This window comes from Iodobacter sp. (assembly GCF_025352645.1).
Lineage (GTDB): Bacteria > Pseudomonadota > Gammaproteobacteria > Burkholderiales > Chitinibacteraceae > Iodobacter.
Genome location: NZ_JANXSO010000026.1, coordinates 1 through 54,817, shown reverse-complemented (window position 1 = coordinate 54,817; position 54,817 = coordinate 1). Strand labels below are relative to the sequence as shown.

Here is a 54,817-nt window from a genome sequence, read left to right as displayed (position 1 = left end):
AACCGACAAGCGCAAGCGGATGTGGCAGGCGAAAACGCCCAGCGCTTTCACCGACGGCGTGAGGCGCTGTTGGAAAAGCAAAGTGAACTACTCAGGAGCCTTAAGCTCAGAAGGGGACAATCATGACTCACCCCGTCTGGGACACTGATGCCGTGGCACTATGTTTACGCAGGGCCGCACGCACTGCTGAGTACATGCCCGATCACCGTCCTCGTGGTTGTAAATGCTCATGGCCAAATATTATTCGTCAACCTTGGGAGGTGATGGGAAAAGAGAATGGCTATCGTCCAACCATCAACGATAGTTTGATTGAGGAAATGCTAGAGGTTAACCGCTGGATGCAATTGATCGAAGTCGAACAACGCCATTTGCTGTGGATAAGAGCCAAGCGCTATCGCTGGGATGAAATTGCAAAGCTGTATGGTTGTTGCGAAAGGACGATACAGCAACGCTGGAAACGTGATTTGCAAGCACTGACTGATCGCTTAAACATGCAAAAAGCTGACCGTTTGTCTTAAAGATTAATGCACGGATTGAGCTATAGCTAGATTCTTGAAGATCGATCCATAAAAAATCGTATTTTTATGAAAATAAGCATTCGATCTTTTGACGGAAAAGGGAGATATTATTTCTAGTTGTTTTTTATTTCGAACGCGGTAGCAGACCGTTTTTAACACCCGCAACAAGTAGCTCGTTAGATGGCTCGGTAACATGGGAGCAAGACAGCTAAGTGACTAGGCAAGAGCAAGGCACAGGGCAACACAGCAGCACGATAGCAGTCTCGTCTTGGTTAAGCGGTTTGAGCATTAACCTGTTGATGTCAGTGCGAACAATGGCAAGGTAGTCTGGGCGGTGAGTGACCCCATGATGAGATGGCTATTTCGGAGTTGAAGTGGAATACAGGCGATACGACTGCGAGGACACACGGACTGACAAAGCCTATTACGACCACCTGTCTTTTTATGGGTCCTCCCTGTCTAAAAATGTAATACGGGGGGGAGCAGCGCAAGGCGGTCCTACACACAGCGTTAAAAAATGGGTTTGCACCTAGGTTTGCAGTTTGCACTAGCCCACTAAAGTTCCAAGCCCATCAAGCCGCAAAGCCAATCAATACGCGGCTTGGGCCCATTAGACCGAGTGGATACTTTTATCGTTAAGCACTGCAAACCCTAACATGAGGTTTGCAGCTAGGTTTGCACTTCGTAGTGCTTGCAGTTTGCCCCCATTAGCCCCCATAACATTCGCATCCGTTTTTAAATTTTAAGTGAACTTAATCATCTTTGTGGCAAGCTCCGTGGTGAGTTAATCCACCGGTTTCCACTCTTTGCTTCTAAGCAAAGGCCCAACACCCTCCCCGCTCTAGGCATCAGCCTCAGCGGTTTTTTTTATGGGCGCTGGCTTTGGCTGCACACAACAACAGGATTCATCATGCGAGTTTCTTTGTTGGGTATGCCGCTGATGGTCGATTTTTACTTTCAGCCCGCCGAACGCCCAAGTGAATTTTATTCCGGCTGCGAAAAAGAGCTGGTGTTAACGAAGGCACGATTGAGCAACCCAGAAGATTTGATTGAATTGCTGATTAAGCTGGATCTAGTGGCACAGGTGGAAGTGGCCATGCTAGCGCGGCTGGCGGCTTTAAGCAGTGATGAAGGATCTTCCCATGCTTGAAAATCATCCAACGTCCCCCTTAAAGTTTGAACTCTGGCCCATTGCCCGCCTGCATGAATACGCCCGTAATCCACGTAAAAATGATCATGCAGTAGAGCAGATGGCCGCAGCGATTCAGGAGTTTGGGTTTCGGATTCCTTGTATTGCTCAGTCTGATGGCTTACTGGTGGATGGTCATTTACGCTTGAAGGCAGCACGTCTGCTGGGATTGGAAACCGTACCGGTGATTTTGGCCGATGACTTGACTCCGGCACAGATCAAAGCGTTTCGGCTGTTAGCGAATCGCTCGGCAACGTGGGCGCAATGGGACGAGGAGTTGCTGCGACTTGAGCTGGAAGAATTACAACTTGAAGATTTCGATCTATCCCTCACCGGCTTCGACCCAGACGAGCTGGCCGAGCTCTTGGCCGCAGAGGAAAGCGAAGGGCTAAGCGAAGACGACGCGGTACCTGAAACTCAAGAAGTAGCCATTTCACAGCTGGGCGATATCTGGCTGCTGGGCGAGCACCGCTTGCTGTGTGGCAATGCGACGGATGCGGATGATTTTACGGCGCTGATGGCGGGAGACTTGGCCGACATGAGCTTTGTCGATCCGCCTTACAACGTAAATTACGCCACCACACCTAAAGACAGACTACGCGGTAGCTACCGGCCTATTCTCAACGACAATTTAGGCGGTGAATTTGCAGGCTTTTTGACCACCGCCTGCACGCACATTCTGCAATACACCAAGGGTGCAATCTATATCGCCATGTCGTCGAGCGAGCTGGACACCCTGCAAGCCGCCTTTCGTGCTGCCGGTGGTAAATGGTCAACCTTTATCATCTGGGCTAAAAATCACTTCACGCTGGGGCGTGCCGATTACCAGCGCCAATACGAACCTATCCTCTACGGCTGGAAAGAAGGCATTGATCACTTCTGGTGCGGCGACCGCAATCAAGGTGATGTGTGGCAAATCAACAAGCCCAATAAAAATGACCTTCATCCTTGCCTATGCACGGGCACAGAGGTGTTAACGGAGAACGGTTGGCGAATCATCGAATCGTTGGTCGCCGGTGATTGCGTCCTGACGGCAGATGGTGTGTTTCGCTCAGTCGAGTTGGTGTCGTCTCATTTTATTGAAAAGTGCATATTCCGGATCGCTGTTTCGGGTGTTGAGCGTGCAGTCGATGCCACCCATAACCACCCATTCCTCGTTTTACGTGACGGCGAATTGGCGTGGGTCGAGGCATCACAAATCATGGTAGGAGACGAGATATGCTCACCAACAAAGGCTACATTCGAATCCAATACGGAAAACATCTCAGAATGGAACATGACGTCGTCTGGGAACGAAACTGCGGGGCAATCCCAGACGGACACTGCATCCATCACATTGATGGCAACAAGCAAAACAATCAAATTTCAAACCTACAACTTGTCACCTACCTTGAGCACAAGCGGATTCACTCCGGTTGTGTCCTCCACGATGGCGTTTGGTGGAAGCCTTGCCACGCTTGCGGATCGCTTAAACCTGTATCCCCAGAACACTGGTATTTCAGCGCGGATGGGTTTCCCTATGGATGGGGATGCCGTCCGTGTCATATCAGAAAAGTGGTACAACTTCGTTCTGCGAAGCGTAAGCGCCGTCGAGAAAATAAATTACTCGGGGCTGGTGTGGAATTTGTCGGTGAAGGACAGCCCTACGTTTGAAACGCGCATTGGCATGTCTCACAACACGATGAAGCCCGTGGAGCTGGTCGAGCGAGCCATTCGCAACAGCAGCCGCTCCCGTCAGATCGTGCTCGATTGCTTTGCAGGCTCAGGCACCACCCTCATCGCCTGCGAAAAATTAGGTCGCTACGCAAGGCTGATGGAACTGGACCCGAAGTATTGCGATGTGATCATTTGTAGGTGGCAAAATTGGACGGGCAAGCAAGCGAGCCGTCAATCTGATGGGCTGCTATTTGCTGATTTACAAAATAAGCAGAGCCTAATCAGCAGTGCGAATTCTTAACATCAAAATCAACGGATCAATAGCAGATTCACCAAATCCATGATGCAGATAAAAATCTCTCGCCTTCTGGTGCAGCGCATGCACGAGCAACGCTCTAATACCGACTTCCTGAGCCAATCGGGTGGTTCGCAAAATCGCATCACGCAGCAAATCAGCCCCTAAGCCTTTGCCATGAAAGGGTTGGTCTACCGCCAGCCTTCCCAAGACCATCACCGGAATAGGATCAGGCATATTGCGGCGAAGGGCGCTCGCTACCAAGGCATGATCCACTGCTCCAGCGGCCAAGGCATAATAGGCACGCACGATACGGCGCTCATCGACCACAACAAAACAGCGTGAAGCACCGGAGGCTTGATTGGCTAATGCACGACGTTTTAGCCAGTCGTCCATGATTGGCTCGCCACAGTAAAACGCACTGAGATCATGATCTGAATTTAAGAGTTCTGGGGCAGATAACAACTTACTGCTCCCACAATGGGCGCTTAGACAATAAGCGATCCAACGATGGATTGGCCTCAACAGGCGCATCCAGCACAGCGGCGAAACGGGAGAATGCCTCTTGATCTAAAGCAAAAAAAGCCCGTTCAAGCACGATGTTCTGCGCTTTCTCGCAAGCGGCTTCCAACATAAAATCAGAACGGTTTTTACCGGTGACGCGAGCAGCACGATCAATTAGGTCACGTTGCTCAGACAGAGCACGCAGATTTATTGAAATATTACGCATGATGATGTCCACACAATGAATACACAACCATCAGCTTAGATGCGACGTATACACATTGTCAATACAAGCTTAAAGGCGCTGCTATTTGCTGATTTACAAGCGGCCAAGCCAACAGTGAATCAAGCCATGCAGAATCAAAGGCTTGAACAGGGTTGGGATGAATGATCATAGTCATGCCGCTGGATGAGCTTCAACGACGCTACCAAGCCCAGAGTGGGCTTGTTGGCTAGGCATGCTGCTCCTCAACAATGTGATAGACACGCTTGCCGCCAATGGCCTTATCAGATGCAATGGTAAAACCAAGCTTTTTACTCAGCGTACCGTAAAAAACACTCCGTACCGTATGCGGCAACCAGCCGGTGGCGGCTTGCAGCTGCTCGACAGTTGCGCCTTCGGGGCGCTGCAACATCCGAATAACGATGGCTTGTTTGCTGTTTTCTCGGCGGTGGGTTTCAGTGCTAGTTTGGGGTAACTTGGCCGCTGCTAAGCGAACCAAACCAAGCGCTTGGTAAGCTGCATCGGTAACCAAACCATCAGCGCTTATTAAACCACGATTGAGCAGCCCATTTACCACGCGCTGGCGAATGATGCCTTGGACCTTAACTGGGAACCACTCCAGTTTGTCGGCGGTATTTTGAATGGCGTGACTTAAAACGGCGTGTTGGGTAGCGGTCAGCGTCATCATGATGGTCATCCTTGGGTATCTCTAACGGCTTAATCTGGCGGTGGCGATGGGGCCGAAGCCCCGTTGCTTAAGCCATCCCAATGTAGCGGGCGTAGTTGCTGCCCGATGGGTCAACAAACAAGGTGGCCCGCTGAGGTGCGCTGACCGCGATCACGTTGCGCTGGTGGTTAGCGTGGCCGCCAAGGCCTGCCATCCAGTCGTAGTCGGCCAACATGTTGTTTGTGAAAGCGTCGTACTCTTGGCTGCTTAATTCTTTGTGCCATTTAATCGTGGCTGTTTCAGCTTCACCATTTTTTTTCTCATGGCTGATTTGCTCGCGCATTTCGTTCAAATCTAAAGGCTTGCGAGCAAAATATAAGTTTGAGGCTGTGGCGGTTTTCATGGTGTGGCTCCGTGTATTGCGTTGGGGTGACACCACATTCGCTCTTATCCGCAACTACATCAAGTCTTATATCGATGAGTCTCAATCTATTTTTTAGGTATAAACTGCAGGCCTAAATTGACCTACTCGCGCCTACTGAAGCGATGGCAATTCGGCTCCACAAACAGTTGCAGTGAGCTTCGGAATAGTGGTCCGTGTAGTCATGCCCAGTGCGGCATGAAGGCGCTGGGACGCAAAGAAGCCGGAGGGAAAGTCCGGCTGAGTTTGGCGGTTGATTTGCTTATTTTGTATGGTTGAGAATTTTTAGGGTATCAGCGGCCATCCAGTCTAAGCGTATGTTGAGCTTAGCAATCTCACGCCCTAGCAAAGGATCCAAACGCTTCATAATGGTAATGCGGTGTTGATCCTGCTTCGCAAAAGCAGCCAGTTTGTTACCGCAAAAAAGAAACTCAGCAATCTCGCGAATTACGCCAGAGCTAGCGTTTGCGATACTTTGTAACTCTTTCTTATTCAGGCTGTTAAGAAAGACTTGAAGGTTTGCGTTATTCATTTTGCTGTTCCGTGTATTGCGTTGGGGTGACACCACATTCGCTCTTATCCGCAACTACATCAAGTCTTATATCGATGAGTTTCAATCTATTTTTTAGGCATAAACAGCAAGCAAAAATGGCCCTACTAGCGCCCACTGAAACGATGACAATTCATCGGACTGTGAGGCGCACAAACGGCTTCAGCAGGCTTTGAAATAGCGGCTCGCGTAGTCATGCCACTGGCTTTAGCTGGCTTGGCGCTGAGCTTGGTTTTGCTTGGAGTGTGTTCACATCACTGGAGGTTTTTTTGATGGGAATGTCGATTCGGGCCTACGCTCGCTACCGAGGGATCTCTGATACGGCAGTGCATAAAGCGATCAAAGTGGGGCGTATCGGCACGGAAGCAGACGGCAGTATTGACCCACAGCGGGCCGATATTGAGTGGGCAAAGAATACCGTGACATCCAACGAGACTCAGCCCATTGCCCACGGATTAAAACGGGCAACTACGCCAACCCCAACAACACCTATCGCTGCCCCAGCCGCAACAAACAATGACCGCGATACCACAACAGCTCCCCTTTCTGCCGGTGGCACTTCCCTGCTGCAGGCTCGTACTGTCAACGAGGTGGTGAAGGCACAAACCAATAAGGTGAAACTGGCCCAGCTCAAGGGTGAGTTGGTGGACCGTTCGCAATCCATCGCCCGTATTTATCAGCTGTCTAGAATCGAGCGTGATGCTTGGCTGAATTGGCCCGCCCGCATTTCAGCCCAAATGGCGGTCCGCTTAGGGGTCAATGCCCACTTGATGCATGTGACGCTAGAAGCCGCTGTTCGTGACCATTTGCAGGAGTTAGGCGAGCATAAAATAGAGTTGAATTAATGATGCCACGCGGCGAGGGTGAAGACGGCTTACTGGATATTGAGCAGGCTTGGTATGACGGTCTGCTGCCTGACCCACTGCTATCGGTGTCTGAGTGGGCAGATCAGCATCGGATGTTATCCAGCAAAGCCTCTGCCGAGCCGGGGCGTTGGCGAACCAGCCGCACGCCTTACTTAAAAGCGATCATGAATTGCTTATCGCCGATGTCTTCCATCGAGCGCGTGGTGTTCATCAAAGGCTCACAACTGGGTGCGACGGAATGCATCAATAACGCAATTGCTTATGTGATTCATCAAGCGCCGGGGCCGATGATGTTTGTCTCGCCAACGGTAGAAATGGCCAAGCGCAATTCTAAGCAACGTATCGATTCATTGATTGAAGAATCACCCGCGCTGGCCGAGTTGATTTCACCGGCCAGATCGAGAGATTCTGGCAATACCATTCTGACCAAGGAATTCAGGGGCGGTGTATTGGTGATGACTGGAGCCAATAGCGCGGTCGGCTTGCGCTCCATGCCGGTGCGGTATTTGTTTTTAGATGAAGTCGATGCCTATCCACACGATGTGGATGGAGAAGGCGATGCGATTGCTTTGGCCGAAGCTCGCACCCGTACCTTTGCCAGGCGCAAGATTTTTATCGTGTCGACCCCGACCATTGCCGGAGCCAGTGCGATTGAGAGGGAATATGCAGCCTCAGATCAAGGACGTTACTTCGTCCCCTGCCCTCATTGCCAGCACCGCCAGCACTTGCGTTTTGAGCAATTACGTTGGCAAAAAGGCGATCCCACCAGCGCCGCCTATTATTGCGAAGCCTGCGAGCAAGCCATTAATGAGCAGCACAAAACATGGATGCTGGAGCACGGCCAATGGCAAGCAATGGCTCCAGAGCAGGCAACGGCAGGCTTTCACCTCTCATCCCTATATAGCCCGGTGGGCTGGCGCAGTTGGTGCGATATTGCTGCCAGTTGGGAGGCTGCGCTAGAGAAGGAAACGGGCTCAGCGGCGGTGATTAAAACTTTTAAAAATACTGATCTGGGCGAAACGTGGGTTGAGGAAGGCGAAGCACCTGATTGGCAACGATTACTGGAGCGGCGCGAAGATTACCCGATGGGCATCGTGCCACTGGGTGGCCTGCTGTTGGTGGGTGGAGCCGATATTCAAAAAGATCGTATCGAAGCCTCAATCTGGGCCTTTGGCCGAGGCAAAGAAAGCTGGCTGATTGAGCATCGCGTCATGATGGGCGACACCGCCCGCGATACGGTTTGGAAAAATCTAGCCAGCCTGATCGCTGAAACATGGAGCCACAGCTGCGGCGCAAAGATGCCCTTAGTACGCTTTGCCATCGACACTGGCTATGCCACGCAAGAAGCCTACGCCTTTGTACGAGCTTGCCACGATCCGCGAATCATGGCGGTAAAAGGTGTGCCACGTGGCGCGGCATTGATCGGCATTCCCACGGCTGTGGATGTGAATCAGGGTGGCAAACGCTTACGTCGCGGCATCAAGCTGTACGCCGTCACCGTCAGCATCGCCAAACTCGAGCTGTACAACAATCTACGTAAAAGCGTCGATGTCGCCGATGACGGCAGCCTTAGTTATCCAGCGGGCTATGTGCATTTACCCAAGATTGACGCGGAATATATCCAGCAACTATGCGCCGAGCAACTGGTGACCCATCCTAACCGTAACGGCTTCCAAGTCAGGGAATGGCAGAAGATGCGCGAAAGAAACGAAGGCTTGGACTGCTTTGATGAAGAAACTGAGGCACTCACTTATGTGGGTTGGAAGCGTTTTGCAGATATTGGTTTTGGTGACTTAATGGCGACGGTCAATTTAGAAACAGATTGTATTGAATACCAGAGTCCACAATATTTGATTAATCGCCCTTATCAAGGCCCGATGATGGTTGTTGAAGGGAAGCGTTTAAATTTTGCTGTCACGCCTAATCATCGCATGCTGACTTTTCATAAAGTATTTGATCGTAAAATTGGTAAATGGAATTTTGATGTGCCTGTGCAGGTGACACAGGCCAAAGATCTGAAAGTTAATCACACCATTAAGATTAAAACGCACTGGCTTGGAAATGGGATTCAAACAGTAAGGATTCCGGCCAGCATAAAACGGCGTGACAAAATGGTGATTGAACCCGCCCGTGAAGTGGATGCAGTTGCTTTTGCCGCATTTCTTGGCTGGTATGTGGCTGAAGGTTGCTTAACCATTACGGCGCATAAAAGCAGCATTAGAAAAATAGTTTATATTGCACAGACCAAACTTCAAGGGCGGGAGCAAATTGCTCACGTTCTTGATGCACTACCTTGGTGTTGGCACTGGGATCGGTATGCCGCTGCAATTTCATCTAAGCAACTTTATGATTATCTGTTTCAAGTTTGTCCGGGATATCAAGAAGAACGCAGAGTGCCGCAGTGGGTTAAAAATAGCGACCCGAGGATCATTACTGCATTTGTCGATGCCGCTATTGCTGGCGATGGCTGGATACAAGATGGTATTCATCGCAGCTATGCAACGACGAGCAAGCTACTTGCTGATGATATGGCCGAGCTATTCTTAAAATTGGGTGGAAGCCCAAGTGTGACCGAAAAAGAGTCGGGGCCATGGGCAATAAATGGACGCTCTGGTCCGACGAGCAGAACTCAATATTGGGTACGTGAAAACAATAAACGACGCAGTGCTGCACTCGATGGCACAGACAGAAAATGTATGGTTAAAGAGAAGCTTTACGATGGACGGATTTATTGCGCTACGGTATCCAATGGCACATTGATTGTGCGCCGACATGGCAAGATGCTGATTGCAGGTAATTGTGCCGTATATAGTCGCGCATCAGCCGCTGCCGCAGGGCTGGACCGCTTTGAAGAGCGACATTGGCGGGAGTTGGAACGACAACTAGGCGTCAGCTCCGATCCTGCTTCTCAAACAGCCCTCAATAAAGCCACCAAGCACGGTGGCCTTGCTGTTTCTGGAGAGCAGAAAACACCAAGGCGGGTGGTTAAGAGTCGATGGATGTCGTCTTAAAGGGTACTACTCCGTGCTCAATTCTGAGGTGGTACATATTTTTATGCGGCAATCCTGCTAATTGCGAATTGATCACGTTTCTCGTGCAGTTGCCATAGATCGTAATTGGCCTGATGGGCAAGCCATGAAACTGCGCTTTTACCGAAAGCTAATTCAAGGCGAACGGCCATTTCAGCGCTGATACCCGCTCTTCCATTCACAATTTCGGATAGGGTTTTGCGTGAAACGTGCAATTTGTCGGCGGTGGCGGTAATACTCAACCCCAATGGTTCTAGCCATAAATCGCGCAAAATTTCACCGGGGTGGGCAGGGTTATGTTGCAACATCTTGTGCTCCGTTTAGTGATAATCCAAATAGTCAACGATATAGGCATTGCCGTCTTCAAAACGAAAAATAACCCGCCAATTTGCTTGTACGGTGACCGCCCAAAATGTCGCCAAATCACCATGTAATGGATGCAAGCGTAAGCCGGGTGCATCCATATCGTTGATGTCGATTGCATCATTCAGCATGGAAAGAATTTGCTGCAAACGCTTGGCATGGATGGCTTGAATTCCTGCCTTGCTGCTAGTCAGATGAAAGGCTTCCAGCCCCTTATGCTTAAACGATTTAATCATCTCCAAATCGTAACCCATAGGGTTACAAAAAGCAAGCGATGTGCTCAAGCCTAGATATTTAATAAGCCACAAATCTACTCTGTTTAATTAACCCGCTGCTGCGGGATTTTTTTCGGCCCAAGGAAAATCATTATGCAATCACTTGCACTTTGTTTGACCCCAGCAGTCACCCTATCCAGCTTAGAGTTGGTCGATTTTATTAATGCCAGTCGTAAGGAAGGCGAAGCTGAATTACGGCACGATCATTTCATGGCGAAAGTACCCAAGGTATTGGGTGAGGATCTATCTCCCAAATTTTTGGGAACTGCTTTTTATGTGGCATCTGCCAACAGCCGGGAAGCGGGTATGCCGATTGATAAGGTGCGCGATGCCCGCTTTGGTGTGGTCAATGCCTATCACGAAAGCATGCTCAAAGCGGCATTGGAAATCCTGCATGAAGGGATGTAATGGCGGGTAGCCAGCAATCCTCGATTTATTATTTCAATGACGTTGTGATACCGGAGTCAAAAGGCAACATCATGTCGCTCTACCTTAAAATTTACAGCCTGATTGATCAAGTGACCGAGCGATTGTTAGTGATCGATCAGCAGATGGGCGTCCTCAGTTATTTACAGACTTCGGCCAAGAGCAATTTGGTGAGTGCGATTAATGAGCTGACGACACACAGTGCCGCCAATAGTGGTGTGGCTTATACCCATCAGCAATTTGTGCCCGCAGCGCTTTGGACCATTAACCATAATCTCGGCATCTGGCCCGCCGTGTCTATTTTTGATACAGGTGGCCATGAAATCGAGGCCGATGTTGCGCATCAAAATAGCAATCAACTGCTGATTCGCTTTGCCATTCCAGTCGCGGGCTTAGCTCGTCTGACCTGATCACTTCAAGAGCGCTTATACCATGTCACGCAAACAACTTTCTGATCTGGATTTTGGCGGCGTTGCCCGTCTGCGTAATCTACCCGCCCCAGTGAATCCAGATGAGCCGGTGCGCCAGCAAGATCTGAATTCCGCCATTGAGGGCTTGGCGTGGAAGGATGGCTGCCGGGTGGTCAGTCAGGCCAATCTTAATTTGTCTTCTCCGGGAGCGGCCATCGACGGCATCAGTCTGCAAGCTGGGGATCGTGTGTTGATCAAGGCCCAGACCGCTGCCAGCGAAAACGGTATTTATATCTGGAATGGTGCGGCCGTGGCGATGACCCGCAGCTTAGATGCCTCGAGCAGTGCCGAGCTGGAACAAGCCATTACGACCATCGAAGAAGGCACCTCGGCAGGCACCAGTTGGCGGCAGTCGGTGGTTAATTTTACGCTAGAGACCAGTGCCGTCACATGGTTGCAGTTTGGTGGCTCTATCGGTACCGCATCCGAAACCAGCTCAGGCATTGCCGAGATTGCCACACAGGCTGAAACCGATGGCGGCACCGATGATCTGCGTTTTATTACCGCCTTGAAACTGAATACTTGGACCAATAAAACACGCCGTGCACAGGCCACCATTGGTGATGGCAGCAGCACCCAATTCGACGTAAATCATAACTTTGCCAGCCGAGATGTGCTGGTACAGGTCTATCAAACCTCGGGCAATTATGAGCAGGTAAATTGCGATATCAGCCTGCCAACCACGAACACCGCAAGGCTTAACTTTGCAGGGGCCCCCGCGAGTAATGCTTACCGTGTGGTCGTGATGGGCTGATTGTGAAAGATTTATCCTATCGCACAGCGCCATTACTCAACACTCTGCCCGCTGCCTCGGCTGCATTAGCTGGGGTCACCGTGCGACTCGCCACCGATAATAAGCCCTATTGGTGCGATGGCAGTACTTGGATTGATTTAACCACCACCTATTTATTAGCGCCGCTGGTCGCTTCTTTACCTGCCCCCTCCTCAACCTTTGCTGGAGGCATTGCGCGGCTTGCCGCCGATAACAAGCCCTATTGGTGCGATAGCAATACATGGATCGACCTCTCCGCCACAACGGACAGCCGCTTGACCACGGCTCGGATGAGCACCGATGTCAGTAATAGTAGCGTGACACTCAGCAATGCGAGCGGCCTGATGATCGCACTCGCCGCCAATAGCCACTACGCGCTCGAGGCAAAGGTGATCTTCCAAACGGCCGCGCTCACCACCGGCATGACGCTGACCCAAGCCGTTCCTGCTGGGGCAACTGTTGCGGCGCAATGGAATATTCCGACTTCGCCCACCGCCAGCGCTCTCAGCAATCAACGGGCTGCCGATACGGGAACGGCCAGCACGGCCATTGATATGATTAACGCAAACACGCTGGCGACCGCGTCGATCTTGGTCATCACTGGCGCTACTGCAGGCAATATCCAAATCCGCTTTGCCTCCGAAGTCGCCGCATCCAATGTGGTGATCAAGGCGGGTAGCCACCTTGTGGCAACGAGAGTTATTTAATAGCGAGAATCACCATGGCCCATACCCAAGAACAACTGACGCTGCTCGAAGACGCGCTGGCTAAGGGTGAAAAGCGGGTGAGCTTTGCCGATAAAACCGTTGAATATCGCTCGGTCGATGAAATCAAAACCGCCATTCGGCTCATCAAAGCAGATTTAATGGCGCAAGCCGTCGCAACAGATCTTTGGCCGCGTGCACCACGGCAGATTCGTATCATCACGAGGAAAGCCAGTTAATGTGGCTGACGAATCTAAAACGCTATTTATTTGGCGGATCTACACCGACTTATGATGGAATCGGCTCGGGCCGTCGGGCCATGGCTTGGCAGGCGGGCAATCCCAGTGCCATTGCCGCGCTGGCCTATAGCCAAAACGAGCTATGCGCTAAAAGCCGTGATCTGATCCGGCGCAACGCTTGGGCCGCTGCAGGTGTGGAAGCTTTTGTGGCGAACGCCATCGGCACCGGCATTAAGCCCCAATCGATGCTGCTTAATTCCGTGCAACGCGAAGCCATTCAAGCGCTATGGCGAGACTGGTGTGTGGATGCCGATGCTGCTGGGCTGACTGATTTTTACGGTCTGCAAGCGCTGGCTTGCCGAGCCATGTTAGAAGGTGGCGAATGCCTGATTCGCCTGCGCTACCGTCGCCCAGAAGATGCGCTGGCGGTGGCTTTACAATTGCAGCTGCTTGAACCTGAACACTTGCCCGCCACCCTGAATCAAGTACTCAGTTCGGGCAATGTCATCCGAGCAGGTATCGAATTTGATAGCTTAGGGCAGCGAGTCGCTTATCACCTGTATCGCAACCATCCTGGCGATGGGGCTTTTGCGCCGATGTCGGGTGTGGGTGCTTCACAAGCAAGCGAGATAGTGCGTGTTCCGTCCAGTGAAATCATCCACCTTTTTCGTCCATTACGCCCCGGTCAAATCCGTGGCGAGCCTTGGTTGGCCAGAGCGCTGGTCAAACTCAATGAGCTGGATCAGTACGACGATGCCGAACTGGTGCGTAAAAAAACAGCGGCCATGTTTGCTGGCTTTATCACTCGCCTCGCCCCTGAAGACAATCTCATGGGCGAGGGTCTGTCTGACACCAATGGCGTGTCGTTTGCCGGGCTCGAGCCGGGCACTTTACAAATTTTAGAGCCGGGAGAGGATATTAAATTCTCCTCACCGGCGGACTTAGGCAATTCCTATGTCGAGTTTATGCGTCAGCAGTTTCGCGCTGTAGCAGCAGCCATGGGGATTACTTATGAAATGCTCACCGGCGATTTGTCCCAAGTAAATTACTCGTCAATTCGTGCTGGGCTACTGGAATTTCGTCGTCGCTGCGAAGCGCTTCAACACGGGGTGATTGTGCATCAGCTCTGCCGCCCGATTTGGTCAGCATGGATGGAACAGGCGGTATTAGAGGGCGCACTTCAATTACCCAGTTTTGCCCAGCATCGCCGTAGCTGCGTAGCCGTGAAATGGATACCACAGGGCTGGCAATGGGTGGACCCGAAGAAAGAATTCGACGCCATGCTCACCGCCATTCGCGCCGGACTGCTCTCCCGCTCCGAAGCCATTTCAGCCTTTGGCTACGACGCCGAAGACATCGACCGCGAGATTGCCGCTGACAACCAGCGGGCCGATGAGCTTGGGTTAGTGTTTGATTCAGATCCGCGCCATGACCAGCCAACGGCAGAGCGCAGCCCACCACCTGCAACAGGGCCATCTCAAAGCAAAATGGACGCAGGCTAATGCTGAGACTCATTCAGGGCCGCGTGAATATCACGCGAGCCATGTAGCACACGAATAATATGTAGCTCCTGCTCTTGAGCCGCAAAGAAAATAACGTAGTGCCCATAAGCACAGGAGCGAATATCGCTGCCCAGCTCAGTGCGTAAGCGGTAAATCTGTGGCTGCATGGCAATATTTTTGCACTGCTTGTGCAACGCTTGCACAAAGCTCAGTGCCCGAAGCGGCTGGTCTTGAGCAATAAAGTCTGCAATTTGTTCAAGGTCTTGTTCTGCCAGCGGCGAAATCAGAAGTTGCATTAAGAACGCCCATCTTGCTTGTACTTGGCTTCCAGTCGCTCAAAAACATCTTCCGCCGGTTTGCTGGCTCCGCTGGCTTTGCCCGCTGCGATATCCGCACGTAAAGCCTCAAGTTGCAGCGATTGGCGTAACTCGTGCTCTTCTAACAGACGTAAGCCCGCACGGACCACTTCGCTGGCGTTGTTATAGCGGCCGTGATCGACTTGCTCACGAATAAAGCTTTCAAAATGAGGGCTTAAAGCAACGCTGGTGGGCATGACCTTCTCCTAACTATTATTAACTATTAACAAATCATTCAATGCGATTCGGCGGATCTTGTCAACCGCCTCACAAAAAACATCATGCCATTGATGCGTGAATAAGCGTTTTACGCCACTCCCTTCGCCCGCCGCCGCAAGGATAAATGATGCAACTGATCCATTTAGCATCCCGTCTCTACGGGGTGCCGCTATTGATTGCCCGCTCGAAACTGGATGTGATTCTGTCGGTATTGGGCTCGCGCATTGGACAAGTGCAAAGCTTGATCCCTGAAACCACCGTGCAAAACTTGCAGAACCCATGCAATACGGTCGCCCTCTTATCAAGTGAACGCCATATCGCCGTCATTCCTATTTACGGCACGCTGGTGCGGCGCAGCATGGGACTGGAAGCGGCGTCTGGCTTGCTCTCCTATGCCGAAATAGCAGCCCGCCTCGATGCAGCCATGAGCGACCCGCAAATTCAAGGCATCTTGCTGGATATTGACTCCTCAGGGGGCGAGGCTGGCGGGGTATTTGAGCTGGCACAGCAGATCCGACTGGCCAGCCAAGTTAAACCGATCTGGGCACATGCCAATGACTCAGCCTATTCAGCGGCCTATGCACTAGCCGCTGCGGCATCCCGTTTAACCCTCTCGGCCACAGCAGGTGTGGGATCCATCGGTGTGATTGCCCTGCATGTCGATCAATCACTGAAAGACGCCCAAGACGGCTTGAAGTACACCGCGCTCTATGCCGGTCATCATAAAAATGATTTCACACCACATGCCCCTCTTTCACCCCATGCCGCTTCGGCTTTGCAAGCTGAGGTTGAGCGGATTTACAGCCTGTTTATCCATCAGATGGCCACCCTGCGGGCTTTGGATAGTGAGGCGATTCGCGCTACCGAAGCGGGTCTGTACTTTGGGCAAGATGCCGTGGCTGCAGGCTTAGCCGATGCGGTACTGAGCTTTGATCAATTGCTCATTGATTTTGAAAACTCACTCTCGGCAACGCAGAAATTGAGCCCTCCCCGTGCAGTGATTTCCCCTTCTACCCTCGCTCAGCAGGAGCACGTCATGGACGGCCTTGAAACACCCACTCCCCAATTAGCAGCAGCGCCAGTGATGACTACACCAGCAAGTGCTGCTGCCATCCCCATCCAGACAACGATAGTCACGCCAGTCACTGCTCCGCTTAGTCCGCCACCACCGACAGCGGCATTACCCGTGGAAAGCAGCGATGCACAGGCCATCGCCGAGCTGTGTCTGATTGCCGGTACTTCCAACCGCACAGTGGAATTTTTAGCGGCGGGGATGAGTGAGGCCCAAGTTCGCCACATCCTGCTTGATGCCCGCGCCGAGCAGCCGGAGATTAGCTCTCGCATTAGTGCCGACACAGGGATCAGCAGCCCCGTTGAAAGCAGTGCCATCGTCAACGCCGTTAAAAAACTCATTCATCGGGAGTAGCTCATGTCCGCCATTATTGAATCCCTCAATCTGGGCGATTGGCTTAAGTACGAAGCGCCCAGTCTTTATTCCCGCGAAGTCGCGACGGTAGCAGCCGCACAGAATTTACCTGCTGCCACGGTCGTGGCACGACTCACAGCCTCTGCTCAACTGGTGGCCCTGAATCCAACGGCCAACAATGGGGCAGAAATCGCTGTCGGGCTGCTTGCTCACGCGGTCAATGCCACATTGGCGCTGGAAGACGATGCGCTGCTGATTGCGCGGCACGCCATTGTGGCCAGCACCGTCATCGTCTGGCCCGCCACGATTACGGCTCCGCAAAAAGCCATCGCCATTGCTCAGCTTGAACAGCGCGGTATTTTGATTCGCGCTGCAGCCTAGGAGGAACCGTCATGAATAATCCCTTTAATAATCCGGGCTTTTCGATGGCCGCGCTGACCACGGCCATCAATCTGATTCCCAATCGCTATGGTCGTTTGGAAGCTTTAAACCTGTTCCCAGCCAAGCCCGTGCGCACTCGGCAAATTATTATTGAATCACGTAATGGTGTTTTAAACCTGCTCCCCACCCTTCCGCCAGGTTCTCCGGGCACCGTTGGCTCGCGGGGCAAGCGGGCATTGCGCTCTTTTATTATTCCGCATATTCCCCACGACGATGTGGTGCTTCCCGAGGAAATACAGGGTATTCGTGCTTTTGGTTCAGAAACCGAAATGGAATCGATCGCCAGTGTGGCGGCGCAACATTTAGAGACCATGCGGAATAAGCACGCGATTACGCTGGAACATCTACGGATGGGCGCGCTCAAGGGAGAGATTCTGGATGCCGACGGCAGTACGATTTACAACCTGTTTGACGAATTTGATTTAAGCGCTCAAGTCGTGAATTTTGTGATCGCTAATCCAGCCAGTGCGACCGATGTCAAAGCCAAATGCCTCGAGGTGGTGGGCATGGTCGAAGAGGCCTTGCTCGGTGAATTTATGAGCGAGATGCATTGCCTGTGTTCTCCCGAGTTTTTTGCAGCATTCACCAGCCATAAGGACGTTAAAACCGCCTTTACCAACTGGCAACAGGGGGCGATTTTAATTAACGATATGCGCCGGGGCTTTACCTTTGCGGGTGTCACTTTTGAGGAATACCGAGGCAAGGCCAGCGATGCCATAGGTAATGTGCGGCGCTTTATTGCCGCTGGGGAAGCGCACGCTTTTCCGCTGGGCACGATTGATACCTTTAGCACCTACTTTTCTCCGGCTGATTTTAATGAAACGGTGAACACACTGGGGCTACCACTGTATGCCAAACAGGAACCTCGCAAGTTTGATCGAGGCACCGATCTGCATACCCAATCCAACCCACTACCGATGTGCCACCGTCCCGGCGTGCTGATCAAGCTGACCATGTCATGAGCGGCATGATTGAAACGCTGTATCAGGCAGCGCAACGTGCGGGTCTGCTTAAAATAGCGGTTTGGACTTCATCGTCAGGGGCTTCAGGCGGCAGCGCTTGGGTGGATTTTAGAGCGCCTGATGGTGAGATTTTGAACCACTTCCAGCTCAATACCGACTATCAAATCCATTGTCCCTTGTCTGCCATGCCGGGCATTAGCGCGACGGATCAGTTGCAGATCGACGGCATTGATTATCGCATGCAAGCCGTGCGGGCGATTCGTGATGGAAGCGAGTTGGAAATCAGATTATGCAAACCTTAAGCGTATGGCTCGAAATAAGGCCCCAAATGGCGCATTCAATAAAAGCGTCATCCACTAGTGTTTTTGTCGGAGATCCAGCAGCGCTACTGAATTCCCGATTAAAGCATTCGGGAATGATGGCTAGCACATTTATGAATATGAATATGAAGCAAGTCATAAGCGGTATTTCAAATGCCATCGATCCGTGAGCGCATTCTCAATACGCTGCAGGCCAGACTGGATGCCGCACTCACCGTCCCTGTGTATCGCGCTCCCATTTTAGCCGCCAGACGAGAAAACATGCCGTTGCTGATTTTAGAGCCACAGGCCGAGTCTGTAGAAAGCATTGCAGGCGAATTATCAGAGCGGCAATTAAGCGTGGTTTTGCATGTTTTAACGCGGGGAGATCTCGCCCATCAGCAGGCCGATGAATTACAAGTCAGCGCCAATCAAGCCATGCTCGCGCTGAGCCACTCCTCTGAACCGGCCTTTTTAATTCATGAAGTGGATTGTGATTGGGATTTTGAAGACGCCGATTCGATCGCCGAGCATCTGGTGACGCGCTATCAGATCCGCTATTTGTGCAATAGGCAGGATCTTTCACAAGGGAATTAACATGATCGCTGTGATCTTAACATCGCCGCATATCCATGAAGGCCAGCTGTATCCAGCGGGCAGCACACTGGATTTACCCGATGCACTGGCGAACTGGCTCATTAGCCAAGGCATCGCCGATCTACTTAAGTTTAAAAAAACCCTGAATGACAAGGAGCAAGATGATGGCCTTCCAAAAACGTAGTTTTGTGGGTAAGGGCAAGGTTTACCTCGGTCGCTTTCAGCAAAATAATCTGCAGCGGATCGGTAACACCTCCAAATTATCGCTCACCATCGACGATGAATCGAAAGAGCTCGCCGATTATGAAAACCCCGGTGGCGGTATTGCCGATGCCATTACCCGCATCAAAGAGGTGAAGGTCGCGTTGACGCTGCACAATCTCAATGCAGCCAATTTAGCCATCGCGTTGTTTGGCAATGCCAGCAGTATCGCCAGCGGCACCATCACCGCTGAAAGCCACACTGCTTATAAAGGCGCCTTGATCCGGCTAGATAAAATCGGCGCTAGCGCAGTGGTCGTCAGCAATAGCGGCGCAACCATCACCTATGTGGCCGGTAGCGATTATCAAGTCAGCGGTGCAGGGATTTTAATTCCCGATGGCAGCAGCATCGCCGACGCCAGCACGATCAAAGTGAGCTACGCCTTTGGCCTGCAAAATATAGTCGAGGCCATTACCGCGACCGGTGAAGAATACACACTGGCCTTCGATGGACTGAACGAAGCCGATTCAGCCAAGCCCTGTGCCGTGGATTTATGGCGGGTGCGTTTTTCACCCTTGAAATCACTGGATCTGATTGACGATGATTTTTCTAAAATAGAGCTTGAAGGCAAGCTATTAAAAGACGAATCGCGCCCCATGGGCACATCGTCCTATTTCCGTTATGGATTTATTTAAATGCGGGCCGTTAAAACGCTCACGGTCGGCGATATCTCGTTTGAAGTACGCGAACTGACCGTGGCGGATATTCGTTTGTGGCTGCAAGAGCTGATCAACAGCGCCGAGCCCGATTTAGTCGCCGAAGCCCTATTCAATGATATCTCGCTGGCTGACATCCCCCGATTATCCAGCCTAACGATGGCTCAAGTCGAAACCATGACGCCCTCTGAACTACGTCAAGTGATTGATGCCGCCAAGGGCATAAATGCAGATTTTTTTACGCTGCGGAACAAGCTGATTCAGGCGGCCCGTGTCCTGCCCGCCGCAGCCTAAAAACCTTGCTCCACGCCGCCTGCACCTTGGTTCGATTAGGGCATAGCCAAGTATGGATCTATCCCTATTCCGTGTTTATTGCAGCGCTAGATGAATTAGGGCTGAACCAATGAGTAACGATGTTTCCCTCGCGATCAAGATTGGTTTTGACGGCTCTGCCGTGCAAAAGGGCATGTCACGTCTGTCGGAGCAGTACCGAGCATCGTTACAAGAAATGCAGGCGACCTCAGGCAAACTCGATGCCTTTGGGCCCATGAAACGGCAAACCGATGAGGCACGTAAAGCATGGCAGGCGGCGCAGGCCGATGTCGCTCGATTAGCACGGGAAATCAGCGATGCCGATGCGCCCTCTAAAGGCTTAACCACACAGTTTGCCGCCGCAAAAAAGGAAGCTCAGGGCAGCAAGCAGGCGTTTAAAGAGCAGCAATTGGCGCTCGAAGTATTACGTCGTGAATTACAAACAGCGGGCGTGGCTGCCGGCAATGCCAGTGCAGGCCAAGCCAAGTTGCGAACCAGTATCAGCGCCACGAATCAAGTTTTATCTCGACTTAAAACCGCCGATTCGGCACGTGAAATACTGGGCATTCGAGGCAACGATGAGATTAACGCCGAGATCAATCAAGCCAAAGCAGCTTATAACGCACTTAAAGAAACGGGGCTGGCTTCTACCTCGGAGTTAGCGCGGGCCGGTCTGGCCTTGACCCAGCAAGTTGGTGAATTAAAGGGCGAACTCTCTGGCATGCCGACGGTACTGGATCAAATCAAGGAAGGAGCTGCGGGCCTGATTGCGGCAGCAGCGGGGATTGGTCTGACGATACATCAAGCGATCTTGTTTGAATCGGCGATGAGCGATGTTAAAAAGGTCGTCGATTTTGATAGCCCCAAAGGATTTATCCAGCTGAGCCGTGAGCTTAAAGATCTATCGCGTGAGATGCCGATTACCGCCGAAGGCTTGGCCAGAATCGCCGAGGCAGGCGGCCAGATGGGGACGGCCAGCGAAGATATCAAAGGCTTTGTCACCGTGACGGCCAAGATGGCTTCGGCCTTTAAAATGCTACCCGAAGAAGCAGGCAAGGCCGTGGGTGAGCTGATGAATCAGTTTGCGCTGTCGATTCCACAAGTGGTCAAACTCGGCGATACGCTCAATCAGCTGGGCAATAAAACCAATGCCACAGAAAAAGATATCATCGCCGTCTTAACCCGCACCGGCGGCATGGCGAGACAATTTGGACTCACTGCCGAGCAAGTCGCCGCCTTAGCCACCACCATGCTCAGCCTAGGTAAGACCCCTGAAATCGCCGCCACCGGCATCAATGCGCTACTGCTCAAATTACAAACGGGTAAAACACAGAGCAAAGAGTTTCAAGATGCCCTTGCGAATATTGGCCTATCGAGTCGGCAATTAGCCACCGATATTGCCGCCAATCCGCAGGTGGCTTTGCAAAAGTTTCTCGCCACTATTGCGCTATTAGATAAGCAAACGGCGGCTGAAACACTGGCACAGCTGTTTGGTGCGGAATACTCCGATGATCTGGCCACCTTGGTGGGTGGGCTCGAGCTCTATCAAAAAGCACTGACCATCAGTGAAGATAAAACCGCCAGCGCGGGTTCGATGAATCGTGAGTTTGCCGAGCGCATTAAAACCACCGAAGCCCAATTGCAACTGGCTAAAAATGCCATCACCGAAGCGGCCATTGCACTGGGCACGGTGTTTTTACCTGCGGTCGTGCTCGCCGCCAAGAGCGTGGCCTCCATGGTGCAATCCATCGCCACCTTAATTGAAAACTACCCACTGCTGTCTGCGGCGGCAGCCGTCGCGCTGTCGGTACTGGCGGGCTATGCTGCTTTACGCGCCATTTACGCGGGAGTGGTGATCGCCATTACCTCGATGTCCGCATCCTTAGCCACACTAGGCGGAGCCAGTACGGCGGCGGGTACAGGCATGGCGACCTTCGCCGCCAGCATGGCCGCCGTCGCCCCGCAAGTCATTGCACTCACGGCCCTGTTTGCTGCCAGCTATTGGGCCGGTGGCAAGATCGCCGAAATGATTGTTAAAGAAAGCGCGGCACTACGTGATGAGCGAGCCGAGATCGCTCAGTCGCTGCAAATCTATAAAGAATTTAATACCCTTAAAACCAAGCTCGCTGATGCAAGTGCACCGGCAGGTGCGGTCGATCAAGTGCAACAAGCCAAACAAGCGGCCCTAGCCGACCGAGACAGCTATCAGCAAAATCTGGCAGCCGCACAAGAGTATGTAAATGGCGCAATCGCCCTTATTCAGAAGCTAGCCAATGAGCGACAACGCTTATCTCAATTGCTTAAAAACCTCGATCAAGCCGTCGCCGCAGAAGAAAAAAAACTGGCCGAGGAAACGCTACGCAGCCAAATCAGCGCCATGGAGCAAGTTGCCCAGCAACGTAAAACAAGGTTAGACGCGGCACTGAATGAAGAGCGGCAATATATCGAACGGGTCAAAGAATTACACAGCAAGCTAGCCGACGCTAAAAGTGCCAACGAAGACCGGCTGAGAGAAATCAAACGCCGAGGCATGAGCGAGGAACAGCAACAGAGCGATATTCTGGCACAAGCCAAGGACAAGCAAAATAAAGCGGCGGATCTGAATGCACGGGCACAGACTGCCGCCAATCAAGGCCGCAATAAAGAAGCTGAACAACTCGCCCAGCTCGCTCAAAAAGAAGCCGAAGGTGCCGCTTCCCTTGGAGAACGGCTAAAAGACAATAAACAGGCCTACGAGCTGGTCGCAAAAAGTGGCGAGCTGATTGAGCAAGGCATCAAGGCAGAAATCGCCGCCAATAATGTGGCTGCACAAATAGCCCGTTATAAAGCCGCCAATGAATACGCGGCTTATCAACGCGTGCTGGGACTGATTAATGATTTAACGACGCAATTAACGGCCCTGACCGCCGAAGACAAACATATCGCCATCAAAGCTGAAATCGACGATGCCATGAAAGCCATTGCCCAGCTTCAGGCCGAAATCAATGGCTTAAAAGATAAAACCGTCACGGTGACGCTGGCACAGCGCAACACCCATCAAGCCAGCTCTCCCACAGGCTTGCAAGGAGGCGGAGCGCTGGCAGGTTACGGCGGAGGCGATCGCATCCCTGCCCTGCTCGAGGCCGGTGAGTTTGTGCTACGTAAAGAAGCGGTCCGCAAATATGGCAGTGGCCTGATCTGGCGTTTAAATCAAATGAATTTTGATAGCGGCAAACTGCCTCGATTCGCCCTTGGCGGCTTGGTAGGTGGCGGCTTAACACCAGCACTCGCCAGTGCTCCAGCGTCTGCAAACGACAGCATCACCGTTAATTTGAACCTCGGCGGTAAAACCTTTGTGATGCAGTCCGAGCGCCAACAAGCCCGCCAGTTGGTCGAGACTTTAAGATTTATGGATCGAGGTCGGGTGGCATGAAGCAGTTAGGGGAAGTCATTTTACCCAGCCAGCTTGAATGCCCAGCCTTCAGCGAGAGCTTTGGTGTGGCCCAAAGCCATAAACTGACTTTAGGCGGAGAACTGGTGGTTTACAGCCACACCCTGCACAACCGAAACCTCAGCCTGATCGCAAGAGAAGGCGTGGCTTGGTTCACGCAAGCTCAAACCGACGCGCTGCTGGCAATGAGCCAGAGCGCCGATGCCCTGCTGACGCTGCAATGGGAGGGGCCATCTTTTACAGTGCGCTTCAATCACGCAGAGCTACCTGCACTGCGCTTTAGCCCAGTTTGGCCATCGGCCAATCGCTATTTTGGCGAGATTCGGCTGGTGACGGTGTAAGCATTATTCGTTAAATAGATCGGCGTGTGACCCTGTACGTACAAAGTTGATGGCATGGCCTTCCAACTGATAGATCAACAGAAAATCACCGCCAATATGACACTCACGGCAATCGGCCCAATCACCCTTTAGCGGATGATCAAGCCACTCTGGCCCCAGTGGTGCTTCATTGGCAATCAGCAACAGCATGGCTTCTTTAAGCCGAGTCAGATCGTAGCGACCTGAGCGTGATAAACGTTCCCAATCTTTAAGAAAGGACTTGGCGTAATCCGAAGCCCTTGGTAAGGCTGCACGTTTACTTGCTGCTGTTCTTTTCAAGGTCATTAAATAATTCTTCAGCAGTGGCAAAGCGGCTACGGCGAGCGGCCATCATGGCACGAGATTCATTCATCGCAGCCTGTGTTTCAGCATTTGGAACCTTCAGCTCTAGCGGAAAAGCCTGATCCACGACCACGCGGTGCAAAAACAAACGCACCGCATCAGACATCGACAAACCCAGCGCAGCCAGCGTTTGAGTCGCTTGTGCTTTGGTCGCGTCATCAATTCGGACGTGAAGCATTGAAGTATGTGCAGTCATGATATTGACCTCCTTTATTTTGTTCATTATGTATCTCATATGCGATACGGTCAAGCCACGCCATTTTTCCCGCTCTATTCTCTGGAGTAGCAACATGCCCATCCTCGCCAGCGAAATCAAATGGATGAAATCGCTTACCGTCAGCGATGACAGCAGCAATGGCGGCCGCCTGAGTAAGAATGAAATTCCCGATGGCGTTAAAAATAATATTTTTCCAGATGTGCCGCAGGCGGAGCGCACGACAGGGTCGACGCGCTATCGCAAGGTATTTATCAAGTTTGCCAACCCTGACAATTTGCTCGCCATTGCCCCGAAGCTGTTTGTTGAAACCAATACGGCGGCACAGGATATGGTGGCGATTTTTCCGGGGAGCTTAACCGATACCCAAGCCACCCTGACGGGTAGCGAGCGGCTCTATGGCGCGGCACGTTTGCAAACGGCCATCAATGCGGGGAGCAGCGTGCTGGAGGTCAATACCGAAGGTGCGAGCTTTAATCTATTTAGAAACGGAGATTTAATTCGTATTTCTAATAAGGCGACGGTGGATGATATTGCTGGCTTTGAGGAGTTTGCCACGCTGGCAGCCGCGCCCAGTTATAGCGGTGATTTAGCCCAACTCACACTGACCTCAGCGCTGGCGAATTCTTTTCCAGCGACGAACACCAAGGTGGCCAGCTGTTATCAGCCCGGCGATCTAAAGGCGAGTACGACCACGCCGGTGTTAACTTCGGTGGCGGGCACTTTTAATAGTGCTCTGTATCCCATCATCGTCGATCATATCGGCGGCATCACCCAAAACTGGCTGCTGACTTTTACCTCGGCCAGCTCGTTTAATGTAACGGGGGACACCTTGGGTAGCATCGGAGGCGGTTCGATCAGCGTGAACTTTACGCCGCTCAATAGCGACTTTGCCCGCCCCTTTTTTACGCTGGATTTTCATGCTTTTGGTGGCACTTTTGTCAGCGGCAATACCCTGAGTTTTACCACGCAACCGGCAGCCATTGCGCTTTGGTATAAGCGAGTCGTGCCTGCGGGAGCGGCGTCTTACTCAGGAAATCAGGTGATTATTGGCGTGGATTGTGAATCCGCATGAGCACAATGACCAGCCAAGTTTCGGTCGCTTTTGAAGCCATCGATGGTTTAGACACGCTGCAGCTAGAAATCGACGAGCGCGATGGCACGCTTAATAGCCCTGTACAAGTCAATTACACCCAGCCGCCCTCGCTATTTGAGCAGGCAAAATGGGCGAGTTTTGGCTCGATCAAAGGCAGGCCAGAGCCTTGGACTGCACTCCTTGCCATTACAGTCGTCGGCCAAGCGCACCTGCGTTTGTATTGTCGGCCCAGCAGCCAATTTAAGCTGTATATGTCAGAACCTGCACCGTTTATTCCTGCAGTACCGGATCTGCTCGTGCCAATGGTGGGCATCCCATCAAGCTTGTTCTCCGTAGCGGTGCCACCCTATGTGGTCAGAATTCCAGGTAAGGCAGCCAGCAATAAGCCGCCCATTGAAAGCTTGGGTGCACGGGAATCCAGCGAGTTTGAAGTATTGACGTTTAACTTTCAGCGCCAAGCACAGCTGAAACGCCCCTTTGTCTCGGCAGTTGAGATTTTATACAGCTCTATTTTTATTAATCGTGCAGGTGAAACCGTTCCAGCTCCGCTGCCAAATACGGATCTGCTGACGAGCTTTGAGGCGACAGAAGAGGTGGCAGGCTCTTTAGTGATTCGCTACAACAGCCATTACCAATTGCTGCGCTGTCATTACGGCCTGCCCAGTGGCGATCTATTAGACAAATTGCGCTGGGCTTGGTTAGGGGGCGATGTCAATTCTGTTGGCATGCCCCCCCTGCTGGTCTTTGCCATGTCGGCCAATAGCGCGGCACAAATTAGCGTCGTGCGTAGTGTCTGGCCCTCGGGATTTTTACTGGCCAATACCGCAGATGCGCTGCGCAAAGAAGTAGAAAATCCAGAGGGCAGCAGAGCGCTGGCAGAAACAGGCCGCATCAGCAGCACCGAAAAAATCAGCTCTCCCCTCGATCCAGACAACTATATCGAGGTGGAACGTGCCCGTGAGATCACGTTACAAGACGGCCAAGGCAAAATCTGGATGCTGAAATTGGCAGGCAAGCTATGAGCACTTACCTTGATCCATTTAGCCATATCAGCAGCTTTAACTTTGGCTGCAAGCAGATTGCCTCGTTTCAGATTCATGGCCCCAACTCCATGGCTGTCGTGAACAGTGGCTTCGGTTGCCTAGGCGATAGCCATGCTTTTATCACGGGCATCCAGCTTGGGAACTTTGGTTTTATACAAACCTTGCCACAGCACACAAGAGACTATTTCACACTGAACAATCTCGATACATCATGGGACGAGCCTTCCAATTGGCTCGGTATCAACTGTGCAAAACAAGGCGATGGCACTTGGGGAGAGGTCATTAACAAAAGACAGGGCTATCAACTGAGTCATCGTTATGAAGCCATCGAGCGAGCCATACGCTGTACGGTAACGTATATCAACCACAGCCCCATTCCACAAAGCCCTGCGTATGATCGTTATATTAATCCCCTTTGGGCAGGCCCAGCACCGGGGAACTGGAACGATTTATCGACCTACTTGCCGCACCTTTTGCATATACAAATCGAATCAGGAAACGCCAGTGCGTTCAATTATCCTGTTCCAGCAAACCCAAGCCAACACGCTTATGACTTTGAATTAAATATCGGTTTGACTGCCGAGTTTAATCAGGTTGCGCCGGGCGAATCCGCTAGCTTCGTCTTTAGATATTTTAAGGAGAACTAAATGACGATCCGATTTAATACTGCAACTCGTGATCTGATTACCAATGCCATCACCGCCACGATGGGTTCTGCCACCCTTAAAATTTATACCGGCACGCAACCAGCGACAGCAGCAACGGCGGCCACCGGCACTTTGCTGGTCGATATTGTGCTGGCAGGATTTAATGCCAGCACCACCGGTGTCGCCACTTTAGTTACCTCGCCGCCCGTGCAAGGGATCGCGGTTGCCACAGGCACCGCAGGCTGGGCAAGGCTCACCGATTTGACGAATAATATTGATGGCTCGGTAGGCACTAGCGCGACGGACTTTATTATTAATACGGTGAGTATTGTGAGTGGTGGTATGGTCACACTAACTAACTGCACCATCACGCAGCCCGCCTGAGTAACGTGTCATGGCTTGGAGCATCAGCAAGCAGCTCATCACTGGCCAGCTCGCTTTTAATAATGTATCGGGGACGATGGCTGTTCCAAAGCAGCTCATCAGCGGCGGATTACAGCTTGCGGTCCCATTACAAATCAGCGCCAGCATCGCGGTTCCCAAGCAAGTCATCAGTGGCAATCTAGACCATCCACCACAAATAACGGCGACCATTGCGGTGCCCATGCAGTCTATCTCCGCTGGATTGCATTATGTGTTTATCGCCAAGAAACACAACAAATCGATCTGGTTTTTTACCAGCACGAGCAAGCGCCGCCTGCGCTCACCAATGGATGTGGGGACGTTTACCAAGGCAAGGATAGACAGCCGCTGGTGGCAAACTCAATCTACTCGCCGAGTATTTAAATCGGCCTACCATGTGGGCCTGTTTACTCAGGCCCGCTTTAATAGCAAATATTCGCTCCGCTTGGCTGCAAGCCACATAGCCCGCTGGCGCATGCCTATCAGCCAGCAGCACGAGGCTATATATAGTAGTAGACATGGAATAAGCCATCGCAGCCCTTACGCCTATGCTCAGCCCTTGTGTGCCACGTTGGCCAGCCCTTATCAGTTACAGGCCTATGCAAAAACCAGCGCCAAGCATGGCAGTTTATGGGCACTTAAAATCGCGCAGCAATTAACGAGTCCGCTGACCGAAGCCAGCCAGATTCAAGCCCAACACGCTGCGCCATTTACTTTTTATGCACTGGCCCATGGTGCAATCGTCAGCCCCTATCAACTCAGACTAGGCAATCAGGCCCGTGCCCAGCAGGGATTCAATTATTCACTACGCCTTGCCGCACAAGGCTCAAGCTGCTGGCAGCCGATGTTGCATACCGTCGCAGCGATCACGGCAGGCTATCAATTACGCCCCCTGCTCCACAGCAGATTAGCCAGCTGTTTCAATTTGACGGCTCGCTGCCACACCAGCCACAGCAGCCGCAGTGATTTAGCGCTGCGTAATCGTGCTCGGCAACAACAGCGGCTGTTATATGAAGATCAACACGGGCAATTTCAGCAGTTCGATAGTGCAGCAAGCTTACTGCACGCGGGGCAAAGTATCGCCGTGTTATCGGCCAGTATCAGCATGGATGAACACTCTCCGTTTTGGATTGCCCGTATCGAAATCGCCGACCTTGTTGCCATGCAGCGTATGCGTTTAGGGGATGTGCTCTCGCTACGTTTAACGGCAGACAGTGTGTTTGCTTTGCGCTTGGATAGCCGCTCGCTCACCCGCCCATCCCCCGCAGAGATTCACATCTCCCTGACGGCGATTTCACCGCTGGCATGGTTAGCACCACCGCATGGCAGGCCCGTTTCGCGAGTATGGGATCAGCCGGTGTGGGCCAGTGCAGCGGTCGCCGAGCTACTGCCGGGCTTTGCCATTGACTGGCAATTAGAGGATTGGCTGATTCAGGCTGGGCGACTGGCTGCCGTTGAGGCTAATCCCATCACGATTGCCAGCAATATCGTCAATGCCGCTGGTGGACTGCTGGAGTCTTTACCCGATGGCAATGTGCAGGTACGGCATCTGTTTCCAGTCCCCATTCTGCTATATGGACTCGCCACGGTGAGCACGACCTTAAGCGAAGATCGGGAATTATTTGAAGTCACCGAGAGCGATGAAATCCGTGCAGGCAGCAATTTAATTCATATCAGCGACGGGCAAAGCAGCAATGCAGGACAAGATCAAGTCGAGTTTATCGTCGACCCACAGCACAGACTCGCCGGTCTGGTGCGGGTTGTTCCCAAGCCATGGCGGGAAATCTCACTGGCGCATAGCGGCGATGCAGGGGTGAGCATCCAGTCCTTGGGCATCGTCCGTCGTGAAGAAAGGGAATTAATCGAGTTCAAAGCAGGCCGTGCGCAGAGCAAGTACCCGATTGAGCAACTGCTCGATAGCCAATGGCAGTACGCCGATTTGGGGCCAATCGCGGTGGGCGAGCAAGGTTTACAAGTGAGCCACCTGCAAGGCTATAGCCTCGCCCACATCCATTATCAAACCCGTGCGTTTGAATATCGTGTTGAGCATATTCGTTCAGAGCGCATTCAATTTTTGGTCATCGAGCCATGAGCCAAATCACCAGCAGCATTACCGTTCAGTTTGATAGCAGCCAACAAGGCTTTTTAAGCGCCGAAATCGACAGCCGCCCCGATGGGCTCAATAGAGGTCGCAGCCAGTTTAAACCCGGCGATGTGGTGTGGTTACTGGTTTACGCCAGCCCCATGGTGACCTATGGCGTGCCGATTTTATCGGAAGGAAGCATCTTGCGCGGCACCGATCAAATCATCCCACAGAGCGACATTATCAACCTGCAAAATACGGCTGAGAGCAAGCTAAGTAAACCTGCCAGCAGCGCACTTATCGTTCAGTGGTATGGCAACAATCTCGGGGCGATGACGCTGGGGGATGACAAGATGAGCATCAGCACCGAGCGAGCCGGTGTCGCCGTGGCCAAGGTCAAATACAGCGCCAAAGCCCAATCTTGGGGCATTCAATCGCCACCCAGCTCCGGAGGAGAAAAGAACTTCTCTATTGGCGTGCTGATTATCGGCAATGTAAAAGATGATTGAAGCAACGGTACAAAGGGGCGCTGGGGATATAGCGGGCAAAGAAATCATCGATCCGCTCATTGGCAGCGTACAAGCCGCCATCAGCCGAGGTCGCGCTGAAATCGATGCCAGTTGCTCGGTGCGCAAACTCAGGCTGACTACTACCTATCAAGCCAGCGTCCGCATCGGCCAGCTCCTTGATGTAAAAGACAGCCTGCGTGGCCACATTGCACGTGGCAAAGTGGTCGGCATTGAGCATATTGCCAGCGAAGGCATGCTACTTAGTCACTTGGATTTGGAGATCCCCGCCTAATGGAAACGATGCATCAGCTACGTGATTTACTTGGTGGAGACTCAAGCCAAAGCGGCATCGTGATGCGCATCGATGGTGATCATATCGAAGTCGCTAGCACGGCTGGGCTCAGAATCGTCAGCAGCAGAATCGCCGTCAAGATTGGTGATCAGGTCAGCATTCAGCAAAACGTGATTACCCACGTCGCAGCCAAGCCTAGCGCAGAAACGTGGTACGTCTGAGCTCATCATGACCTTTAAAATCGAGTTAGATAATTCAGAAATCCAACGCCAGCTCAAGCAGTTCGGCGACAAAGCCAAACAAGAGATTTACGCTGCAGCGGCCCAAGGATTTAAAACCGGCGGCAAGGCCATCTTGGCAACGGTACAAACCCATGTCACCAGCCGATTGAAAATCAAATCCGCCTCTTTTGCTAAAAGCTTTAAAGCGCGGGTGTACGCCAAGCATAAAAACAGCCCACCGCTGCTGATCATCAGCTCGCGTATTCCATGGCTAGGCATCCATGAATATGGCGGAACCATCACCGGCAAGATGCTCATCCCCTTTGGCATCGCTGCCTTTAAACAAGCGGGTTTACGCATGGGTGGTAAAAAATTTAAACAAATCGTCGCAGAGCTGATGCGCTCAGGCAATGCCTTCTTTAATCAAACCCAAGATGGCCGAGTGTTTTTATTCTCTGAAAACATCAAAGATAACGACCGGCAACTGACCCGCTTCAAGCGTGCCCATCGCAATGCCCATGGCCTTAAAACTGTCAAACGCGGGGTCGACATCCCCATCGCCGAACTGCTCACTCGGGTGCAAATGAAACGTCGGCTGAATATTCACCAACTGGTGCAAAGCAAGCTACCGCTATTAGCCAGCGTAGTCAGGGATGCAATGCAACGCTGATCCCACACCCCAACCATTCCACCGCCCGCAAGGCGGTTTTTTTACGTCGGAGGCCAAGATGGCTATTCATGATTCGGACCCAATCAACCGAGATCCCCTAGAAAGAGACGGCGTGGTGATGATGCCACGCGGTGAGTTTAAGCAATTTCTAGAACACGCCGCCGAAATGGGCGCAAAACGCGCACTGGCCAATGTGGGGCTCGATGGTGAAACAGCGGCAGAAGATATTCGCGAATTACGCAGCCTGCTAGACGCTTTTACAGAAGCCAAACGCACTGCTTGGAAGACCGTGATTCATATGATCACTACTGGCTTTTTACTCTCCTTGGTCGCCGGTGCAGCGATCAAACTCAAAGTATTCGGAGGCTAATATGTTAGAAACATTACTCGGCGGCCTACTCGGTGGCGCATTTCGCTTAGCCCCCGAAGCACTCAAATGGCTGGATCGCAAAGGCGAGCGCAGCCACGAGCTGGCCATGCAAGACAAAGCCCTAGAATTTGAAAAGCTGCGTGGTGCATCCAAGATGGATGAAATCGGTGCTAGTGGCGACGCAGCATGGAACAGCGGCGCACTCGAAGCCTTACAAACCGCCATCCGCGCCCAAGGAGAAAAAAGCGGCGTGCCATGGGCCGATGCCCTGTCGTCCAGCGTGCGACCCGTGATTACTTATTGGTTTATGGCCTTATACTGCGCGGCAAAAATAGCGACGTTCACATTAGCCATAAATGCTGGCACCGGCTGGAGCGTGGCAATACTGCACGTATGGGCAGAAGCGGATCAGGCACTATGGGCCGGTGTGCTTAACTTCTGGTTTCTATCAAGAACTCTTGAAAAGATGGGCCGATAATGGCACGCACAGGAAGACCAGCAACACCCATCCGCTATCGTTTTCTTGCGCGGATCGACTTTGACATTACACCTGGTTGCTGGGAGTGGACGGGAGCAAAAACATTTGGGTATGGGCTGATTGGGAGTAGAGATGGTGTACTACTTCGTGCTCATCGTGTCGCCTACGAACTGGCCTATGGTCCAATTCCAACAGGTTTATTCGTGTGCCACCATTGCGATAATCCAGGTTGTGTTCGGCCCAGTCATCTATTTCTTGGCACCCCTGCGGATAATATGGCCGACAAAGTCATAAAGGGAAGATTGGTGCACATGTATGGCGAACGCAATGGCCGTGCCAAGCTGAGTGCCGCAGATGTCATATTAATTCGCGCCAGCGACGACAGCTACCCATGCATCGCACGACGATTTGGCGTAACGCCTTCGGCAGTGGGATTGATCAAACGGAGAAAACTATGGAAACACTTATGATCCCCCAAGCCGCGATTGCCCTATGCAAGCAATTTGAAGGCTTCCACCGCGTGAAGAGAAATGATCCGCTTCGCCTCGCCCATCCCTATATCTGTCCTGCAGGGTTTACAACGATTGGCTACGGTCATCTCTGTAAACCCAATCACCCGCCCATCACCGCAGCAGAGGCCGAAATCTACCTAGCACAAGATCTGCAAACCGCCCTCAATGCCACCCTAAAATACTGCCCCATCCTCGCCAGCGAACCCGAAAACCGCCTCGCCGCCATCGTCGACTTCACATTTAATCTTGGTGCTGGCAGGCTGCAAAACTCAACCTTGCGCCGCAGAATTAATCAGCGGGATTGGCGGGCTTCAGAGAATGAGTTACGGAAGTGGGTTTATGGTGGAGGAAAAAAACTACCGGGGCTGGTGATGAGAAGGGAGGTGGAAGTTCGGTTACTGCAGGCTTAAAAATGCAGCTCAAAATAACTTCCCAAGTTAATGGGCCTTGTTAGCTTAGGAAGCTCTATTGCCTAACCCAACACCAATAATTTATATGCAAGGAAGTTATTTCGAGTCAAATACTAAGAGGCCATGACAGGAGCCAAGTTTATACAGCTTGAAGCCATTGTATCTTGTGTAATCTGCCCCGTTTCCAAATATATCACCCGCTCAGCACTGGCAATGGTTTCTGGTCGGTGTGCTACTAACACCCTCGTCATTACAATGTCTTGAATCGCTTTATTAACCAGCCCTTCATTTTTCACATCAAGATGGCTAGTCGCCTCATCCAATACCAACAATTTTGGTGATTTATATAAAGCCCGTGCTAATAAAATACGCTGTTTTTGCCCACCAGAAATACCAGAACCGATATTGCCCACCAAAGTATGATAAGCCATCGGCATCTGCATAATTTCGCCATGAATCGCGGACAGCTTAGCCGAATATTCAACTTGCTCTTGCTTTAAAACTGGATCAAAGAATGAAATATTGTCTGCAATCGAGCCTGAGAATAAATAATCATCTTGCATCACCACACCGAGGGTTTTTCTAAAATTAGATAGTCCAATTTTTTTTAACTCCATCCCATTAATGAGAATATCACCTTCCGTTGGCTCTACCACACCAAGTAGCAGTTTTAATAAAGTGGTTTTGCCACAGCCAGAAGCACCTGTAATCGCAATACATTGCCCAGCAGGAATGGTTAAATTAATATTCTTTAAAATATATGGCTCATTATCAGCATAACGAAAAGAAACATTGTTAAACTCAATCTTAGCAATAATTTGTTCAGGGTCAACTTCACATAACTGCATATGTGGTTCCGGCTCCGTGAGCAAAATATCTGCCAACCTTTCGCCATGCACACGTAACATTTTTAACTCGAATAACTTATCAATCAATGCAGCAATACGCTGACTAAATTGGTCTTTATAGCTGATGTAGGCGAACAGCATCCCAATGGATAGATAATTATCTAACACTAAAAAGGACGCTACCCAAATCACCACAATGCGCTCAATCCCAAAAAGCAATGTATTAGCAGATTGAAATGAAATAGACAATCGTGCTATTTTGATATCTGCATTAAATTGCTCTGCCAGTAAATTCATCCAGCCTATACGGCGCTCTTCTTGACGGTCAAACAATCTGATACTTTGCGCACTACGTGCAGACTCTAAAAAATGCGTATGTTGTTTAGCTGCGTGAATAATTTGCTCTGTTGTTGCATTTTGAATAGCACTGAAGATGGCCCAACGTAATAAAACATAAATCAATACAGCCAACAGGGTAATGGCCGTTAGTTTAACGCTATAGCACAGCATAAGTATCAAAGTGGCACTAACTAATACACCATCCAACACACCTTCTATTAATTGAGTGGTTAAGTTGCGCTGAATTGTATGGATAGATCCAAAACGAGAAACAATATCGCCTAAATGACGTTTTTCAAACCATGCCAAGGGTAAGCGCATTAAGTGAGAAAAAGCATTTCCTTGCCATTGAAAATTAATATTCGTCGCCATCACATTGGTCACCCATGAGCGCAAGGTACCAATAGCCGTTTGCAAAACGATCAACAACAAAAAACCAATACCCAAAACACTAATCAAGTGTCGATCCGCCGATACTAATGCCTCGTCCACAATCCATTGTAAGTAAAAAGGTGCTAGCAGAGTACAGATTTGTAAAGCCAGCCCCAACAATACTAACTGAATAAAACTACGCCGAATGCCATCAATTCGCCCCATTAAGGATTGAAAACTAAATTTAACCCGCTCCTCTTTTATTTTAAACTGGCTACTTGGCGTAATTTCTAACACCACGCCAGTAAAATGCTTGGCAACCTCGGCATGGCCTAATTTTCTGATCCCGACGGCGGGATCATGAATAATCAATGTCGATGAATTAATTTGCTTTAAAACCACAAAATGATTCATATTCCAATGCAAAATACATGGTAATTTTACTTTGGATAGCTGTGTCAAATCCACTTTAAGCGGTCTGGCTTGCAATCCCAGCACTTGTGACATAGGAATTAAATGTCGTAGGCTAGCCCCCTTTAGAGAAACAGAGAAATGACGCCGCATGCTAGGCATATCAATTTTATAGCCCCAATAATGGGCAATCATAGCCAAACAAGCGGAACCACATTCAGCCGATTCAGTCTGTAAAATGCTAGGTAAATATTTTTTTTGCCAGAACTTTAAAAAAGGAAGTATGTTCATTTTACGACGCAGTTTGAGTATTGAATAAAGGCGCTAATATCCACTGATACAACTTTCTACTTTCTAATTGCAAGCTGGCATCTACCACCATGCCTGTTTTAAGCGCAAATTTTTCTTGCTTACTGGCAACAACCTGACTTGGCAATGCCACTTTAATGCGATACAAAGGCTCTACTTGGGAGGAGGTTAGTCCATATAAAGCCAGCTCTTCCAAACGCAATGGGGTATTAGATATTTCTTTAACTTTGCCATGAAACTGCCCATATTTTTGATAAGGATAGGCTTGATAGCGTAGCAAAACATCCATACCCGGTTTAGCAAAACCAATCGCCCTAGATGGCACAAAAAACACACCTTCTAACGGTGAGTTGAGTGGGGAGATATTAGCAAGCACTTGATCAGCAATAATTTTCTCTCCCTGTTCAGTACTGATTGCGCTAACGACCCCTGCTTTAGTAGCACGAATTACTGTTTTTCTATTAGCTTCATTTTCTGTAATTTCTTGATCTAAGCTAGAGATGTTGTTTTCTTTCGCGGATCGATCTTGCTGCATTTGAATCTGGATATCACGCAAATCAGCACTATTTTTTTGAATTTCCTGCACAATAATCATGCGATTTTTTTGCAAATCAGCCAAACGCAACTGTTGATCAATTTGATCTGCAAGTTTATCTTGCAACCCTGCCGTAGAAATAAAACTAGCCACTTGCAATTTATGGTAGCGATTAACTACTTCATCAGCGATAGCAAGTCGGCGCTGCTGTAAATTCATTTGAAAATCAATTTGTAACACTTCTTTCTTTAATTCATCATTTTTTTGCTGCACAGTAAGTAAATGCTGCTGCAATTGTTGCTGCGCTAAGACTTGAGTTGCAAGCAGATTGTTACGCCGCGATTGCAATAAATCCGCTACGCCTTGTTTTACCTGATGGTCTTTGCCGCTAGAGTAATCACGTGACAAGACAAATAACACATCCCCTGCCGCAACCATCTGCCCTTCCATCACCCGCCGCTCTAACACAACCCCCTCCTGCCCAGAAAACACCCTCAGCAAACCTTTTTCTGGCAACACAACCCCCGCTAGCTGAATACTTTTTGTATGCTCAAAGCAAGTAGAAAAGATGATCGCTGTAGCAATGATAAAAATAAACAACCCTGTCAAAACATCATAACTAACAGGATGCGCTAGCAAAATAGAGCCACATAGGTTTTTTTCATTCCTACGAAATAAACTAGAAAATGGCGATGACGTAGTAGTAATATCAGCTTTATTAGACATTTAAATATTTTCACGCCTCAGAATAAAAAAAGTACCTCCACCTACATTTTCAAGAAAATAAGCCATAAGTCTACAGATAACTTTCTGCTCCAAATAAAACAGCAACATACGTACTCATACTATTTAAAGTATTGATAACTACCATACATAGAATTGGTAACATATCAATGCTATTAAATAATAATCAAACAGTGCCATTTTGTACACTATTTTCAACTATAAATATCAATATAAAAAACATATACACATGTTATTGACACTGTAAAAAACACAATGTTAGGATACGAACCGACTAATCAATAATGATTGGTAAATCCAACAATGAGGTCATATATATCATGGAACTAGATCTTAATAGGAATGAAAAAACCGCAGCTGTATTTTCCTCAGAAGATAGTCAAGATTTTCGTGAGTTGTCGATCGAGGAGTTAAGCTTAATCTACGGAGCTGGTCGTTCAAGCCCACACTTCAATGCTGAAATGCAATAAGCAATATATTCACTAACCAAAAAGCCTTACTAATATAGTGAAAATGAGAGGCGGGTATACTTACCTGCCTCTCATCAGAATAAATTTTCTTATTAAATCAGTTAGTTAGTTAGAAAATTATCTACATCGCATGACTCTTACTAAGCTAAGACTTTTGTATTTGATATTTTAACTCAAAGGAAAAGTATTTTTTAATCATAGATAAGATAGATAAATTTACAAACAATAAAAAACGTTCACTTGGCATAAAAAATGTCTAACAATCTTAAAAATTACCCTATCTTATGGTCGGCAATCCCTCCTGATTTTTGTGACGAAAGAGGTACACCTTTACTAGAAGGAAGCACAAAAAAATTTACTAATTACATAGATTCAATCAACTTCTCATCATGCCCTTATAAAGATGGTCGTTCTGCGTCTGCAAAACCTATGAACATAGGAGCATTAAAAACAATTTTAAAAGGTGACACTCAATGGAAAGCGGCTACAGTTGCATATAAAAAATCAACTGAAGTTGCTGATTTTTCAACATTAGAGAATTTTTTTCGATTAGCCAAGTCCTGTGTCTTTATGCCCTACACTTTAGATGTGGAGTATAAAGGACAACTTCCTGTTCACGTAGCTCAAGTTTTTAAGTTTTTCCGAGGAATTGCAGTTTATGCTGAGCATAAATTGGCTTTTGGCGAGCTTACCATACAGCATCATTTTACAATGGCCAGCTATTCAGCCCATCACGGCCTACTAATTGGGGAGGTAGAAACTTGCCCTGCCCCAGAAAAATTAATAATTTCAATTGAATCTGAAATTATTAATTTTTTAATAACTCCAAACAATGAAATAAACAATCATGACAGTTATTTTTCATCAAGCACAATGCAACGGGCACTCATAGTAAGCGGACTTTATACAATATTTAATTTAATTATTGCAAGCTATATAGCTACAAATTGTAGTATTTCCCAAAGTGAATACCTATTAAAAAAACCAAATTTTCCCATCCCATATTATAAACATGCATTACATGCAGTAAAAATGGGAACAGAAAAAAAACTATTATTACACATTAATAAATTATTTACAGCATATAGAGGATGCCACTCTCTCCATAATCAAGCATTAATGTATTTAGAACAATGCTTAGCTGAGCTTGATAGAGAAAAAAAATTTAAGACTAAAACAGACTGCTACGAATTAGTAAGCTTAATAAATATTGAACTAATAAATCAGCTAAATATTAAGAAAAAACAGAATGACTCACTCAATCTACACACAGTTTTAGATACAATACTAAGAATATAAATATAAATATATTATTATTATTTTATAAAATAAAATAAAATTATATCATAATACAACCATAAAAAGCCAACTAACAGGAAGCCAAAAATACAAATCTTCTTGTTATATTTATACGCACGAAAATTAAAAGAGAATCAACAATGTCTACACCAATAAATGGAAAAAAAATACAACAAGAATTTATTAGTAAATTGCAAAAATACGCACATTTATTCTTTGATACTTATGTATTTATTTTTGTTCCAAGACCTGGAGAAAAAGGAGCATCAGAGGCATATATTTCAGCAAAAGAAAAACAAAAAGCATTTCAATTAATAGGTTTTAAATGTTTAATTTTTGTTCCAAACTCATCAGAAATGCTTGAGTTTAATTATAAAAAAAACAATAGAATATTTTTCATCATGCAACGCCCACTAAACACTCACTCAACAATATTGCCTGATGTTATAAAATGGGTAAATTTAGACACACTTGATTCAGCAGAAAAAAAAATAAGTGCGGTAAGCGAAACGGCTCATAAGATTATAAAACCATTTTTAGAAAAAAATACAAAGAATCCCCCACTCCTCCACAAAATTGGTTTAGTTGGTAGTAATGGTTTTTTTGGTGCTGAGATTAGTACTCTACTTAATAAATATCCTGTTGAAATTTTAAATTTAGATATAGGTTCAAACTTATTTCAGTTATCAGATGTAGATATTGTAATATCTGCAGTAGGGAAAAAAAATTTAATCCTTCCAAAACATTTATATACACATAAAAAATTATTAATTGATGTCGGTTTTCAATATGATGAATCTGTTAATCAAGGTTTTGGTGATTTTAGTCAATCATGCTATGAATATTCAACATTCCACACACCAGTCCCTGGTGGGATAGGACCTTTGCAAGTATTAACCCTTTTAGAAAGAGCTGCATTAACATTTGAGATTAAAACCTACAAACCATGGAGTGCATTAAAAGCAGATGTTAGCAAAAATAAAAATTTAAATACCAATTCAGAAAAAACAATGATTATCTGATAAAATTAAATGCCATTTCAACAGTTCACAAAGAGCAACTAAAATGAAAAGTGTAGACGTATTTATTAAAGGGAATGAATTTAAAAAAAATCCATTATCATCTTTAAATGAAATTGACAAAAAAACATGTGGTTTTCTTCATTTTTCCATAGATGATACAAGCTGTGTTTATATAAATGACCCAACTCTTATCAGCCAAGTTCTAGCTTCACAATGGCCTAATTTTCGTAAAGAATTTGGATATAAAAAATCACGTGATTTAATTCATAAAGAGCTTTTCTCACCCGAGATAACATGGCCCACTTCACAAGAATTTATTAATATATCAAGCAACCTTGACTTGATTATTAATAAATTTATTACTGAAAATGACACTGAGACCATTGACTTATATGAGTGGTGCAAAGCACTTACAATGGAGTTATTTATGCAAACTCTTCTTAAAGGATCAGTCCGTCCAGAGGTTTCTAGATCTCAGCTAGAATATCAAACAATTAAAGCAATTGATATTCTTGGAAATGTAATTTTACGTTTTCCTGATAACATTGACATAATAGATGAATTAGAGCTAGATAAACATAGTGAACTTTTAAGCTATTCTCAACTATTTATTCAGAATGAATTTTGTATTCATGCAACCCCAGCAAGAGCCATGACAACTATCCTTGCAGGTTATGAACAAATGGCAAGCATAATGTTTTGGCTAATAGTACATTATTCAAAAACACCATACAAAGACTTCAATAATATTAGTAATCGGTATTATTTAAATGAAGTGATACGGTTACACTCCCCTATTTGGGCAATTATGCGCCGCTCCAAAGGAGATCTGACGATCAATGAGATGGAGCTTACAAAAGATTCTGTAGTAATAACAAGCCCATGGCTCATGGCAAACAATGCTGTTTATTTCAAAGAGCCAAATAAATTTATGCCTGAAAGATGGGGGCAATCCATTGAAACATATGCCTTTTTCCCTTTTAGCCATGGACCCAGAGTATGTAAAGGAGAACGCTTTGTTCGAACCGCAATGTACGCCTTATTAAATAAACTAAAGGAAATGAAAAATATAGAATGTACAAACTTAGAGGATCTTTGTTCACATACGATAAATGTAAGTGCAATACCAGCTAAAAAGGTATCTTTTATTTTTAACTAGGTTGAGGCTCTTGCAAAAGTATTTTTTTTGCCAGTTGCAACACAATATAGTGTGCTTTATTTTGTAAAATTAACTACATGTAGATCTGGCGCTTAAATTTTATACAGTTTTGCAAGAGGCTCGGTTAATAAATACCAACCTAGCGTATTGTAAAGACGTATATTTTTTCCATATAACTAAAGTGCCTTTTAAAAGATTAATCAATCCAATTTTACTAAATAATTCATTATTATGGGTGAAACCCGTGTATTTCTTCAGTATTGCTCGCGGATTTCACCCGCCCTACAAATTCAAAAACCATGCCCAGCACTCAAGAAATCCATCTACATTGAGTCCATTGAGCAAGAGGCATAATCAGGATCATTCATCTATAAAAAAAATACCTATTATTCAATTAATTTATATATCAACACCTAGATCAATCTTATAGGATACAACCATTGTATTATGCTGACGAAACTATGAACTTACTTTTAATGAAAAAATCTAAATACAAAGAAACTCGAATATTGTATGTAGAAGAATACATAAGTGATGCATATATAGGCATTTATGAAAATGAGAAGAAAAATTCTCAACGCGTTAAAATTAGTGTTTCTGTTATTGTAAAAAATATAGATGAGGCACTCAATGACAATTTTGAATTTGTTCTTGACTATTCCACACTAAGGGAGATAGTAATTGATGTATTGCATAATAAACATACAGAATTACAGGAAACTGTTTGTGATAGAATTGCTGAACGCTGTTTATCATTTAATGACGTAATCAAAGTATGTATAAAAATCGGAAAGTTAGATGCATTTAATGATTGTCATGCTATTGGCTGCATTCTAATAAAAGAAAAATAGAAAGCTATTATAAAATACACAAATTACTCAACAAACAAATTGACAAAATTGCAATGTTTACAACAATAAAAAATACAAACAGTAATTTACCTTTGATAATTGATATTCCCCATAGTGGCAGAATATATCCAAGTGATTTTAAATATTGCTGTGACCTCCGCTCCCTTCAGTTAACTGAAGATCGATATGCAGATATACTATTTGAAGGACTATATAAGCATTCCCATACAACAATAATAGAGCAATCACCAAGAACATTCATTGATATCAATAGAGACAATTATAATTTAGAAGAAAAAAAAGGATTACGCCTAATTACGCTAGATGGAAAAAAAATATATGCTACAATCCCAGACCGCTTTGAATATTATAGAAGAGTAAAAAATAACTATTATCCATATATAATGGGTGTTAAAAAGGCTATAAATAAATGCGTTAAAAAATATGGTATGGCAATACACCTTAATTTACATACATTCCCAACAACTAGAATTGATAAATATTCAAAAAATAGAGAAACAATCCCTAATCAAATATATTTAGGAGATACTTTTGGTACAACAGCAAACCCACTTTTATGTAAATTTATAAAAAATAATTTTGATGCTAATAACCTCTCTGTAGAAATAAATGACTTATTCCCCACTGGTCATCTTATTAAAGAGTTAAGTACCCCCCAAGGAAAAATAAACTCAATCATCATTGAAGTAAGGAGAGACACGTACTTAGACGAAGATTACTATATTTGTGGAAAAAAACTTGCAGAAAGCCAAAAAATAATAAGTACATCAATAATAAGTGCAATTAATCAATTTATTGATAGTGAATTCGTATAAAAATTGCCATAAGCAACAATAACAAGTAATACACTTCAAATTTCCCAGCAAGAAAGCCATGTGTAAAACAAAGCTTGTAAGTAATAAAACGTAATACAATTTTGGCTTTAGTTATGCGTGACCACTTGTTGACTTAAATACTAAATTTTTAATCTTTAGGGGCGAAAATTTAACCATACGCATTAAAGTGAATTAATCATACAACATGGAATATAAACATAATGTCTATAAATAATTCAAACATGTGGAACACATCGCTAATCTGCATACGCAACGAAGGAAGAAAATCCCCTTTAGTTTTAATTTCTGATTTAAGTGCTTCTATTCATATATATAGAGACTTGGCAATCTTTTTTAACGACCACCCTGTTTATTCTTTTCATACGCCAGGTCTTAGAGAAAATGAAGCTATTATAAATAATATAATAGACCTCTCAAAAAAATACGCACATGAAATAATGAATACATTTCCTAACACTCCAATAAAACTGGGTGGATATTGTTTAGGATGTGTTATTGCATTAGAAGTAGCAAATCAACTAGAGAAAATAGGCATAACTGTTAATTTTATCCTACTAATAGGACCATCCATACAGCGATCAATAGTTAGTCATGAAAACACCACAGCAATTAATAAATTTGCACATGAACAAATAAACACTGTTTTAGCAGAAAACAGACGAGTAGTTGCACTTGAATTTGTCAAAAGGATGACGAATGTTCGCAACGCGTTGTTAAGCTCTGCTATCTTGCATAGAATGACACCCATTTCTTCAAAGATTAAAATGTTTATTCCCTCAGACTTTAACGAAGAAACAATTATTCATCTTATTGCACATTGGTCACAATTAACAACTTCAATAAAAGTTTTAAAGTCAAGTTCAGAGCATAAAAAAATGTTACAAGATAAAAAATTTTTTGAGCTTTTGCAAGCTGAAATAGATATTTAAAAGAACGAGAATTATATTAATAAGAAAACTAAAAGTAGAGGATATTAATACACAGTCAAATTTAATTTTTATAAAAAATATACTACTAATTTTATGAGATAACATTATCGCAGTTTTTAAATACATTAAAAATATAACTTAACTACACTCAATATAAATAATTAACAATAATATTTAATTGACAAAGAGATTGAAAATGATTGAAAAGTCAGAGCATATTAATCGGTATAATAATATAGCTAAGATTATTGAGAACCTGCACTTTCAAAAAAATAGAACTATTATTTATTGGAAGCGAGGGAGTCGTATAGAGAAGTCTCATACTGAGTTGCTCGTTGACATTAAAAATGCCGCATGCAATATAACTCACTTAATTGAAAATTATAACATTGAAAAAATAGGAATTTGTGGCCAAATTAGTTATGATTGGCTTGTACTTGATTTAGCATGCCTATTATGTGGCGTTGTTTCAATTGCCATTCCATCTGGAACAACACAATCAAATCTCAATTTTATCAAGAATGAAATTGGCATAGATCTATTGTTAGTTGATACAGAGTGGCAATTTAATATTCCAGATAGTACCAATATTATCTATTTTGGAGAATTTGGAAAAAACGAAGAAAACCATATATACTCAATAAAGCCTTCCTCTTGCATTATAAAAAAACCAACATCATCTATATATTATACAATTGCATTGACGTCCGGCACCCAAGGTGACGGGAAAGCTTTATACTTACCTTACTTTGAGATAAATTCTAGTTTTTTTAAATCATCGAAAAATTATATAAATAAAGATAAAGATAAAGTATTTATTTGGATGGAGTTTTCCCATTATATTCAAAGACAAGTTGCTTTTCGCGCACTTGCACTCGGCAATAACTTAGTTTTATCAAATAGCAAGCAGTGCATATCACATTTGGCCTCTGAAGGGGCAACTCATATGATTTGTACTCCATACCTTTATGAACTTTTGGCGGAAAATATACAAAAAAAAATAAATAATTTTAATTTAATTATGAAATTTTTTTATAAAATATATACGGCCATGAAAATAAATGAATATGGAGTTGATCACCTATTATATAAAATATTCTTTTTAATTTTTATAAGAAAAATTACACATATTTATGGTGGGTTAGCCCATGAGTTTATATGGAATAGTGCAAATATTTCTCCATCAGCACTAACTACATTCTACTCTATTGGTATTAAGTTATATGGAGCATATGGAATTAGTGAAATTGGGCCAATTTCCACTGATAATGATAGTACGTTTATGCTTGGCAGTGTAGGTCAGCCAACTAGAAGTGTAAAAATATCTGAAGAAAATGAAATTTTAATTATGTATGATCACCTCATACGTGATAAATCTCGTTTAAACATTGATGATGATGGATACATACATACAGGTGATATTGGATATATTAAAGATGGTAATCTATTTGTGACAGGGCGACTTGATGACATCATCATCAGTCATAATGGAAAAAAAATAAAACCATTAGAAATAGAACAAGAGTTAATGAGAAGCAATGAAATACGTGATGCTTGTATTTTTTTAGAAAAAAAACACAAATTATGCGCTATAATTGTTAGCAATAGTGACATTAAAACAATTAAAAATGAAATAAAGGAAATAAATAATAGTTTAGATGATTATTGTAAAATAAATAGATTTATCCTTGCTAGACCTTTCTCACTTCAAGACTCAACATTAACCGCCAACTTCAAAAAGAGAAGACATTCTATACAATTAATGTATCAGAATGCTTATTTTGAGTCCGTCTCATAACTTATGCTGACTAGCGCACGTGGCCGAATGAAGTGTACTAGTCATTTAGCCACGATAAGTGTCGAAGTAATGGCCCGGTAATCCCAATCCTATCAACTTAAGCTTCAAACCCCTGATTTATAAGCCGTGAAATCATGCGGTTTGGGATGTTTGGGGCGATCTTTTTTTGCGTGAGGATCGAAGTAAATCACCGCTTTGCATAGCTCATTCAGTGCCAGTTTTAGTCGAGTGATCGCCCGTGGTTTTTTGAGCAGAACAGCGGGCAAGCAGCGCTTTAAAATCGACAACGCAATGGCTCGATTGATTTTGTAGCAACAACCATTTTCCACTGGGGCAGGAAGCATCGTTGCTGAAGTGGCAACACATAAAGAATGCAAATTATCGGCAACAATTTTGGCACCAAAGTCTTGTTGCGCGGCGAGCCAGTTATCACCGGTTACCGACTCAAGATGTAGTCTGTGTTTGAGGCGCTTAAAGGCTTCCTCAATGCGCCAGCGTTGATGATATAAGCCACTAAAAACGGCAGCAGGATAGCGTTCTGTATCCAATAAATTAGTCATCACCACTCGAATCGTGCCATTGGGGCAGATGGTTTTGACGAAGCGAACTTGAGTAGGAATGCGTTGGCATTCATAGTCCAGCGCATCTTGTTTATTGGGTGCAGAGAGAGTGGCGATGAGTTCAGTTTGCTCGCTGCGCAGCAGTGTTTTAGCCGCAGTATAGCTCCATTGATCGACACGAATACAGAAGTATCGCTGGCGCTGGCTAAGTACCGCCGCCAGCCAGCGGCTGGGGTAGCCCTCAAGGAGCAGTAAATCATCTGCTTGAACGTGCTCTAGGTGTTCAAACAGCATTTGCCGCTCGCCCACCGAAGGCAGATAGAGCTCAGCAGACAAGGTGAGCTCTGCACCGGGAAGGTAAAGGGCAAATGCGGCGGCGTTTAGCTTTTGCGTGGAGCCAATTTGGCGTGCGGGTAAGCAGAGAAAGGAGGCATCGGCAGCGACTAATCGCAAGCCCTGCCAACGTGGAGTGAACGTGGTTGTTTGCTGAAGTAGACGCTGATTGAGCAGTGTAAATGCCTTGGCAAAAAAAGCCATTAATTCTGCATGTACATTGCTGCTCATGCAGGCCAGAATGGTGGAAAGCAGCAGAGGAAACGGGAGTTTGCGTTGACGGGTAAAGGCGGTTGCTTGTAGGCGAGAGGCTTGGGCGAGCTCTTCGGAGTGCAAAAGAGTCGATAAATTACTAACCACGTCAGTTAATGTACTTAATCATATTGTAATTATAAATCAGTGAGTTGCTATTGATTAAAGATGTTGCCGCATGCCTTGAATAAAGGCAAGCGGCTTAAGTTGATAGGATTGCCGGTAATCCCCCCACCAAATAATCGTCGTTTTAAGTAGAATTTTCTCGTAATGAATTTGAGGAAGTTTTACATGAAATCATCTCGTTTTACTGATAGCCAAATCATTGCCATCCTTAAGCAAGCCGAAGGCGGCAGTACTGTCGCTGAGCTCTGTCGCGAACATAGCTTTAGCTCGGCTACTTTTTACAAATGGCGCGCGAAATTTGGAGGCATGGACGCCTCCATGATGGCACGCCTTAAAGAGCTGGAAGGCGAAAATCGTCGCCTTAAAGAGCTGGAAGGCGAAAATCGTCGCCTCAAAAAAATGTATGCCGAAGAACGTCTGAAGGCTGAAATCGTCCGGGAAACGGTGGCCTGCTTGGCGTTTGGCATCAGCCAAACTTGTTATCGCTATGTCAGCCAACAATCAAGCGTCAACCGGCAGATCGCTGATCAGTTGATTACGTTGACACAAAATCAGCGAAACTGGGGTTTTGGTTTGTGCTATTTGTATTTGCGGAATGTGAAAGGCCATCGCTGGAATCACAAGCGTGTATATCGGATTTACCGGCAATTGGCGCTCAATCTGCGAATCAAACCGCATAAGCGCTTGATTCGCACCAAGCCTGAGCCACTGGCCGTACCGGAGCATATCAACGAATGCTGGTCGATGGATTTTATGCATGACCAACTGGCGGATGGGCGCAGCTACCGTTTATTGAACGTCATCGACTACTTTAATCGTGAGGGTTTGGCAATGGAAATTGATCTGTCCTTACCTGCAGAGCGCGTGGTCCGTGCGTTAGAGCAAATCATTGAATGGCGAGGTAAACCGAAAGCCATTCGTAGCGATAATGGCCCAGAGTACATCAGCGCAACCTTGCTCAATTGGGCGGCCAGGCAAGAAATTCGGCTGGAGCACATCCAACCGGGCAACCCCCAACAGAATGCGTACGTTGAACGCTACAACCGGACTGTGCAATATGACTGGCTGAATCAATACTTATTTGATTCAATCGCCGAAGTTCAAGAGTTTGGCACGAGTTGGCTGTGGACTTACAATAATGAAAGACCGAATATGGCTTTGGGTGGCATTACGCCGAAACAAAAATTGGCACTTGCTGCTTAGCTTTACTTTTAACCCCGATTAAAAATGGGGGGATTACCGCCTCACGGCTTCCTCATAAAAAGAACCATTAAGTGTACATTGCGCTGCTTTCTATAAAGGAACGCGTAAAACGATGATTCATGAGCCGCTGGATGATTTTCTTTACCCAAACCAAACCAAGTCATCCTCAGTTTTATTGATGTCCTAAAGCAAAGTCTCCCAGATCATCGTGATAACAGAGGAAAGCGCCATTGCATTGTCTTTATGCATTGTTTGTTTTTTGCTGGCAACGCTATCGGGGCGACATAAACTATCTAGCATTCATCGCTTTATCTTTAATCGATTGGATTGGATTGGGGGACTTCAGATGCACTTGTTAACCCTTTCTTTGGAGCAACCATTGAGTCTCGCGGTGATAAAAAATGGATTGCGCTAGACGGTAAAGCGTTGCGTGGTAGTCAAAATAAAAATGACATGCAAAGTATGGTTTTGCTGTGGATCACACCACGCGTGAGACCGAGCCTCAAGCGAGACAAGAGGGAGAGAAGTCGAGTGAAATCAACGTTGTACGCATTGTACGCACGCTATTAAGCGAGACGGGTTTGGATTCACAAAAAATATCGCTAGACGCTCATCATTGCACCCCAACAACGACAAGCCAAATTCATCAAGCGAAAGGTATTTACTTGGTCCAAGTTAAGGAGAATCAAGCTGCGCTGCTACGGCAATGCCAAGCATGCCTAGGGGACGCTAGTTGCAACAGTAGAATTGCAAGAGCACAACAAAGCAAATGGCCGTATTACATCACGCTATTCGCTCCACGTTTGAAACATAGCCAATTGAGTGCATTAATCGTCATTAAGCGCGAAACGTATCAAATGTCAACGAAGAAAAGCACAGTAGAGACGTCGTACTACATTAGTAATCAGGCTGTTATCTTCGGCACAACAGTGCAGTCTAAAGATTTGATTCAGGCGGTGCAGAGGCACTGGGCTATCGAGTCCAATAATTGGATTCGTGATGTTACTTTTAGCGAAGATCAGATCAAAGTGAAGTCGGGCAATCAAGGGCAAATCATGGGTCTATTACGCGGCCTAGCCATCGAGTTGATTCGGAAAACAGACATAAAGAATTTCCAAGCCGCCATTGAGCGCTTTAATGACAAACCTAGCGACTTGGAATTGATGCTGAGGAAGGCGAGATTTTTATGAGAAAGCCGTGCCCCCCCCCAGCACTAGGTATGTGGTGTGTCGAATTTAGATACGTATTCTTTCAATAAATGCATATAAATCGCCAACAGTATTCAAATCGTTAGGGTAAAAAAGCTCACTTAATTTACGTTTCGAAATATACTCATTTTCATCTAATAATAAATAAAGATGAACAAAATCTATTGAACTAAGTTCCAATAACTCCATAGATAGAAGATCATATTGATCACCATACAATAAAACAATAAGCTCTTCTATAATATTTTCTGTAGTGGGTAATTTATTTTTTCTCCAATTTAACATTTAACCAAACCTTTTTATCTATAAAGCCATTCTACCTAGGTCAAATTAATTTTAAAAAGACCATAAAAAATATGTTATCTATCCCTTAAAATGGCATACTAAATTCATTAGCCATATAAAGTCATAACCTTATAAAATGAAGAACGAATAGGTTATGCGAAAGATACTGTTTAAATCGAACATGAATTTTTTATTTTCAAGCAGTAACATATCCCAATTAATACTTTGGAAAATTCATTTAGAAAAGAGCCTGTTTGATAAGGCTTGTTTCCCACGCACCCAGAAACCTTCTTTCGTTTGAGTATGCTAGGATTATTCTGATTTTTTTACTAAAAAATGCTAATAAAATAAGAACCTCGAATATACAAGGAATATTATTTTTTTCATCTAAACAACATGCGTGCACGAGACAGCACCGTCGACTAAAAGGATAGAGTGCTAAACCTTGAACCACAGAGTAAACCATCAAATCTATCATTTTCTCTGTGAAACTCTGTGTTCTCTGTGGTTCAAGATTTGGGTTTTGCTCACACACCTGAGTTAGTTACAATTTTTATATGATAAAATTTCACCTGGCATGTTAATCTATTTTAAAAAAATGCACTTGCTAACGATTGTAGCCATCATGTAATTATTATAAAAAGTGACCTGATTCTGTCTCTTGCTCAGCCAAGCGCCCATATGGGCGTGGTCTGACTAGAGTAAGGCATGCAGCATGTGTGGACTAAGGGCTCCCCAACTCAAAACAGATCAGACCGTCCGAATTAATGCCATATAGATTACTAAATCAAGGGGGCCTGAGCAAGAGACATAATCAGGAAAAGTAAAGTGGGGACTGAAAACCAATGCCCCACTTTTCAAAATTCAACTAGAGCACTATTAGCTGAGCAGTATGCATTATTACGAAAAAAAATAATTTTATCTTTCAAATGCTAACAAATCTGATATTAATTTCATGTGAATGTCATTTATATTTAATAGATTGCTATCTAATTCATGATAAGAAAGATTCCCTTTGATACTCAAAAGATTTGCACGTGCATTTTCAATAGCAACAGAAACCATAGCAGAAACCAAATATGCGCCAGCATGAATATCTGCAACAATGGTACGTTTTATCAGAGGCTTAATTTCTATACAAGTTTTTAAGATGTCATTCCCCGTTTCTGCCATTAAAACCCCTAGTGCTATCGCATCTATTGCAGCTTTTTCAATATGTTTTACACGATTAACTTGCTCATCTGTTGTTTGCTTAGGTAAATTTAAAGCGGAAATGTATTGAAAAAAAACATTAGCATCTCTTTGTGCAAAACTCAGCAAATTTTCTGCATTTTCTTGAAAAGAAAGATCCGCAACAACCAGTTTTTCAATACTATCACTTTTCAAGGTAATTCTAATTGCCTTCAAAAGTAAAGCGACACCTAAATTAGCACAAGTACAAACTACGCTCCCCCCCCCAGGGACTGGATTTGTTGATGCAGCAGCTTCAAAAAGGCTGGGAATTGAATTCGGGATGTGTGAATAGATACTTTTCATATTAAACTTTATAGACGAATTGCTTTTAATAAGTTTGAAAAAATCATAGAGTTAGTAACTGCACCAACCCCCTTTGGAACCGGTGAAACAATAACACCTCGTGCAGAAAGTGCTGCACTATCCAAATCGCCTGTTGTAATATTATTTATAAAGGATATGCCGCAATCAATGGCAACTTGATCTGCACTGAACCACTCACTTTTAACTCTCCCAGGACAACCGATCGCTGTAATAATAATATCGCTTTGTTTAACTGCGTCTTCAATTGCAGAGAGAGGTGTTCTAGAATGGCAAACCGTTACTGTTGCATCCCGATTTATCAACATCTGAATTAATGGTCTACCAACAGTACGACCTCGTCCAATAACACAGACATTTTTTCCACTAAGTGTTAATAATGATTCAATAATATGCAGAGCAGCGGACGGAGTCGCAGGTGCTATACCTAAGTGCTCTTGATTAGATAAAATTAAGTTTGAATTTTTTACACCAAGCCCATCGATATCTTTTTTATGATTAATTGCATTTACTAACATTTCAGAATCAACATGAGAAAATGTAGGCAAACCAACAAGTATGCCATTAACACTAGAATCCTCATTGAGTCTTTGAATAACCTCTATAACATCGGAAGTACTTTTGCTTTGATCACAAATAATTGACTCATAAATAATTCCAAGCCCTTCAGCTTTACGTCTCTTTGTTTCCGCATAAGATAAGACAGCTTGATTTGATGTAGCTAGAATCTCACATAGCTTAGGCGGAGAAGTATTTTTACTAAGCACTGAACAAGCATCTATCAACTCAGTATCAAGTTTTTTTACAATGGCGCCACAATCAATAATCATTGTGAATTAATTACCTTTTATGTGTTAATTATTTAATTGCAAAGCAATTCGCACTAATGCTACTTAGGAAAAATTGCATCAAAATTTCGTCTGTAGATAATACCATACGTTACCGTTGTCGTGTCCGAGTGTTGTTGCCATGTCCGACTGTTGTCATATCCGAGTGTCCGCCATAACTATCTGATACACATTGTCAGTATTTTCAAAGCAAAACCATCACATTTCAGCTCAACTTCTACCTAGATCGATATCAGATATGAGCTGGTTTGACTCTTTTTCACGCAAACTGACTTATGCAGACGTGCTTCACCCTCCATTTTGCGGTGTCGTGTCCGACTGTCCGCCATGCCTCCCCGAGGCCCAGTGTCAGTATTTTCAAAGCAAAACCAACACATTTCAGCTCAATTTCTACCTAGAGCGGAATTCGATATGCGTTGGTTTAACTATTTTTTAAGCACCCCGGCAGCTCCTGACGTGCTTCTCCCTCCATTTTGCGGACAGTCAAATTTGCTATAGAACGCGCCTTACTGCTTAGCTATTGCCGCAGATAATACCCTGCCAACAAACCATCCAACGCCTCGACCAAAATAGGATCACTGTCTGACTGCTGGATATCAACCCACGTCCGCCCTTGCCAAGCGTCAGCGGGTGTAAGGCCAGCTAGGTTTTGATGAGGGCGGATGAAATTGTAGAACAAAGAAAACTCAGCTAGCGCACTTTCCAGCACCAAGCCATTTGGCAGAAGAAGCTGGCGCAATGCTCCCCCAGAATTGACGCAATACCATTTTGGTATATACTTAAATCATGCACGTTATATCTAAACCTATCCTTGTAGAATTCTGGACCCGTCATCCTAATGCCCAAAGCCCACTGCAGGCATGGTTTCGCACGGTAGAAAGTGAGGCTTTTGTCGATTTTAACGACTTAAGGACTACCTATCCCAGTGCTGATTATGTTGATGGATTGACCATATTCAATATCGGGGGCAACAAGTACCGACTGATTGCTTCTATTCACTACAACCGACACAAGATCTATATTCGCTCCATTTTGACGCATGCAGAATATGATCGTGGTAGCTGGAAGCGAGGAAAATAATGAAACAAGCCAGACAAATCGTACCCGCGCCGAATGATATTCTTCGTGCCTGGACCCCTTTCAAACAATTGCTTGGCATCACGTCAGTACATTGCGAAGCCGATTATGCTCGGGTCAGTGCCATTGTTGATTCACTATTGGATGAAATCGGCGATGATGAAACGCACCCGTTAGCAGACGTGTTAGATTACCTAGCGGATCAAATGAAAGCCTACGAAGACGAATGTGTGTTCATTCCTGAAGCGGAACCACATGAGGTATTACGCTTTCTGATGGAGGAGCACAGCCTCAAGCAAGATGACCTAGAGGACTGCGCACCGCAAAGCCGTATTTCAGCGATTTTGAACGGCAAGCGAGCTATCAGTAAGGATATTGCCAAAAAGCTAGCCTCTCACTTTCACGTACATGCCGATGTTTTCCTATGATGTTGGTTAAAGTTTAATCAGTTTAAGTAAAGTTCCGACCAACGGTTGAAGCACTTATTGATCTAGCTATCAGCAGCTTGTTATACATTGCTACACCAGCCCTTTCAAGGTGGACTTTTTGTAAAAAGTATGGTTTTTTGTAGTTTTTTTGTGTAAAAACGCCAAATATTTCACAGTTAAATTGTTTTTGAAATTTATTGGTAAGTATTTGATGTGGTTGAGTAATAAATAACCATCCTCTGTACGATACGTTTTGATACATAGATTTAGTAATGTATCAACAAAAACAATCTTACTTTTTGCGATTAAAGTAACGCACACTGTCGCAAGCTTGTGTCAGAAATATGTTATTTTCGACTAAAAACTAGTTGTTTTCATTAAAAAAAACATTTTCCTATCATGCTTAACTTGGCTTGTCCACCTTGAAAGGGCTGATTGCTACACCTATATTCTTACTAAAAAATAGGGTTGGATTTTGCTAGCCACCGCTAAGCAATATTGTCTCTTCCAACCGCCAAACTGTAAGGCTGGCAAATAATGAAGACCCGTAAGAATTCGACTTGTTGTTTTAGCTTGCTACAGATAGCTACAGCTATATATGGCTGTGAGAGCAATTTGGATTCCAGTGGCCGTCCCACCACCAGTATAAAGCAATGAAATCAGCCACTTAGAGAAATCTAAGTGGCTTTTTTTATGCCTAAAAAGGCCCTTTTAGGCCCAACAATAGCAACATTAATAGCAACATTCCTTACAAAAAACACAGTTCAACAAAAAAACATTGCATCAACAATGCAAGTCCTGTGTGCATTAATTACATCAGTTTGCCTAGCCAATACACCCTACCTCTTATTGTGGGTCTAGTAAGCAAAGATTAAGATTAGTGTACTAATCTTAATCTCTTATAGGTAGCAGGCATGAAAAGAGTAATACGCTTAGGCGACCAAACCAGCCACGGCGGAGTTGTAATAAGTGCTGCATCAACAAGCAATATGTTTGGCAAGCCTGTTGCTCTCCTTGGGGATAAAGTTAGCTGTCCTATCACTGGCCACGGCGTTTGCCCAATTATTGAAGGCGACCCCTCGTGGAGTGTTGGCGGTAAATCCGTTGCATTAGAAGGGCATAAGACTGCATGTGGGGCGGTTCTAATCTCATCCATGCCAGAGATCGGACGCTCATATGAAGGAAGCGGTGCGGCCTCTTCAGGAGCATCAAGCAACGCAGGAAAAGCGATTGCAGCGGCAGCGGCTCTAGCGGCTACATCTAAAATAATTGACAGCCTATTTAATGATAAATTTCAATTATTAGATAGCGAAACAAAAAAGCCAATTGCTAATCACCTTTATGCAATTGTACGAGAGAATGGCCAAACTGAGCATGGAGAAACAGACGAAGAAGGAAATACACATCTTCTTGATTCCATAACCAAAGCTGAAAATATAAAAATTTATTTGGAGGGTTAATAGATGCCAAATCAAAGCATACAATCTCCATCAGGCAAAGAGATGTTTCTTGTCACCAATAAAACAACTACAAACACAGAAAACAAAGAAATTAAAAAAATATTCCTGATTATGTCTCTTGCTCAGGATCCCTTGATTTAGCCATTCGCGCGGCGTAAAGTGAACGAACGTTCTGTTTTGCGGAGGTGGATCATGCCCATCAATGGCATTCAGATGCAAAAAGGCTTGTCTTTGCCTGAGTTC

67 protein-coding genes (1 of these 67 cut by a window edge) are annotated in these 54,817 nt (G+C 46.1%); 48 read left to right on the top strand and 19 right to left on the bottom strand.

From position 1 onward, the window contains the following. From Q0R17_RS03590 to Q0R17_RS03575, 4 genes are all read left to right on the top strand, one after another. On the top strand, positions 1-126 hold the end of the coding sequence (locus tag Q0R17_RS03590) for an antA/AntB antirepressor family protein (RefSeq protein ID WP_293932172.1). Its footprint begins 465 nt before the window's first position; 126 of the gene's 591 nt are visible here — the last part of the coding sequence; the start codon falls outside the window, past its left edge; it ends in the stop codon at positions 124-126. Next, positions 123-518, top strand: coding sequence for a DUF6362 family protein (locus Q0R17_RS03585; protein ID WP_293932171.1), 396 nt, complete (start codon positions 123-125; stop codon positions 516-518). Before Q0R17_RS03590 ends, Q0R17_RS03585 begins: the two co-directional genes overlap by 4 nt. A 910-nt stretch (positions 519-1,428) precedes the next feature. Next, a complete protein-coding gene (locus tag Q0R17_RS03580; protein ID WP_293932170.1) occupies positions 1,429-1,668 on the top strand; it encodes a hypothetical protein in 240 nt (79 codons plus the stop codon). Continuing rightward, the gene (locus Q0R17_RS03575) at positions 1,661-3,664 is read left to right on the top strand and encodes a DNA methyltransferase (RefSeq protein WP_293932169.1); all 2,004 of its coding nucleotides are present in this window, start codon (positions 1,661-1,663) and stop codon (positions 3,662-3,664) included. Before Q0R17_RS03580 ends, Q0R17_RS03575 begins: the two co-directional genes overlap by 8 nt. On the opposite strand, the gene Q0R17_RS03570 is transcribed toward Q0R17_RS03575, so the two are convergent. Continuing rightward, on the bottom strand, positions 3,641-4,054 hold the full coding sequence (locus tag Q0R17_RS03570) for a GNAT family N-acetyltransferase (RefSeq protein ID WP_293932168.1): 414 nt from the start codon (positions 4,052-4,054) through the stop codon (positions 3,641-3,643). The genes Q0R17_RS03575 and Q0R17_RS03570 overlap by 24 nt on opposite strands. Before the next feature lie 70 nt (positions 4,055-4,124). Beyond that, the gene (locus tag Q0R17_RS03565) at positions 4,125-4,388 is read right to left on the bottom strand and encodes a DUF1778 domain-containing protein (protein ID WP_293932167.1); all 264 of its coding nucleotides are present in this window, start codon (positions 4,386-4,388) and stop codon (positions 4,125-4,127) included. A 39-nt stretch (positions 4,389-4,427) separates the two neighbouring features. Here Q0R17_RS03565 and Q0R17_RS03560 point away from each other — a divergent pair, with 39 nt between their 5' ends. Next, a complete protein-coding gene (locus Q0R17_RS03560) occupies positions 4,428-4,553 on the top strand; it encodes a hypothetical protein (protein WP_293932166.1) in 126 nt (41 codons plus the stop codon). A 61-nt stretch (positions 4,554-4,614) separates the two neighbouring features. Here the strand turns inward: Q0R17_RS03560 and Q0R17_RS03555 are convergent, their stop codons facing one another. The 3 genes from Q0R17_RS03555 to Q0R17_RS03545 all read right to left on the bottom strand — a co-directional run bounded on the left by Q0R17_RS03555 (position 4,615) and on the right by Q0R17_RS03545 (position 6,005). Then, positions 4,615-5,073, bottom strand: coding sequence for a DUF3489 domain-containing protein (locus Q0R17_RS03555; RefSeq protein ID WP_293932164.1), 459 nt, complete (start codon positions 5,071-5,073; stop codon positions 4,615-4,617). Positions 5,074-5,140: 67 nt separating this feature from the next. After that, complete coding sequence (locus Q0R17_RS03550) at positions 5,141-5,455, bottom strand: hypothetical protein (protein WP_293932163.1); 315 nt, start codon at positions 5,453-5,455, stop codon at positions 5,141-5,143. Between the two features lie 280 nt (positions 5,456-5,735). Beyond that, on the bottom strand, positions 5,736-6,005 hold the full coding sequence (locus Q0R17_RS03545; protein WP_293932162.1) for a hypothetical protein: 270 nt from the start codon (positions 6,003-6,005) through the stop codon (positions 5,736-5,738). 290 nt (positions 6,006-6,295) lie between these two features. Here Q0R17_RS03545 and Q0R17_RS03540 point away from each other — a divergent pair, with 290 nt between their 5' ends. Both Q0R17_RS03540 and Q0R17_RS03535 read left to right on the top strand, forming a co-directional pair. Continuing rightward, complete coding sequence (locus Q0R17_RS03540; RefSeq protein WP_293932161.1) at positions 6,296-6,868, top strand: elements of external origin; 573 nt, start codon at positions 6,296-6,298, stop codon at positions 6,866-6,868. Then, the gene (locus tag Q0R17_RS03535; RefSeq protein ID WP_293932160.1) at positions 6,868-9,900 is read left to right on the top strand and encodes a terminase gpA endonuclease subunit; all 3,033 of its coding nucleotides are present in this window, start codon (positions 6,868-6,870) and stop codon (positions 9,898-9,900) included. The genes Q0R17_RS03540 and Q0R17_RS03535 overlap by 1 nt, the downstream gene beginning before the upstream one ends. Before the next feature lie 41 nt (positions 9,901-9,941). On the opposite strand, the gene Q0R17_RS03530 is transcribed toward Q0R17_RS03535, so the two are convergent. Continuing rightward, on the bottom strand, positions 9,942-10,226 hold the full coding sequence (locus Q0R17_RS03530; protein ID WP_293932158.1) for a HigA family addiction module antitoxin: 285 nt from the start codon (positions 10,224-10,226) through the stop codon (positions 9,942-9,944). 12 nt (positions 10,227-10,238) lie between these two features. After that, positions 10,239-10,517: a type II toxin-antitoxin system RelE/ParE family toxin gene (locus Q0R17_RS03525; protein WP_293932157.1), complete on the bottom strand. Its 279-nt coding sequence runs from the start codon at positions 10,515-10,517 to the stop codon at positions 10,239-10,241. Between the two features lie 132 nt (positions 10,518-10,649). Between Q0R17_RS03525 and Q0R17_RS03520 the strand changes: the two genes are divergently transcribed. From Q0R17_RS03520 to Q0R17_RS03495, 6 genes are all read left to right on the top strand, one after another. After that, positions 10,650-10,964: a hypothetical protein gene (locus Q0R17_RS03520; RefSeq protein ID WP_293932155.1), complete on the top strand. Its 315-nt coding sequence runs from the start codon at positions 10,650-10,652 to the stop codon at positions 10,962-10,964. Positions 10,965-11,035: 71 nt separating this feature from the next. Continuing rightward, the gene (locus tag Q0R17_RS03515) at positions 11,036-11,392 is read left to right on the top strand and encodes a hypothetical protein (RefSeq protein WP_293932153.1); all 357 of its coding nucleotides are present in this window, start codon (positions 11,036-11,038) and stop codon (positions 11,390-11,392) included. 22 nt (positions 11,393-11,414) lie between these two features. Further along, the gene (locus tag Q0R17_RS03510) at positions 11,415-12,206 is read left to right on the top strand and encodes a hypothetical protein (protein WP_293932151.1); all 792 of its coding nucleotides are present in this window, start codon (positions 11,415-11,417) and stop codon (positions 12,204-12,206) included. Positions 12,207-12,208: 2 nt separating this feature from the next. Next, a complete protein-coding gene (locus Q0R17_RS03505) occupies positions 12,209-12,931 on the top strand; it encodes a hypothetical protein (protein ID WP_293932149.1) in 723 nt (240 codons plus the stop codon). A gap of 14 nt (positions 12,932-12,945) precedes the next feature. Further along, the gene (locus Q0R17_RS03500; protein WP_293932148.1) at positions 12,946-13,167 is read left to right on the top strand and encodes a phage head-tail joining protein; all 222 of its coding nucleotides are present in this window, start codon (positions 12,946-12,948) and stop codon (positions 13,165-13,167) included. Continuing rightward, a complete protein-coding gene (locus Q0R17_RS03495; protein ID WP_293932147.1) occupies positions 13,167-14,669 on the top strand; it encodes a phage portal protein in 1,503 nt (500 codons plus the stop codon). The genes Q0R17_RS03500 and Q0R17_RS03495 overlap by 1 nt, the downstream gene beginning before the upstream one ends. Here Q0R17_RS03495 and Q0R17_RS03490 read toward each other — a convergent pair. Then, positions 14,666-14,965 carry a type II toxin-antitoxin system RelE/ParE family toxin gene (locus Q0R17_RS03490; RefSeq protein WP_293932146.1) on the bottom strand — a complete coding sequence of 100 codons (300 nt, stop codon included), beginning with the start codon at positions 14,963-14,965 and terminating at the stop codon, positions 14,666-14,668. The genes Q0R17_RS03495 and Q0R17_RS03490 overlap by 4 nt on opposite strands. Further along, entirely contained in the window at positions 14,965-15,222 is a 258-nt protein-coding gene (locus tag Q0R17_RS03485) for a type II toxin-antitoxin system ParD family antitoxin (RefSeq protein ID WP_293932144.1), read from the bottom strand. Before Q0R17_RS03485 ends, Q0R17_RS03490 begins: the two co-directional genes overlap by 1 nt. Positions 15,223-15,371: 149 nt before the next feature. Between Q0R17_RS03485 and Q0R17_RS03480 the strand changes: the two genes are divergently transcribed. The 10 genes from Q0R17_RS03480 to Q0R17_RS03435 all read left to right on the top strand — a co-directional run bounded on the left by Q0R17_RS03480 (position 15,372) and on the right by Q0R17_RS03435 (position 23,969). Beyond that, complete coding sequence (locus Q0R17_RS03480; RefSeq protein WP_374759852.1) at positions 15,372-16,670, top strand: S49 family peptidase; 1,299 nt, start codon at positions 15,372-15,374, stop codon at positions 16,668-16,670. A 3-nt stretch (positions 16,671-16,673) separates the two neighbouring features. Then, a complete protein-coding gene (locus tag Q0R17_RS03475; RefSeq protein WP_293932141.1) occupies positions 16,674-17,051 on the top strand; it encodes a head decoration protein in 378 nt (125 codons plus the stop codon). Between the two features lie 11 nt (positions 17,052-17,062). Next, complete coding sequence (locus Q0R17_RS03470) at positions 17,063-18,073, top strand: major capsid protein (RefSeq protein WP_293932140.1); 1,011 nt, start codon at positions 17,063-17,065, stop codon at positions 18,071-18,073. Next, on the top strand, positions 18,070-18,375 hold the full coding sequence (locus Q0R17_RS03465) for a hypothetical protein (RefSeq protein ID WP_293932139.1): 306 nt from the start codon (positions 18,070-18,072) through the stop codon (positions 18,373-18,375). Before Q0R17_RS03470 ends, Q0R17_RS03465 begins: the two co-directional genes overlap by 4 nt. A 171-nt stretch (positions 18,376-18,546) precedes the next feature. After that, positions 18,547-18,969, top strand: a complete 423-nt coding sequence (locus Q0R17_RS03460) for a hypothetical protein (RefSeq protein WP_293932138.1) — start codon at positions 18,547-18,549, stop codon at positions 18,967-18,969. A gap of 1 nt (position 18,970) precedes the next feature. Further along, complete coding sequence (locus Q0R17_RS03455) at positions 18,971-19,153, top strand: hypothetical protein (protein ID WP_293932137.1); 183 nt, start codon at positions 18,971-18,973, stop codon at positions 19,151-19,153. After that, complete coding sequence (locus Q0R17_RS03450; protein ID WP_293932136.1) at positions 19,131-19,865, top strand: hypothetical protein; 735 nt, start codon at positions 19,131-19,133, stop codon at positions 19,863-19,865. Before Q0R17_RS03455 ends, Q0R17_RS03450 begins: the two co-directional genes overlap by 23 nt. After that, positions 19,866-20,180 carry a hypothetical protein gene (locus Q0R17_RS03445; protein ID WP_293932135.1) on the top strand — a complete coding sequence of 105 codons (315 nt, stop codon included), beginning with the start codon at positions 19,866-19,868 and terminating at the stop codon, positions 20,178-20,180. Between the two features lie 109 nt (positions 20,181-20,289). Next, positions 20,290-23,610, top strand: coding sequence for a phage tail tape measure protein (locus Q0R17_RS03440; RefSeq protein WP_293932134.1), 3,321 nt, complete (start codon positions 20,290-20,292; stop codon positions 23,608-23,610). Then, positions 23,607-23,969: a hypothetical protein gene (locus Q0R17_RS03435; RefSeq protein WP_293932133.1), complete on the top strand. Its 363-nt coding sequence runs from the start codon at positions 23,607-23,609 to the stop codon at positions 23,967-23,969. Before Q0R17_RS03440 ends, Q0R17_RS03435 begins: the two co-directional genes overlap by 4 nt. A gap of 3 nt (positions 23,970-23,972) precedes the next feature. Here the strand turns inward: Q0R17_RS03435 and Q0R17_RS03430 are convergent, their stop codons facing one another. Next, a complete protein-coding gene (locus Q0R17_RS03430) occupies positions 23,973-24,293 on the bottom strand; it encodes a type II toxin-antitoxin system YafQ family toxin (RefSeq protein ID WP_293932132.1) in 321 nt (106 codons plus the stop codon). Next, positions 24,265-24,546 (bottom strand): type II toxin-antitoxin system RelB/DinJ family antitoxin, encoded by a 282-nt coding sequence (locus Q0R17_RS03425; RefSeq protein ID WP_293932131.1) that lies wholly within the window; start codon positions 24,544-24,546, stop codon positions 24,265-24,267. The genes Q0R17_RS03430 and Q0R17_RS03425 overlap by 29 nt, the downstream gene beginning before the upstream one ends. Positions 24,547-24,640: 94 nt before the next feature. Here Q0R17_RS03425 and Q0R17_RS03420 point away from each other — a divergent pair, with 94 nt between their 5' ends. From Q0R17_RS03420 to Q0R17_RS03365, 13 genes are read left to right on the top strand one after another with little or no spacing between them, the layout of a single operon-like run. Next, on the top strand, positions 24,641-25,639 hold the full coding sequence (locus Q0R17_RS03420; RefSeq protein ID WP_293932130.1) for a hypothetical protein: 999 nt from the start codon (positions 24,641-24,643) through the stop codon (positions 25,637-25,639). Continuing rightward, positions 25,636-26,682, top strand: coding sequence for a hypothetical protein (locus tag Q0R17_RS03415; RefSeq protein ID WP_293932129.1), 1,047 nt, complete (start codon positions 25,636-25,638; stop codon positions 26,680-26,682). Before Q0R17_RS03420 ends, Q0R17_RS03415 begins: the two co-directional genes overlap by 4 nt. Next, a complete protein-coding gene (locus Q0R17_RS03410; protein WP_293932128.1) occupies positions 26,679-27,350 on the top strand; it encodes a hypothetical protein in 672 nt (223 codons plus the stop codon). The genes Q0R17_RS03415 and Q0R17_RS03410 overlap by 4 nt, the downstream gene beginning before the upstream one ends. Continuing rightward, positions 27,351-27,734, top strand: a complete 384-nt coding sequence (locus Q0R17_RS03405) for a hypothetical protein (RefSeq protein WP_293932127.1) — start codon at positions 27,351-27,353, stop codon at positions 27,732-27,734. Positions 27,735-27,744: 10 nt separating this feature from the next. Further along, positions 27,745-29,844: a hypothetical protein gene (locus tag Q0R17_RS03400; RefSeq protein ID WP_293932126.1), complete on the top strand. Its 2,100-nt coding sequence runs from the start codon at positions 27,745-27,747 to the stop codon at positions 29,842-29,844. After that, positions 29,841-30,344: a hypothetical protein gene (locus tag Q0R17_RS03395; protein ID WP_293932125.1), complete on the top strand. Its 504-nt coding sequence runs from the start codon at positions 29,841-29,843 to the stop codon at positions 30,342-30,344. The genes Q0R17_RS03400 and Q0R17_RS03395 overlap by 4 nt, the downstream gene beginning before the upstream one ends. Then, entirely contained in the window at positions 30,337-30,636 is a 300-nt protein-coding gene (locus Q0R17_RS03390; RefSeq protein WP_293932124.1) for a hypothetical protein, read from the top strand. Before Q0R17_RS03395 ends, Q0R17_RS03390 begins: the two co-directional genes overlap by 8 nt. Continuing rightward, entirely contained in the window at positions 30,636-30,857 is a 222-nt protein-coding gene (locus tag Q0R17_RS03385; RefSeq protein ID WP_293932123.1) for a hypothetical protein, read from the top strand. Before Q0R17_RS03390 ends, Q0R17_RS03385 begins: the two co-directional genes overlap by 1 nt. 7 nt (positions 30,858-30,864) lie before the next feature. After that, positions 30,865-31,527 carry a DUF6441 family protein gene (locus Q0R17_RS03380; protein ID WP_293932122.1) on the top strand — a complete coding sequence of 221 codons (663 nt, stop codon included), beginning with the start codon at positions 30,865-30,867 and terminating at the stop codon, positions 31,525-31,527. Positions 31,528-31,585: 58 nt separating this feature from the next. Next, the gene (locus tag Q0R17_RS03375; RefSeq protein WP_293932121.1) at positions 31,586-31,897 is read left to right on the top strand and encodes a DUF6127 family protein; all 312 of its coding nucleotides are present in this window, start codon (positions 31,586-31,588) and stop codon (positions 31,895-31,897) included. Between the two features lies 1 nt (position 31,898). Further along, a complete protein-coding gene (locus tag Q0R17_RS03370; RefSeq protein WP_293932120.1) occupies positions 31,899-32,375 on the top strand; it encodes a hypothetical protein in 477 nt (158 codons plus the stop codon). Further along, complete coding sequence (locus Q0R17_RS20040; RefSeq protein WP_374759851.1) at positions 32,375-32,845, top strand: HNH endonuclease signature motif containing protein; 471 nt, start codon at positions 32,375-32,377, stop codon at positions 32,843-32,845. Before Q0R17_RS03370 ends, Q0R17_RS20040 begins: the two co-directional genes overlap by 1 nt. Beyond that, positions 32,830-33,297 (top strand): lysozyme, encoded by a 468-nt coding sequence (locus Q0R17_RS03365; RefSeq protein WP_293932119.1) that lies wholly within the window; start codon positions 32,830-32,832, stop codon positions 33,295-33,297. The genes Q0R17_RS20040 and Q0R17_RS03365 overlap by 16 nt, the downstream gene beginning before the upstream one ends. A gap of 113 nt (positions 33,298-33,410) precedes the next feature. On the opposite strand, the gene Q0R17_RS03360 is transcribed toward Q0R17_RS03365, so the two are convergent. Beyond that, entirely contained in the window at positions 33,411-35,558 is a 2,148-nt protein-coding gene (locus tag Q0R17_RS03360) for a peptidase domain-containing ABC transporter (protein WP_293932118.1), read from the bottom strand. Between the two features lies 1 nt (position 35,559). Beyond that, on the bottom strand, positions 35,560-36,837 hold the full coding sequence (locus Q0R17_RS03355; protein WP_293932117.1) for an HlyD family secretion protein: 1,278 nt from the start codon (positions 36,835-36,837) through the stop codon (positions 35,560-35,562). 740 nt (positions 36,838-37,577) lie between these two features. Here Q0R17_RS03355 and Q0R17_RS03350 point away from each other — a divergent pair. The 7 genes from Q0R17_RS03350 (at position 37,578) to Q0R17_RS03320 (ending at position 45,240) form a co-directional block, all read left to right on the top strand. Further along, positions 37,578-38,624 (top strand): hypothetical protein, encoded by a 1,047-nt coding sequence (locus Q0R17_RS03350; protein WP_293932116.1) that lies wholly within the window; start codon positions 37,578-37,580, stop codon positions 38,622-38,624. 140 nt (positions 38,625-38,764) lie between these two features. Next, complete coding sequence (locus tag Q0R17_RS03345) at positions 38,765-39,646, top strand: hypothetical protein (protein ID WP_293932115.1); 882 nt, start codon at positions 38,765-38,767, stop codon at positions 39,644-39,646. A gap of 43 nt (positions 39,647-39,689) precedes the next feature. Further along, the gene (locus Q0R17_RS03340; RefSeq protein WP_293932113.1) at positions 39,690-40,805 is read left to right on the top strand and encodes a cytochrome P450; all 1,116 of its coding nucleotides are present in this window, start codon (positions 39,690-39,692) and stop codon (positions 40,803-40,805) included. 461 nt (positions 40,806-41,266) lie between these two features. Next, positions 41,267-41,656: a dihydroneopterin aldolase gene (locus Q0R17_RS03335; RefSeq protein ID WP_293932111.1), complete on the top strand. Its 390-nt coding sequence runs from the start codon at positions 41,267-41,269 to the stop codon at positions 41,654-41,656. 53 nt (positions 41,657-41,709) lie between these two features. After that, entirely contained in the window at positions 41,710-42,492 is a 783-nt protein-coding gene (locus Q0R17_RS03330; RefSeq protein ID WP_293932109.1) for an N-formylglutamate amidohydrolase, read from the top strand. A 221-nt stretch (positions 42,493-42,713) separates the two neighbouring features. After that, positions 42,714-43,442 carry a thioesterase domain-containing protein gene (locus tag Q0R17_RS03325; protein WP_293932108.1) on the top strand — a complete coding sequence of 243 codons (729 nt, stop codon included), beginning with the start codon at positions 42,714-42,716 and terminating at the stop codon, positions 43,440-43,442. A 196-nt stretch (positions 43,443-43,638) separates the two neighbouring features. Next, positions 43,639-45,240: an AMP-binding protein gene (locus Q0R17_RS03320; protein WP_293932106.1), complete on the top strand. Its 1,602-nt coding sequence runs from the start codon at positions 43,639-43,641 to the stop codon at positions 45,238-45,240. Positions 45,241-45,344: 104 nt separating this feature from the next. On the opposite strand, the gene Q0R17_RS03315 is transcribed toward Q0R17_RS03320, so the two are convergent. Beyond that, positions 45,345-46,469 carry a transposase gene (locus tag Q0R17_RS03315; RefSeq protein WP_293932104.1) on the bottom strand — a complete coding sequence of 375 codons (1,125 nt, stop codon included), beginning with the start codon at positions 46,467-46,469 and terminating at the stop codon, positions 45,345-45,347. 207 nt (positions 46,470-46,676) lie between these two features. Between Q0R17_RS03315 and Q0R17_RS03310 the strand changes: the two genes are divergently transcribed. Together Q0R17_RS03310 and Q0R17_RS03305 are read left to right on the top strand one after the other, a co-directional pair. After that, positions 46,677-47,714: an IS3 family transposase gene (locus Q0R17_RS03310; RefSeq protein WP_293932102.1), complete on the top strand. Its 1,038-nt coding sequence runs from the start codon at positions 46,677-46,679 to the stop codon at positions 47,712-47,714. 473 nt (positions 47,715-48,187) lie between these two features. Next, positions 48,188-48,904, top strand: a complete 717-nt coding sequence (locus tag Q0R17_RS03305) for an ISAs1 family transposase (protein WP_293932100.1) — start codon at positions 48,188-48,190, stop codon at positions 48,902-48,904. 45 nt (positions 48,905-48,949) lie between these two features. Here the strand turns inward: Q0R17_RS03305 and Q0R17_RS03300 are convergent, their stop codons facing one another. From Q0R17_RS03300 to Q0R17_RS03285, 4 genes are all read right to left on the bottom strand, one after another. Further along, a complete protein-coding gene (locus Q0R17_RS03300; protein WP_293932098.1) occupies positions 48,950-49,207 on the bottom strand; it encodes a hypothetical protein in 258 nt (85 codons plus the stop codon). A 918-nt stretch (positions 49,208-50,125) separates the two neighbouring features. Continuing rightward, positions 50,126-50,743 (bottom strand): cyclodeaminase/cyclohydrolase family protein, encoded by a 618-nt coding sequence (locus Q0R17_RS03295; protein WP_293932096.1) that lies wholly within the window; start codon positions 50,741-50,743, stop codon positions 50,126-50,128. 8 nt (positions 50,744-50,751) lie between these two features. Next, on the bottom strand, positions 50,752-51,591 hold the full coding sequence (locus Q0R17_RS03290) for a bifunctional 5,10-methylenetetrahydrofolate dehydrogenase/5,10-methenyltetrahydrofolate cyclohydrolase (RefSeq protein WP_293932094.1): 840 nt from the start codon (positions 51,589-51,591) through the stop codon (positions 50,752-50,754). A 535-nt stretch (positions 51,592-52,126) separates the two neighbouring features. Beyond that, on the bottom strand, positions 52,127-52,348 hold the full coding sequence (locus Q0R17_RS03285) for a hypothetical protein (RefSeq protein WP_293932092.1): 222 nt from the start codon (positions 52,346-52,348) through the stop codon (positions 52,127-52,129). A gap of 47 nt (positions 52,349-52,395) precedes the next feature. Between Q0R17_RS03285 and Q0R17_RS20035 the strand changes: the two genes are divergently transcribed. The 3 genes from Q0R17_RS20035 (at position 52,396) to Q0R17_RS03275 (ending at position 54,574) form a co-directional block, all read left to right on the top strand. Beyond that, positions 52,396-52,689, top strand: a complete 294-nt coding sequence (locus Q0R17_RS20035; RefSeq protein ID WP_374759850.1) for a type II toxin-antitoxin system HigB family toxin — start codon at positions 52,396-52,398, stop codon at positions 52,687-52,689. Next, the gene (locus Q0R17_RS03280) at positions 52,689-53,114 is read left to right on the top strand and encodes a type II toxin-antitoxin system HigA family antitoxin (protein WP_293932090.1); all 426 of its coding nucleotides are present in this window, start codon (positions 52,689-52,691) and stop codon (positions 53,112-53,114) included. Before Q0R17_RS20035 ends, Q0R17_RS03280 begins: the two co-directional genes overlap by 1 nt. A gap of 914 nt (positions 53,115-54,028) precedes the next feature. Continuing rightward, positions 54,029-54,574, top strand: coding sequence for a PAAR domain-containing protein (locus Q0R17_RS03275; protein WP_293932088.1), 546 nt, complete (start codon positions 54,029-54,031; stop codon positions 54,572-54,574). 30 nt (positions 54,575-54,604) lie between these two features. On the opposite strand, the gene Q0R17_RS03270 is transcribed toward Q0R17_RS03275, so the two are convergent. Further along, the coding region (locus Q0R17_RS03270) for a hypothetical protein (RefSeq protein ID WP_293932086.1) at positions 54,605-54,817 on the bottom strand (213 nt) is incomplete at its 5' end.

Coding starts and splice junctions, on each gene's coding strand:
- Q0R17_RS03585 (WP_293932171.1), top strand. CDS start 123: ATGACTCACCCCGTCTGGGACACTGATGCCGTGGCACTATGTTTACGC.
- Q0R17_RS03580 (WP_293932170.1), top strand. CDS start 1,429: ATGCGAGTTTCTTTGTTGGGTATGCCGCTGATGGTCGATTTTTACTTT.
- Q0R17_RS03575 (WP_293932169.1), top strand. CDS start 1,661: ATGCTTGAAAATCATCCAACGTCCCCCTTAAAGTTTGAACTCTGGCCC.
- Q0R17_RS03570 (WP_293932168.1), bottom strand. CDS start 4,054: ATGGACGACTGGCTAAAACGTCGTGCATTAGCCAATCAAGCCTCCGGT.
- Q0R17_RS03565 (WP_293932167.1), bottom strand. CDS start 4,388: ATGCGTAATATTTCAATAAATCTGCGTGCTCTGTCTGAGCAACGTGAC.
- Q0R17_RS03560 (WP_293932166.1), top strand. CDS start 4,428: ATGCGACGTATACACATTGTCAATACAAGCTTAAAGGCGCTGCTATTT.
- Q0R17_RS03555 (WP_293932164.1), bottom strand. CDS start 5,073: ATGATGACGCTGACCGCTACCCAACACGCCGTTTTAAGTCACGCCATT.
- Q0R17_RS03550 (WP_293932163.1), bottom strand. CDS start 5,455: ATGAAAACCGCCACAGCCTCAAACTTATATTTTGCTCGCAAGCCTTTA.
- Q0R17_RS03545 (WP_293932162.1), bottom strand. CDS start 6,005: ATGAATAACGCAAACCTTCAAGTCTTTCTTAACAGCCTGAATAAGAAA.
- Q0R17_RS03540 (WP_293932161.1), top strand. CDS start 6,296: ATGGGAATGTCGATTCGGGCCTACGCTCGCTACCGAGGGATCTCTGAT.
- Q0R17_RS03535 (WP_293932160.1), top strand. CDS start 6,868: ATGATGCCACGCGGCGAGGGTGAAGACGGCTTACTGGATATTGAGCAG.
- Q0R17_RS03530 (WP_293932158.1), bottom strand. CDS start 10,226: ATGTTGCAACATAACCCTGCCCACCCCGGTGAAATTTTGCGCGATTTA.
- Q0R17_RS03525 (WP_293932157.1), bottom strand. CDS start 10,517: ATGATTAAATCGTTTAAGCATAAGGGGCTGGAAGCCTTTCATCTGACT.
- Q0R17_RS03520 (WP_293932155.1), top strand. CDS start 10,650: ATGCAATCACTTGCACTTTGTTTGACCCCAGCAGTCACCCTATCCAGC.
- Q0R17_RS03515 (WP_293932153.1), top strand. CDS start 11,036: ATGTCGCTCTACCTTAAAATTTACAGCCTGATTGATCAAGTGACCGAG.
- Q0R17_RS03510 (WP_293932151.1), top strand. CDS start 11,415: ATGTCACGCAAACAACTTTCTGATCTGGATTTTGGCGGCGTTGCCCGT.
- Q0R17_RS03500 (WP_293932148.1), top strand. CDS start 12,946: ATGGCCCATACCCAAGAACAACTGACGCTGCTCGAAGACGCGCTGGCT.
- Q0R17_RS03495 (WP_293932147.1), top strand. CDS start 13,167: ATGTGGCTGACGAATCTAAAACGCTATTTATTTGGCGGATCTACACCG.
- Q0R17_RS03490 (WP_293932146.1), bottom strand. CDS start 14,965: ATGCAACTTCTGATTTCGCCGCTGGCAGAACAAGACCTTGAACAAATT.
- Q0R17_RS03485 (WP_293932144.1), bottom strand. CDS start 15,222: ATGCCCACCAGCGTTGCTTTAAGCCCTCATTTTGAAAGCTTTATTCGT.
- Q0R17_RS03480 (WP_374759852.1), top strand. CDS start 15,372: ATGCAACTGATCCATTTAGCATCCCGTCTCTACGGGGTGCCGCTATTG.
- Q0R17_RS03475 (WP_293932141.1), top strand. CDS start 16,674: ATGTCCGCCATTATTGAATCCCTCAATCTGGGCGATTGGCTTAAGTAC.
- Q0R17_RS03470 (WP_293932140.1), top strand. CDS start 17,063: ATGAATAATCCCTTTAATAATCCGGGCTTTTCGATGGCCGCGCTGACC.
- Q0R17_RS03465 (WP_293932139.1), top strand. CDS start 18,070: ATGAGCGGCATGATTGAAACGCTGTATCAGGCAGCGCAACGTGCGGGT.
- Q0R17_RS03460 (WP_293932138.1), top strand. CDS start 18,547: ATGCCATCGATCCGTGAGCGCATTCTCAATACGCTGCAGGCCAGACTG.
- Q0R17_RS03455 (WP_293932137.1), top strand. CDS start 18,971: ATGATCGCTGTGATCTTAACATCGCCGCATATCCATGAAGGCCAGCTG.
- Q0R17_RS03450 (WP_293932136.1), top strand. CDS start 19,131: ATGATGGCCTTCCAAAAACGTAGTTTTGTGGGTAAGGGCAAGGTTTAC.
- Q0R17_RS03445 (WP_293932135.1), top strand. CDS start 19,866: ATGCGGGCCGTTAAAACGCTCACGGTCGGCGATATCTCGTTTGAAGTA.
- Q0R17_RS03440 (WP_293932134.1), top strand. CDS start 20,290: ATGAGTAACGATGTTTCCCTCGCGATCAAGATTGGTTTTGACGGCTCT.
- Q0R17_RS03435 (WP_293932133.1), top strand. CDS start 23,607: ATGAAGCAGTTAGGGGAAGTCATTTTACCCAGCCAGCTTGAATGCCCA.
- Q0R17_RS03430 (WP_293932132.1), bottom strand. CDS start 24,293: ATGACCTTGAAAAGAACAGCAGCAAGTAAACGTGCAGCCTTACCAAGG.
- Q0R17_RS03425 (WP_293932131.1), bottom strand. CDS start 24,546: ATGACTGCACATACTTCAATGCTTCACGTCCGAATTGATGACGCGACC.
- Q0R17_RS03420 (WP_293932130.1), top strand. CDS start 24,641: ATGCCCATCCTCGCCAGCGAAATCAAATGGATGAAATCGCTTACCGTC.
- Q0R17_RS03415 (WP_293932129.1), top strand. CDS start 25,636: ATGAGCACAATGACCAGCCAAGTTTCGGTCGCTTTTGAAGCCATCGAT.
- Q0R17_RS03410 (WP_293932128.1), top strand. CDS start 26,679: ATGAGCACTTACCTTGATCCATTTAGCCATATCAGCAGCTTTAACTTT.
- Q0R17_RS03405 (WP_293932127.1), top strand. CDS start 27,351: ATGACGATCCGATTTAATACTGCAACTCGTGATCTGATTACCAATGCC.
- Q0R17_RS03400 (WP_293932126.1), top strand. CDS start 27,745: ATGGCTTGGAGCATCAGCAAGCAGCTCATCACTGGCCAGCTCGCTTTT.
- Q0R17_RS03395 (WP_293932125.1), top strand. CDS start 29,841: ATGAGCCAAATCACCAGCAGCATTACCGTTCAGTTTGATAGCAGCCAA.
- Q0R17_RS03390 (WP_293932124.1), top strand. CDS start 30,337: ATGATTGAAGCAACGGTACAAAGGGGCGCTGGGGATATAGCGGGCAAA.
- Q0R17_RS03385 (WP_293932123.1), top strand. CDS start 30,636: ATGGAAACGATGCATCAGCTACGTGATTTACTTGGTGGAGACTCAAGC.
- Q0R17_RS03380 (WP_293932122.1), top strand. CDS start 30,865: ATGACCTTTAAAATCGAGTTAGATAATTCAGAAATCCAACGCCAGCTC.
- Q0R17_RS03375 (WP_293932121.1), top strand. CDS start 31,586: ATGGCTATTCATGATTCGGACCCAATCAACCGAGATCCCCTAGAAAGA.
- Q0R17_RS03370 (WP_293932120.1), top strand. CDS start 31,899: ATGTTAGAAACATTACTCGGCGGCCTACTCGGTGGCGCATTTCGCTTA.
- Q0R17_RS20040 (WP_374759851.1), top strand. CDS start 32,375: ATGGCACGCACAGGAAGACCAGCAACACCCATCCGCTATCGTTTTCTT.
- Q0R17_RS03365 (WP_293932119.1), top strand. CDS start 32,830: ATGGAAACACTTATGATCCCCCAAGCCGCGATTGCCCTATGCAAGCAA.
- Q0R17_RS03360 (WP_293932118.1), bottom strand. CDS start 35,558: ATGAACATACTTCCTTTTTTAAAGTTCTGGCAAAAAAAATATTTACCT.
- Q0R17_RS03355 (WP_293932117.1), bottom strand. CDS start 36,837: ATGTCTAATAAAGCTGATATTACTACTACGTCATCGCCATTTTCTAGT.
- Q0R17_RS03350 (WP_293932116.1), top strand. CDS start 37,578: ATGTCTAACAATCTTAAAAATTACCCTATCTTATGGTCGGCAATCCCT.
- Q0R17_RS03345 (WP_293932115.1), top strand. CDS start 38,765: ATGTCTACACCAATAAATGGAAAAAAAATACAACAAGAATTTATTAGT.
- Q0R17_RS03340 (WP_293932113.1), top strand. CDS start 39,690: ATGAAAAGTGTAGACGTATTTATTAAAGGGAATGAATTTAAAAAAAAT.
- Q0R17_RS03335 (WP_293932111.1), top strand. CDS start 41,267: ATGAACTTACTTTTAATGAAAAAATCTAAATACAAAGAAACTCGAATA.
- Q0R17_RS03330 (WP_293932109.1), top strand. CDS start 41,710: ATGTTTACAACAATAAAAAATACAAACAGTAATTTACCTTTGATAATT.
- Q0R17_RS03325 (WP_293932108.1), top strand. CDS start 42,714: ATGTCTATAAATAATTCAAACATGTGGAACACATCGCTAATCTGCATA.
- Q0R17_RS03320 (WP_293932106.1), top strand. CDS start 43,639: ATGATTGAAAAGTCAGAGCATATTAATCGGTATAATAATATAGCTAAG.
- Q0R17_RS03310 (WP_293932102.1), top strand. CDS start 46,677: ATGAAATCATCTCGTTTTACTGATAGCCAAATCATTGCCATCCTTAAG.
- Q0R17_RS03300 (WP_293932098.1), bottom strand. CDS start 49,207: ATGTTAAATTGGAGAAAAAATAAATTACCCACTACAGAAAATATTATA.
- Q0R17_RS03295 (WP_293932096.1), bottom strand. CDS start 50,743: ATGAAAAGTATCTATTCACACATCCCGAATTCAATTCCCAGCCTTTTT.
- Q0R17_RS03290 (WP_293932094.1), bottom strand. CDS start 51,591: ATGATTATTGATTGTGGCGCCATTGTAAAAAAACTTGATACTGAGTTG.
- Q0R17_RS20035 (WP_374759850.1), top strand. CDS start 52,396: ATGCACGTTATATCTAAACCTATCCTTGTAGAATTCTGGACCCGTCAT.
- Q0R17_RS03280 (WP_293932090.1), top strand. CDS start 52,689: ATGAAACAAGCCAGACAAATCGTACCCGCGCCGAATGATATTCTTCGT.
- Q0R17_RS03275 (WP_293932088.1), top strand. CDS start 54,029: ATGAAAAGAGTAATACGCTTAGGCGACCAAACCAGCCACGGCGGAGTT.